The following is a 55,568-nucleotide window of genomic DNA, read 5'->3' as shown; positions in this document are numbered from 1 at the left end:
CGCGGGCCACGAACCGGGAGCCGAGGTCGCCCGTGCACTCCTCGTCGGCGAGGAAGGCCAGCACCAGGTCGCCCCGGGTGCGGCGGCCCTCGCGCAGCCGCCGCCGGACGGTCGCGAGCGTCATCGCGAGCGTGCCCTTCATGTCGACCGCGCCGCGCCCCCACACGCATCCGTCCCGCACCTCGCCCGAGAAGGGCGGAACGCTCCACTCCGACGCCTCGGCGGGCACCACGTCGAGATGCCCGTGGATCAGGAACGGCGGGTGCGAGGGGTCGGTGCCCGGGATCCGCGCCAGCAGGCTGGCGCGGCCGGGGGCGGACTCCACGATCGTGCCGGCGACGCCCACCTCGTCCAGCAGCGCGGCGACGTACTCGGCGGCCGGACGCTCCGGACGGGCCACGCCCTCGCCCCGGTTGGTGGTGTCGATGCGGATCAGCGCGGAGCAGATCTCCGCCGCCTCAGCCCCGGCCGCCTCAGCCCCGGCCGCCTCGGCGGCCCTGGGCGCCGGAGCGGCCCCGACGTCCTCGCGCACCTTCGGTTCCGTCACGCCGATACCCACCTTTCGCAACAAACCTTCATTTTCCCCCCGCGCTGACCTCTGTCAACCAATGATCAAGAACGTATCGATCCGGTTTCGAATCGTTCAGCGCCGTACCCAAATCATCCCGCCGGTACGACGCTGCCACCAATCTGAAGAGCGCGGGCGGATGCCACGCCGCGTACGCGACAGGGCACGAGGAGGAGCATGACCAGCCTCAGGGGTGCGAGCCGTGACGTCCACCGGCGCAGGCGCGGCCGGCGCGCGACGGCGGCGCTGGGCGCGGCGGCGCTGGCGGCCACGCTCGGGTTGTCGGCCTGCGGCGGCGGCGGGGCGGAGGCGGGCGACGGCACGTTCACCGCCGGCCACCCCGAGCCCGACCACCTCGTGCCGGGCAACACCACCAGCAGCTACGCCTTCGACGTCCTCGGCAACCTGTTCGACAACCTCGTGGGGCTCACCCCGGACGGCAAGGGCTACAACCTCGCGGCCGAGTCGGTCACCAGCGACGACCAGAAGGTCTGGACGATCAAGGTCAGACCGGGCCGGAGGTTCCACAACGGCGAGCCGGTCACCGCCGCCAGCTTCGCCGATGGCTGGAACAACGCCGCCTACGGTCCGCACGCCTACAACGCCAACGACTACTTCTCGCACATCAAGGGGTACGCGGAGATGAACCCCGAGGACGAGAACGCCAAGCCGGAGGCCGACACGCTGTCGGGCGTGCGGGTGGTCGACCAGAACACGCTGAAGGTCACGCTCAACGACCCGTTCAACCAGTTCCCGCTGCTGCTGACCTACCCGGCGTTCGCGCCGATGCCGAAGGCCGGGCTGAAGGACCTCCGCGCGTTCGAGGAGCACCCCATCGGCAACGGCCCGTACATGATGAGCGGGAAGTGGGAGCGCAACAAGCAGATCAAACTCGTCGCCTACCCCGGTTACACCGGGCCGCGCAAGCCGAAGAACAAGGGCGTGACCTGGAAGAGCTACTCCAGCGCCGACACCGCCTACACCGACCTGCGGGCGGGCCGCATCGACGTCTACCAGACGATCCCGGCCGGGAAGGTGCCCGAGGCCAAGCGGCTGCTGGGCGACAAGTTCCTGCCGCGCAAGATGGGCACGATCGACTACCTGGGCTTCCCGGTCTTCGACAAGCGGTTCGCGAACCCCGACCTGCGGCGCGCGATCTCAATGGCGATCGACCGGCAGGGCATCAACAAGGCGGTCTACAACGGCGACTACATCCCCGCCGACTCGCTGCTCCCCGCGATCATCGCCGGGCACCGGCCGAACGCGTGCGGCGAGCTGTGCACCTTCAACCCGGCGAAGGCCAAGGAGCTGTACGCCAGGTCGGGCGGGTTCAAGGGGACGCTGGAGCTGTACTTCTCCAACGCACAGCCGACCTACTACCAGTGGATGCAGATCGTCGCGAACTCGCTGCGCCAGAACCTCGGCATCCAGGACATCCAGTTCCGGCAGGTCCCCGCGTCCGACTACTTCGGGATGCTGAACAAGCGCACCGAGAAGGGCCCCTACCGGCAGAACTGGGAGGCCGACTACCCGAGCGCCCAGAACTACCTGGAGAACATGTGGCTGTCGAGCGCCAACCGCATGGGGTGGACGAGCAAGGAGTTCGACGACCTCGTCGGCAAGGCGAACCGGACGGCCGACCCGCAGGAGGCGCTCAGGTTCTACAACCAGGCCGAGGACGTCGCGATCCGCGAGATGCCGATGATCCCGCTGTGGACGTGGGCGGGCCAGGGCGGGCGCTCCGACCGGGTCGGCAACGTCACCATCACCCCGTACGCGACGGGTCTCCTCGCCTACGAAGTGACCGTGAAGTAGCCGGCGATGTGGCGCTACGTCCTCAGGCGGCTGCTCCAGGCGGTCCCCGTCTTCATCGGCACGACGCTGCTCATCTACGCGATGGTGTTCGCCCTGCCGGGCGACCCGATCCAGGCCCTCGCGGGGGACAAGCCCATCCCGGAGAACGTCCTCCAGACGCTGCGGGAGCGCTACAACCTCAACGACCCGCTGCTGGTGCAGTACGGCAAGTACATGTGGGGCCTGCTCCAGGGCAACCTCGGCGAGAACTACACGGGCCAGAAGGTGTCGGAGATGCTCTCGGGGCGCTGGACGGTGACCGCGCAGCTCGCCGTCACCGCCTGGCTGTTCGAGCTGGCCCTCGGGCTCCTGCTCGGCGTGTGGGCGGGCCTGCGGCGCGGGAGGCTCGCCGACACCCTCGTCCTCGGCGGGACGACGCTGCTGATCGCGGTGCCGGTGTTCGTGCTCGGCTACACCGCGCAGATCCTGCTGGGCCTGCACTGGAAGGTCTTCCCCACGGCCGGGACCGACGACGGCTGGCCGATGAGCTACCTGCTGCCCGGGATGGTGCTCGGCTCGCTCGGGCTCTCCTACGTCGCGCGGCTCACCCGCACCAGCCTCGCCGAGAACCTGCGCGCCGACTACGTGCGGACCGCGAACGCCAAGGGGCTGTCGCGGGCGCGGGTCGTCGGGCGGCACGCGCTGCGCAACTCGCTGATCCCCGTCGTGACCTACCTCGGCGTGGACTTCGGGTCGCTGATGGGCGGCGCGGTCGTCACCGAGGGGATCTTCAACCTCCCCGGCATCGGGCAGCAGGTTTTCCAGTCGATCCAGCTCAAGGAGGGGCCGGTCGTGGTCGGCGCGGTCACCGTGCTGGTGCTGATCTTCCTGCTCGTCAACCTGCTGGTGGACCTGCTGTACGGGTTCCTGGACCCCCGGATCAGGTACGAGTGAGGGCGGCCGCACGGGTGAGGGCACGGGTGAGGGCGACCGACGGAGCGCGCGCGGGCGCGGTGAGGCGTGGGCGATGAAGACCGATGAACCGGGCGTGCCGGGCCCCGAACCGGCGGTGGCGGCCGCCGAGCCCGCGGCGGCGGCGCTCGCCGTCGCGGGCGGCGAGATCGGCCGGGCGTCGCTGTGGGACGACGCGTGGCGCGACCTGCGGCGCCGCTGGGTGTTCTGGGCGTCGGCGGTGTTCCTCGCGCTGGTCGCGGTGATGGCGGCCGTCCCGAGGCTGTTCACCTCCAAGGGAGTCAACGAGGGCTGCGACCCGAACAGCGCGAAGCTCGGCCCGTCCGGCGGCCACTGGTTCGGCACCGACCTCGCGGGCTGCGACTACTACGCGCACGTCGTGCACGGCGCCCGGCCGACGCTGCTGATCGGCGTCGCGGTCACGTTGTTCGCGTTCGCGATCGCGCTGGTGTTCGGGATGCTCGCGGGCTATTACGGCGGGCTGCTGGACGCGCTGGTCGCCAGGATCACCGACGTGTTCTTCGGGCTGCCGTTCGTGCTCGGCGCCACCGTGATCCTGGTGGCCTTCCCGAGCCACGGCGTCGGCGCGATGACGCTGGTGCTGGTGCTGCTCGGCTGGACGACGATGATCCGGATCATGCGCGGCCAGGTCATCTCGGTCAGGGACGCCGACTACGTGCAGGCCGCGCGGCTGCTCGGCGCGTCCGACGCGCGGATCATGGCCCGGCACATCCTGCCGAACGCGCTCGCCCCGGTGGTCGTCGTCGCGACCCTCAACGTCGGGAACGTGATCGCCGGGGAGGCGACGCTGGACTTCCTCGGCGTCGGCCTCCAGTACCCGCAGGTGTCGTGGGGCCTCCAGCTCAACCAGGCCAAGGACGCCTTCGTCGACCACCCCCACCTGCTGGTGTTCCCCGCGGTGCTGCTGTCGGCCACGGTGCTGAGCTTCCTGATGCTCGGCGACGCCGTCCGCGACGCCCTCGACCCGAAGCTGCGGTGAGCAGGAGATGACGGCGGAGATGACGACGGACCTGGGGAAAGACGGCGCGCCGCTCCTCGCGGTGGACGACCTGCACGTGCGGTTCGACGTCCGGGGCCAGGACGTGCGGGCGGTGAACGGCCTGTCCTACACCCTCGCCGAGGGCGAGACGGTCGCGATCCTCGGCGAGTCGGGGTCGGGCAAGAGCGTGGCGGCGCAGGCCGTCATGGGCCTCCTCGACACCCCGCCCGCGCGGATCGCGCGCGGGTCGGTGCGGCTGCGCGGCGAGGAGCTGCTCGGCCTGCCCGAGCGCCGCCGCCGCGCCTACCGGGGCGAGCGCATCTCGATGATCTTCCAGGACGCGCTGACCGCGTTGAACCCGGTGTTCACGGTCGGCGACCAGATCCGCGAGATGTACCAGGTGCACCGGGGCATGCGGCGCAAGGAGGCGACGGCGAAGGCCGTGGAGCTGATGGAGCGGGTGCGGATCCCGTCGGCGGCCAGGCGGCTCGGCGACCACCCGCACCAGTTCTCCGGCGGCATGCGCCAGCGCATCATGATCGCGATGGCGCTGGCGCTGGAGCCGGACGTGCTGATCGCCGACGAGCCCACCACGGCGCTGGACGTGACCGTCCAGGCGCAGATCATGCGGCTGCTCGCGGCGCTCCAGGACGAGCTGCGGATGGGCATGGTGCTGATCACCCACGACCTCGGGGTCGTCGCGGGCGTCGCGGACCGGATCGTCGTGATGTACGCGGGGTCGGTCGCCGAGCGGGCGCCCGCGCGGGAGCTGTACGCGCGGCCCGCCCACCCCTACACGCGGGGGCTGCTGGCCTCGGTGCCGCGCCTGGACCGGCGCGGCGCGCCGCTCGTCCCGATCAAGGGGGCGCCGCCGAACCCGGCGGCGCTGCCGCCCGGCTGCGCGTTCGCGCCGCGCTGCCCGCGCGCCGAGGCGCTGTGCTCGGCGGAGCCGCCGCCGCTGGTGACCGTCGCGCCCGGCCACGAGTCCGCCTGCCACTTCGCCCCGGAGGTGCACGGTGCCGCAGCCGAGTGAGGACCCCATCCTGCGGGTGGAGGGCCTGGTCAAGCACTACCCGGTGACCCGCGGGGTGCTGCTGAAGCGGGCCGTCGGGCAGGTCCGGGCCGTGGACGGCGTCGACCTGGAGCTGGCGCGCGGCGAGACGCTCGGCGTCGTCGGGGAGTCGGGGTGCGGGAAGTCGACGCTCGCCAAGCTGCTGCTCGCGGCCGAGCGCCCCACCGCCGGGACCGTCCGCTTCGAGGGGCGCGACGTCTTCGCGCTGCCGCGGGGCGAGCTGCGCGCGCTGCGGCGCCGCGTCCAGATGGTGATGCAGGACCCGTACTCCTCCCTCAACCCCCGGATGACGGTCGGCGACATCGTGGGGGAGCCGTTCGCGATCCACCCCGACGCGGCGCCCAAGGGGGAGCGGCGCGCCCGCGTCCAGGAGCTGCTGGAGCTGGTCGGCCTCGACCCGGACCACGTCAACCGCTACCCGCACCAGTTCTCCGGCGGGCAGCGCCAGCGCGTCGGGATCGCCCGCGCCCTCGCGCTGCGCCCCGACGTGATCGTCTGCGACGAGCCGGTGTCGGCGCTGGACGTGTCCGTGCAGGCGCAGGTCATGAACCTGCTCGCGAGCCTCCAGCGCGAGCTGGGCGTGGCGTATGTGTTCATCGCGCACGACCTGGCGGCGGTCCGCCACATCTCCGACCGCGTCGCGGTCATGTACCTCGGCAAGGTCGTGGAGACCGGCGACGGCGCGCAGATCTACGAGCACCCGACCCACCCCTACACGCAGGCGCTGCTGTCGGCCGTCCCCGTCCCCGACCCGGACGCGCCGGGCTTCGCCGAGGGGTTCCGGCTGGAGGGGGAGCCGCCCTCGCCGCTGGACCCGCCGTCCGGGTGCCGGTTCCGCACCCGCTGCTGGAAGGCGCGCGACGTCTGCGCCGCCGACGAGCCCGCGCTCGCGGCGCGCGACGGCTCCGCGCACCCGAGCGCCTGCCACTTCGCCGCCGAGGACCACGCCCCGGGGAGCGCCCCGGACGCCACCCCGGACGAGCGCCCCGAGGCGGTTCCGTAGGGTGGGGTCATGGCACGCAAGGGCAGGCGGGGTCCCTGGCCCGACCGGTACCCGATCGCCGGGGGAGAGGCCGAGTTCCTGCGCGACACCGACCGGGACGGCGGCTGGATGCTGCTGGTGGGCGGGGTCCCGCAGTCGTATGTGGACCTGTCCGACCCGACCTACCTCGACTTCGAGTACATGCGGCTCATGGGCGACTGCGTCGACGCGATCGCCCCGGAGGGCGACGCGCTCGACGCGGTGCACATCGGCGGCGCCGGATGCACGCTGCCGCGCTACGTCGCCGCGACCCGCCCCGGCTCGCGGCAGGTCGTGCTGGAGCCGGACGGCGAACTCGTGGCGGTCGTCCGCGAGCGGCTCCCCGTCAAGGGCGTGCCGGGGCTGAGGATCCGCGTCACCGACGGGCGCGCCGGGATCGCCGCGCTGCCCGACGCCGCCGACGACCTGGTCGTGATGGACGCGTTCGCCGAGGCGTCGATGCCGGTCGAGCTGGCCACCCGCGAGTTCGTCGAGGACGTCGCGCGGGTGCTGCGCCCCGGCGGCGCGTACCTGGTCAACGTCGCCGACGGGTTCCGGCTGCCGTTCGCCCGCCGGGTCGCCGCGACGGTCCGCTCGGTGTTCCCGCACGCGCTGCTGATGGGCGACCCGGGCGTGCTGCGGGGGCGCCGGTTCGGCAACCTGATCGTCGCCGCGTCCCGGGCGCCGCTGCCGGTGGACGTGCTGACCCGCCGCGCGGCGGGCGGCATCACCCGGGCCCGCGTCGTGGAGGGCCACGACCTGGCCGGCTTCTGCGCCGGCGTCGCGCCGCTGCGCGACGGCGAGGAGGTCACCGCGCCCGTCCCGCCGCCGCGGACCTTCGGCAAGTCCTGACGTCCGCCGGCGCCGCCCGGCGCCGGCATGGAGGGGAGCACATGATCATCGTGACCGGGGCGAGCGGCACGCTCGGCCGCCCGCTCACCCGGGCCCTGCGGGCCGCCGGCGCGGACGTGCGCGGGCTCAGCCGAGGCGCCGGGGAGCCCGCGGACGGCATGGCCTGGGCCAGGGGCGACCTGGCGACCGGGGAGGGCGTCCGCGCCGCGCTGGAGGGCGCCGAGACGATCGTGCACTGCGCCAGCGACCCCCGGCACCCCAAGAGCGACCTGCCCGCCGCCCGCAACCTCATCGAGGCCGCGCGGGAGCAGGGCGCGCCCCACCTCGTCTACGTCTCGATCGTCGGCGTCGACCGGATCCCCTACCGCTACTACACGATCAAGCACACGGTCGAGCGGATGATCGAGAAGTCGGGGCTGCCCTACACGATCCTGCGCGCCACGCAGTTCCACTCGCTGCCCGCCGCCGTCCTGGACTACCTCTCCCGGGCCCCGGGCGTCATGCCGCTGCCGACCGGGCTGCGCTGCCAGCCGGTCGAGGTCGCCGAGGTCGCCGACCGGCTCGCCGGGTTCGCGCTCGGCGCCGGGCCCGTCCGCCGCGCCGACGACATGGGCGGCCCGGAGGTGCTGACGCTGGAGGAGATGGCGCGCACCTACCTGCTGGCCCGCGGGCGGCGCCGCACGCGGCTGCCGCTGCCGGTTCCGGGCCGGGCGATGCGCGGGTTCCGGGCCGGCCTGCACCTCGCCCCGGGCGGCGCCACGGGCCGCCGGACATGGCAGGAGTTCCTCGACGCGTCTTTTCCCAGATAGCGGCGCATATACGCGAAATCAGCGGCGGGTGAAAGGCGCCCACGTGTCCGCGGATTCCAATTTCGCGCACCGTCGACGACGGAGGCGGACGGCCCGCCAAGCCCACGGGATCGGGGTTCTGTGCGGGTTTCCCCCGCCGTATCGGCCTCACGGGGGCGCGCGATGTCCCATAATCGAGCGATGGAGTCGTCCACCCGAATTCTTATTCTCGGCATGGATTCGTCGGGGAGAATACTCCAGTTCGACCGTAACGCCGCCGGCGTGCTGTCCGGCATACCGGGCGGACTGCGCGGCGCCCACCTCGACGAGGTGATCGCCGGAGCGCGCAGGCCGCTGCTGGAGGCGCTGCGGGCCGGGCGGGAGCGCACGGCCATGCTCGCCGTGGAGACGCCGGCGGGCGGCACGCTGGACGCCGTCGTCACCGTGCACCCGATGAGCGGCGGCTCGCCCGACCTCGCGGCGCTCGCCGTCGTCCGGGTGCCGGTGCCGCTCGCCGACCGGTTCGTCGACCCCGCCGTGATCCGCCGGGCGCTGCTGGACGACGCGCTCCCGCGCATCGGCTCCACCCTCGACCTCGACCTGCTCGCGCGCGGCCTGATGGACGTGCTGGTCCCGCACTTCTGCAACTCCGGCGCGCTGCTGCTGCTGGAGAGCCTCGTCGACGCCGACGAGCCCCCGGCGGGCACCGACGGGTCGCTGCTGCTGCGCCGGATGGCGCTCGGCTTCGACGACGGCGACCCGGCCTGGGACGCGACGTTCCCCACCGGCGAGACGCTCACCTACCCGGCCGGGACCCCCTACTCGCGGTGCATGGAGACGGCCGAGCCGGTGCTGGTGGGGCTCGGCGGCGACGGCGCCGCGCGGATCGCCGCGACCTGGCGCCGCCCGCCGGTCGCCGACCTGCTCAAGGGCGCCTCGATGCTGCTGCTGCCGATCACCACGCCGACCGGCGTGCTCGGCTTCTTCGTCTGCACCCGCAGCGTCGCGCACCGCCCCTTCGACGCCTACGACGTCGAGATCGGGATGGAGTTCGCGGGCCGCGCGTCCATCTTCGTCGAGACCGCGCGCCGCTACTCGCGGGAGCGTGCCACCGCGCTCACCCTCCAGCGCAGCCTGCTGCCCACCGGCCTGTCGGCGCCCTCCACGGTCGAGGTCCACCACCGCTACCTGCCCGGCAGCCGGCTCATCGAGGTCGGCGGCGACTGGTACGAGTCGATCGCGCTGCCCGGCGCGCGGGTCGCGCTCGTCGTCGGGGACGTGGCCGGGCACGGTGTGAAGGCCGCGGTCACGATGGGACGGCTGCGCACGGCCATCCACACCCTCGCCGGCCTCGAACTGCCGCCCGCCGAGGCGCTGGAGCGGCTCGACTCGCTGATGCGGACGCTCGGCGAGCGCGAACCGCACTTCGCCACCTGCGCCTACGTCGTCTACGACGCGGTCAGCGGCCGGTGCGAGGTCGCCAGCGCCGGGCACCTGCCGCCGCTGATCGCCCCGCCCGGCGCCGAGTCGGACTACCTCGCGGTGCCGCCCGCCCCGCCGCTCGGCGTCGGCGACGGCCCGATCGTCAGCCGCGAGTTCACCGTCGACGACGGCACGCTGCTGTTCCTCTACACCGACGGGCTCGTGGAGAACCGGGCCCGCGACATCGACGACGGCCTCGCCCGGCTCCAGCAGACCTTCGGCCGCGACGCCACCGCCCGGCCGCTGGAGGAGCTGTGCCAGGCCGCGCTGGACGGCGTCTACGACGACCAGCACCGCGACGACATCGCGATGCTGGTGGCGCGGCTGCGGCGCATCCCCTCCGACCACCACGCGTCCTGGGAGCTGCCCGCCGAGCCCGCTGCGGTGCGGCGGGCGCGCGGGCTCGTCCGCGACCGGCTCGACCGCTGGGACCTCGGGGAGCTGGCCGACACCACCGCGCTGCTGGTGTCGGAGCTGGTCACCAACGCGATCCGACACGCGGGCGGCCGGGTGACGCTGCGGCTCGTCCGCGAGGGCGGCCTCGTGTGCGAGGTGTTCGACCACTCCGACGGCCGTCCCCGCATCCGCCTCGACGACGAGGGCGACATGCTCGACTCGGGGCGCGGCCTGCACGTCGTGGGGCGGCTCGCCGAGCGGTGGGGCGTCCGGCACACCAGCGGCGGCAAGGTCGTCTGGTGCGAGCAGCGGACGTCCTGACCCGCCCTCGGCGCCGCCGGCCCGGCCTCAGTCCCACCAGAACGACCACCACGTCTTGCCGCGGATCTCCTCGGCGTACCCGGCGAGGGTGCCGGGGCCCTGGAACAGGATGTCGGGGCAGAACGCCCAGTGCTCGGCCGCGACATGGACGGCGTGCCGGGTCGTCACCGGCGGCGCGGCGACGCTCAGCTCCAGCGTGTTGAAGCCGAGCCCGACGACGCGGGCGCCGAACCGCTCCTCCCAGCTCCGCACGACGGCGGCGAGCGGCGCCGTCCACTCGTTGTGGTTGAGCGCGCCCTGCCAGCCGACGGCGGCCAGGGCGTCCGCGCCCCGCTCGACGGCGACGAGCCCGAGCGACAGGCCGCGGGCCGACAGGGAGCGGGCGTAGCGGTCGGCCACGGCGTCCGGGTCGTCCAGCGGATGGCCCTCCGGGGCGGGGCCGGGGCAGTGCCGCCCGAAGGGCGCGAGGTCGTCGTGGTCGCCGTCGGCGGCCTGCGCCGCCCAGTCGCCCCACACCTCGTACATGAACGCGTGGGGGACGTAGTTGCCGACCTCCTCGACCGGCTCGGGCGCGATCTGCCCGGAGGCCCACGGCTGGTCGGTCTCGTCCATGAGCAGGGGCCACAGCCCCGACCGCTCGTGCTCGGCCCGCAGCCGCCCCCACAGCTCCCCGTGGACCGGCTCGTCGCTGAGCCAGAACGCGGGGCGCGGCAGCAGCTGCCGCTGCGGGTACCCGGGGTCGGGCCAGACCACGTCCCCTTCGGGCAGCGGCACCGACAGCGTCCGCCCGGCGGCGTCCTCCGCGCCGCCGGCGAACAGCTGGGGCAGGTTGCCCGGCAGGTGCCGCCGGACCTCTACGTCATCCATTTCACGCCGTTCCGGTACAGAGCATGCCAACGGGATCTTGGCACTCCGAGATGGTAACGGCGTCGGGCACCCGCCGTGGCCGGAGCGGCCGTCTTCGGTAACCCGGCGGAGCGGGGGGCCCCGGGTCAGCGCGCGCCGCCGCGCCCGCGGACCAGGTAGTCGATCACCACGGCGAGCACGCCCAGCCCGGTGACGACGCTGATGACGGTCTGGTACCAGGTGCCCCGCAGCATGACGCTGCTCATGACGTTGACGGTGAGCAGCACGCCGAAGATGGTCCAGCGCCCGTTGTTGGTCATCGTGTTCTTCCTTCCGGTGGGTCAGGGGAGTCGGGGGGACGAGCGGCGGCGCAGCATCGCGCGGGCCGGCAGGAGCATCGCGGCGGCGGCCGGGCCCGCGACGCCCGCGAGGATCGCCGCGGCGGCGACCGGGGAGATCGCGGGCAGCGGCGCCCCGGTGACGGCCATGGCGAGCGCCAGCAGTGTGACCAGGGCGATGGCCGCGCCGGTGAGCAGCCCGGTGCCGAGGACGATCGCGGCCTCCCAGCGCAGCGCCGCGAGGACCTGCCGCCGGGTCGCGCCGACCAGCCGCAGCAGCGCGAACTCGCGCCGCCTGGCGCCGGTCGCGAGCGCGAGCGTGGTGACGACGCCGATGACGATGAACCCGCCGATCGCCGCGACGACGATCAGGCTGACCAGGCCCTGGAGCCGCAGCTCCCGCGACAGCGCGTCGCCGTAGGCGTCCCGGTCGACCACCCGGGCCCCCGCGTAGGCGGCGGCGACCGGGCGCAGGTCGGCCTTCCCCCGGACGAGGACGTGGTCGTCCAGCGCCGTGGTGGAGTGCGCGGCGGCCGTCGCGTGGGGGAGGAGCACGTCGCCGAAGCCGAGGCCCCGGTCGTAGATCGCGACCACGCGCGCCTGGACGCGCGTCCCGTCGCCGAGCCAGAACCGGGCGGTCGACCCGACGTGCAGCCCGGCGGCGACGTCGCGGCTGAGCGCGACCGTGCCGCCGCGCAGGTCGGCGAGGCGCCCGGAGCGGACCTTCGGGTCCATGGTCGCCTCGGCGCCCGCGCCGACGCCCTGGGCGTTCAGCGTCCTGAGGTCCTTCTCGCCGAGTTCCTTGACCGCCATCACGACCGTGGTCCGCTTGACGGGGGTCGCGGCGGTGACGCCGGGCACGCGCCGCGCGGCCTCGGCGGCGCCGGCCGGGAGCCCCGGACCGGCCGAGACGATCACCTGGTCGGCGCGGTTGCCGTCGGCGGCCTGCTCCCGCGTCGCGTGGGCGATCGTGGACTGGGCGAACAGCTGCGTGCAGCCGAACGCGATCGCCAGCGCGACCGGGGTGAGCACCGACCCGGCGCGCAGCGCGGCGGCGCCGCTCGCGTGCCGGCCGAGCCGTCCGGACACGGGGGAGGCGAGTGCGGCCAGGCGGCCGAGCCGGCGGCTGCCGAGCCGGGCCAGCAGCGGCCCGAGCAGGGCGGTCGCGACGATCAGGGAGATCACCAGCCCGCCGACCGACGCGGCGGCGGTCGGACCGCTGGTGGCGGTGGACACCCCGAGCGCGTTCAGCCCGACGACGACGAACACCACACCCGTGACCAGGCGCCAGCGGGGCAGCCGCGCGGGCTCGGCGGCGGACTCGCCCAGCGCCTCGACCGGACGGATCCGGGAGACGCGCAGCGATGCCACCAGCGCCGTGAGCAGGGCGGCGACGATCGTGATCGCGAACGCGGCGAGCGCGGGGAGGGGGCTGAGCGACAGCCCGAACCCGTGCGGCAGCGCGTCCTCGCCGATCATGAGCGAGTGCATCGCGGCGCCGAGCCCGAGCGACAGGACGCCGCCGACCAGCGCGGCGGGGACGCCGGTCCACAGCGTCTCGCGCAGCAGCTTGCCGCGCACCTGCCAGGGCGTCGCGCCGACCGCGCGCAGCAGCGCGAACTCGCGCGCCCGCTCCCGCGTCGCCAGGGCGATGAGCCCGCCGACGACCACGAGCGCGGTCATCACCGCGACGCCGCCGATCGACAGCGCCAGGTCCACGATGTCGGGGCGGGCGGCCAGGACCGCGCGGTCCTCGACGTCGCCGCGCGCGGCCCCGGTCGCGACCGCCAGCCCGGGGACGGCGGCGCGCAGCGCGCCCTCGTCGAGCTTCCCGTCGGCCGTCACCACGAGGGCGTCGGCCATGCCGGGGCGCCCGTAGAGCGCCGCGGCCGCGGCGGGGGTGAAGAACGCCGCGCCGGGTCCGGACGCGACCGTCCCGGTGACCCGGTACGGACGCGGCGTCCCGTCCGCCTGCAAGGACACGCCCTTGCCGGCGGGGACCCCGGCGGACTCGCTGAGGACGACCTCGTCCGCCGCCCGCGGGGCCCGGCCGGCGCTCAGCCGGTAGGGGCGGAGGGCGGCCGAGTCCCATCCGTGCCCGCTGACCGACGCCCCCGTGGACGTCAGGACGGGGAACGACACGTCCGCCACCACGCCCCGGACACCGGGGACGGCCCGCAGCCTCGCGGCGGCGGCGACCGGCACCCGGGGGCGCTCGGCCACCGGCCGGGTCTGGTGCTCGGGGGAGTCCCCGGGCCGCCGCAGCATGTCCTCGACCTTCTCCGGCCCGCTGACGACGGCCGCCGCGGCGCCGTAGCGCTCGACCGGCGCGTGCGCGCGCAGCGCCGACTCCAGCAGCACCCCGCAGGACCCGACCAGGGCCGCCGCGAACAGCAGGGCCGCGAACACCCCCGCGAACGCGCCCCCGATCCGCCTTCCGCCCGCGCTCACAGCGACTCCCAGCGGCTCATGACGCCCTGGACGGTGGGGGAGGTCATCTCGTCGACGATCCGCCCCCGGCTCAGGAACAGCACCGAGTCGGCCCAGGCGGCCGCCATCGGGTCGTGGGTGACCAGCACGAGCGTCTGCCCGGCCAGGTCGACCGCCTCGCGCAGCAGCCGCAGGACGTCGCGGGCCGTGCGGGGGTCGAGCGCGCCGGTCGGCTCGTCCGCGAACACCACCTCGGGGCGGGTCACCAGGGCGCGGGCGAGCGCGACGCGCTGCTGCTGCCCGCCCGACAGCTCCGAGGGCCGGTGCCGCAGCCGGTCGGCCAGCCCGACGCGGCGGGCGACCTCGGCGACCCGGCCCGGGTCGGCCTTCGTCCCCGCCAGCTGGAGCGGGAGCGTGATGTTCTGCTCGACGTCCATCGAGGGGATCAGGTTGAACGCCTGGAAGACGAACCCGATCCGCTCGCGGCGCAGCCGCGTCCGCCTGGTCTCGCTGAGGCGGCCGATGTCGGTCCCGCCGATCCGGACCGCGCCCGCGCTCGGCCGGTCGAGCCCGGACGCGCAGTGCAGGAACGTGCTCTTGCCCGAGCCCGAGGGCCCCATGACGGCGGTGAACCCGCCGCGTGGGAACGCCCAGCTCACGCCGTCCAGCGCCCGCACGTCACCGTAGTCCTTGGTGACCGACTCCAGGCTCACCGCCACCGCGGTCGCCTCGGCCGTCATCGTCGTCATGGTCCCTCCGTCAGATCGCCGCTCACCTGGTCGAATCTAGAATCCGGAGGGGGGCCGCCACATTGGCGCGCGCCCCCGAAACCGTGGTGTAGCGGGCTACACCAACGGCCGGGGTGCCGGCCCCGGGGCGCGCCGCGGCGGTGTCGCCTACGGTGGGCTGGGAGGTGACATGACCAAGGCGTTGAGACGGAGTGCGGGCGCGACCTGGACCCTGGTCGCGGCCCTTCGCACGGCCGGGCCCGCGCTGGCCGGGCTGATGCCGCTGGCGTTCTGCGCCGTGCTGCTGCTCGTCGCGCTGCCGTGGCTGCCCGAGGCCGTCAGGCCGCTGCGCGCCCTCGCCGACGCCGAGCGGCGCCGCGCCGGGAGGCTGCTGGGCCGCGAGATCCCGAGCCCCTACCGGCGGCTGGAGGGTTCGTCGCTGCGGCAGGGGGTCACGCTCGTCCGCTCGCCCGTGCTGTGGCGGGACGTGGGCTGGATGGCGGCCCACGGGCTCCTCGGCCTCGTGGCGGCGGTGCTCGCGGTCGCGCTGTGGCCCGCGATCCCGTTCTCGGCGTCGCTGCCGCTGTGGTGGTGGGCGGCGCCGGAGGGCTCGCAGTCGGCGTTCGTCACGCTCGACAGCTGGCCCAAGGCGCTCACGCTGCCGTTCCTCCAGGTGGCGCTGGACGGCTTCCTCCTGCTGTGGCTGGTGCCGAGGCTCGCCCACTGGCAGGCGCGGCTGTCGGAGCTGCTGCTGCGCCCCACCCGCCGCACCAGCCTCACCGAGCGCGTCGAGGTGCTGACCGAGACCCGCGCGGAGGCGCTGGAGGCGCACGGCGCGGAGCTGCGCCGGATCGAGCGCGACCTGCACGACGGGACGCAGGCGCAGCTCGTCGCGGCGGCGCTGCGGCTCGGCCTCGCCGACCGCCGCTTCGACACCGACCCGGCCGCCTCGCGCGCGCTGTTCCTGGAGGCCAGGGAGGGGGTGGAGGAGGCGCTCACCCAGCTCCGGACGGTGATCCGCGGGATCTACCCGCCGATCCTGTCCGACCGGGGACTCGCGGGGGCGCTGCGGGCGCTGGCCGCCGGGCACCAGATCCCCGTCGAGATGGACGTCGCGGAGGGCCGCGTCCCCGCCGCCGTCGAGGCCGCGGCCTACTTCGTCGTCGCCGAGGCCCTCACCAACATCGCCAAGCACAGCGGCGCCGGGCACGCGTGGGTGACGGTCGGCCGCCACGGGCCGGTGCTGCGGCTCGTGGTGCGCGATGATGGCAAGGGCGGGGCCGACCCCGGCCGGGGCAGCGGCCTCGCGGGCATCCGCCGCCGGGTGGCGGCGCTCGACGGCAGTACCCGTATCGACAGCCCCGACGGACAGGGGACGACGCTGGAGGTGGACCTGCCGTGCGGATCGTGATCGCCGAGGACAACGTCCTGCTGAGCGAGGGCCTGGTGCTGCTGCTGACCTCCGACGGGCACGAGGTCGTCGCCGTCGCCGACACCGGCCCGGACGTGCTGCCCGCGCTGCTGGAGCACCGTCCCGACGTCGCGGTCCTGGACGTCCGGCTGCCGCCCGGCTTCCGCGACGAGGGGCTGCGCGCCGCGATCGAGGCCCGCAAGCGGCTGCCGGGCCTGCCGCTGCTCGTGCTGTCGCAGTACGTGGAGGAGACCTACGCCGCGGAGCTGCTCGCGGGCGGCGCCGGCGGCGTCGGCTACCTGCTCAAGGACCGGGTGAGCCGCGTCGACGAGTTCCTGGAGGCGCTGGCGCGGGTCGCGGGCGGCGGCACCGCGCTCGACCCCGAGGTCGTCTCGCAGCTCATGACGACGCGCAGCGACCCGCTGCAGGCGCTCACGCCCCGCGAGCGCGAGGTGCTCGGGCTGATGGCGCAGGGCCTCGACAACGCCACGATCGCCACCACGCTCGTCATCACCGAGCGGTCGGTCAGCAAGCACATCGGCGCCGTGTTCGCCAAGCTCGGCCTCCCGCCGAGCGACAGCGGGCACCGCCGCGTCCTCGCGGTGCTGGCCTACCTCAACTCCTGAGCCGCTGACGCGGGGCGCTCGATCCCGTCCAGGAGGTACCCCAGCCCCTGGGCGAACGCCGTGTCCCAGCCGTCGCCGCGCAGGCGGCCGTGCTCGGCGAGGTGCGGGTACCGGTCGCGGGTGCGCTCCAGGTACTCGCCCGCGCCGCGCTCGTCCGGGGCGCTCCGGGCGCCGACCTCCATCAGCGCCGAGCCGATGACGTAGTTCGCGACCGCGTACGCGGCGCCCGCCAGCTCCGTGCCGCTCAGGCCCGTCGCGGCCAGCGCGCCGTAGAGGCGGTCGGTGCGGGCGAGGACGTTCGGCCCGAGCAGCGGGCGCCCGCCGAGCACCGCCGCCGACCACGGGTGGGCGAGCATCGCGGCCCGCCACCCCGACATCAGCGCGACCACTCCGGCCCGGCCCGGTCCGGGCGGCGGTACCGGCACGTCGCCGAAGATCGCGTCGAGGGCCAGTTCCAGCACGTCGTCCTTGGTCCTGACGTGCCAGTACAGCGTCGTGGAGCCGGTGCCCAGGCGCTCGGCGAGGCGGCGCATGGTCAGCCGGGCGGCACCCTCCTCGTCCAGCAGGGCCACGGCCTCGGCCACGATCCGCTCCCGCGTCAGCGGCGGCGCGTCCCGCCGGGGGCGCTCCTCGCGCAGCCACACGCTCTCGCTCATGCCCGCCACCCTAGTACATTGGGCGAGCACTGGACCGTTGGTCCAGGTACTCGAACACTGTACGAGGAGTGCTCTTCTTGGGACACATCGAGGTCAGCGGCCTCAGCTACGCCCTGCCCGACGGCCGGCTGCTGCTGGACGAGGTCTCCTTCCGCGTCGGCGCGGGCGCGAAGGCCGCGCTGGTCGGCCCGAACGGCGCGGGCAAGACCACGCTGCTGCGGCTGATCGCCGCCGACCTGCGGCCCGCCTCGGGCACCGTCGCCACCGGCGGCGGCCTCGGGGTGATGCGGCAGTTCGTCACCGGGCGCACCGTCCGCGACCTGCTGCTGTCGGTCGCCCCCGCGCGGGTCCGGGCGGCGGCGGACGCCCTGGAACGCGCGGAGGCCGCCCTGGACGACGGCGAGCGCACCCAGTTCGCCTACGCGCGGGCCATCACCGACTACACCGACGCGGGCGGCTACGACATCGAGGTCGTCTGGGACACCTGCGCGACGATCGCGCTCGGCCTGTCCTTCGACGAGGCGAGGGACAGGCCGGTGTCCACGCTGTCGGGCGGGGAGCGCAAGCGCCTCGTGCTGGAGGCACTGCTCAGGGGGCCCGACGAGGTCCTGCTGCTCGACGAGCCCGACAACCACCTCGACGTGCCCGGCAAGGAATGGCTGGCCGAGCGGCTGCGCGCGACGGGCAAGACCGTGCTGCTGGTGTCGCACGACCGGCGGCTGCTCGCCGACGCCGCCGACCGGATCGTCACCGTCGAGTCCCGGGACGTGTGGGTGCACGGCGGCGGGTTCGCGGGCTACGCCCAGGCCCGGCGCGAGCGCGTGGACCGCCTCCATGAGCGCCGCCGCCGGTGGGATGAGGAGCACGCGCGGCTCCGGCGCCTCGTCCACACGCTCCGGCAGCGCGCGACGCACAACGACGCGGTCGCCTCGTCCTACCAGGCGGCGCGCACCCGCCTCCAGCGCTTCGAGGAGGCGGGCCCGCCCCGCAGCGCCCCCAAAGAGCAGAACGTGCGCATGCGGCTGCGGGGCGGGCGCACCGGCAAACGCGCCCTGACCTGCGAGTCACTGGAGCTGACCGGCCTGACCGAGCCCTTCGGCACCGAGGTCTGGTACGGCGAGCGCGTCGCGCTCCTGGGCCCGAACGGCGCGGGCAAGTCGACCTTCCTGCGGGTCCTGGCCGGGCACGACGTCGCGCATCGCGGCGCGTTCCGCCTCGGCGCCCGGGTCGTGCCCGGCCTGTTCGTCCAGACCCACGCGCGCCCCGACCTGCGCGGCCGGACCCCCGCCGACATCGTCATGTCCAGGTACGCGCTGACCCGCAACGACGCGATGGCCGCCCTCGCCCGCTACGAGCTGGCCCCGGCCGGTTCCCGCCCCTTCGAGACGCTGTCGGGCGGCCAGCAGGCGCGCCTGCAGATCCTGCTGCTGGAGCTGTCGGGCGCGACGCTCCTGCTGCTGGACGAGCCGACCGACAACCTCGACCTCGCCAGCGCCGAGGCCCTCCAGGAGGGCCTCGCCTCCTACGCGGGGACGGTCCTCGCCGTCACCCACGACCGCTGGTTCGCCGAGGACTTCGACCGCTACCTGGTCTTCGGCGCCGGCGGCCGGGTCACCGAGTCGGACGTCCCCGACTGGACGGGCGCCCGCTGAACCGCCGGTCGGGGAGACGGATTCAGGAGGCGATGGCGTCGAGCCTGGCCAGTTCGTCCTCGGGCAGGCGCAGCGCCGCGCCCGCGATGTTCTCCCGCAGGTGGGCGATGGACGAGGTGCCGGGGATCAGCAGGATGTTCGGCGAGCGCCGCAGCAGCCACGCCAGCGCCACGGCCATCGGGGAGGCGCCGAGACGTCCCGCGACCGCGTCCAGCTCGCCGGACTGGAGCGGGGTGAAGCCGCCGAGCGGGAAGTAGGGCACGTAGGCGACGCCCCGCGCGGCGAGCGCGTCGATCAGGTCGTCGTCGGCGCGGTGGGCGAGGTTGTAGCGGTTCTGGACGCACACGACCGGCGCGATCGCCTCGGCCTCCGCGATCTGGTCGGCGGTGACGGTGCTGAGCCCGAGGTGCCGGATCAGCCCCTGGTCCCGCAGCTCGGCGAGCACGGAGAACGGCTCGGCGATCGAACCCGGCTCGGGGGTGTCGAACCCGCCGACGCGCAGGTTGACGACGTCGAGCGCGTCCAGCCCGAGGCGGTCGAGGTTGTCGTGGACGGCCTGGCGCAGCTGATCGGGCCGCAGCGCCGGCGGCCAGTTGCCCTCCGCGTCCCGCAGCGCCCCGACCTTGGTCACGATGCGCAGGTCGTCCGGGTAGGGGTGCAGCGCCTCCCTGATGATCTCGTTGGTGACGTGCGGGCCGTAGTAGTCGCTGGTGTCGATGTGCCGGACGCCCAGCCGCACGGCCTCCCGCAGCACCGCCACGGCGCCGTCCCGGTCGGTGGGCGGGCCGAAGACGTGCGGGCCGGCGAGCTGCATGGCGCCGTAGCCCATGCGGGTGAGCGTCAGCCCGCCGGGCAGGGTGAACGTTCCGCCGGGGAGCGTGGTGGACGAAGTCATGGCGTGCCCTTCCTCAGTGGCGCGGTGGTCGTCCGCGCGATGAGCCCATGCTTCGCCGGACGGCGCCGCGCAGGCAGAGCGCGGTGATCCTGGGAGCGGGAGGACAAGGATGTCCCGGGACCGCGCGGGCCGTCCGGGAGGGGCCCGGTCAGCCGGCCTCGACGCCGGTGATCTCGGCGGCCTGGCGCTGCAGGTGGTCGAGCATCAGCCGCGCGGACGGCGTGGGCGCGCGCTGCGCGGGCAGCGTCACCCCGACCTGGCGGCGGACGGTCTCCAGCGGGACGGGCAGCGGCGCGATCCCCGCGTCGGTCTCGGCGACCAGCTCGGGCAGCGCGGCGATCATGTCGGTGTCGCGGACGAGCGTGCGGACGGTCAGCACCGACGTGCACTCCACCAGGTTCCCGGGCGGGACCAGCCCCTCGGCGCGGAACACCTGCTCCAGCTCCGCGCGCAGCGCCGTCTGCTCCAGCGGCAGCACCCACGGGTAGTCGAGCAGGTCGGCGAGGCCGAGCGGGTGCCGCGACCGGGCCGGGTGCCCGAGCCGCGCGACCAGCCGCACGGGCTCGCCGTACAGGGTGACCTGCCGCAGGCCGCGCAGGTCGCCGATCGGGTTGAGGCGGCCGAGGATCAGGTCGATCTCGCCGTCCAGCAGCCGGGGGACCTGCGCGTCGAACGTCGCCTCCTGGACGATCACGGTGATGCCGGGGCGGTCGCGCTTCAGCGCGGCGATGGCGCGGGGGAGCAGCACGTTGGAGCCGGCGAGCAGGGTCCCGATCGTGACCGTGCCGACCTCCCCGTCGGCCAGCCCGGTGATCCGCTCGCCCGCGCGGCGCAGCTCGGCCAGCACGGCGCGGGCGTGCTCGACGAACGCGTCGCCGAACATCGTCGGTGTGACGCCGCGCGGGCCCCGGGTGAACAGCTCGACGCCGAGGATCCCCTCCACCTCGCGCAGGCTGCGGGTCACCGCCGGCTGCGCCAGCCGCAGCTGCTCGGCGGCCCGCAGCACGCTGCCCTGGTCGGCGACGGCCACGACCAGGACGAGGTGGCGGAGCTTGAGCCGCCCGTTGAGCAGGTCGATCGCGCGCATGCGCCCTTGATATCACATGCTTGTTATAGCTCGACAGCCTTTTGGTATTTGCCAGGCATAGCTCGGGTGGCGCAGGATCACAGGTGTCCGGGCAGATCACCAGGGTGGAGGAAGCGGGATGAAGGCTGAGCACTACGTCGGCGGGGTCTTCCGTTCGGACGGCCCGGCCTTCCCCCTCATCGCCCCGGCCGACGGCACCGAGCTGGGCGAGGTCCCCGAGGCCACCCGGGAGGTCGTCGACGACGCGGTCACCGCCGCGCGGGCCGCGCTCGCCGGTCCCTGGGGCCGGACGAGCACGGAGGAGCGCGCCGCCGCGCTGCGCCGGATCGCCGACGGGGTGCAGGCCCGGTTCGAGGAGTTCGTGGACGCCGAGGTCGCCGACACCGGCAAGCCCCGCGAGCTGGCCGCGACGATCGACGTCCCCCGGGCCGTCGGCAACTTCCGCGCCTACGCCGACCTGCTCTACGGGCGCCCCGAGCGCGCGTACACGACCCAGGTGCCCGGGTGGAGCGGCGGGAGCGGGCAGGCGCTGAACTACAGCGTCCGGCGGCCGCTCGGCGTGGTCGCGGTCATCTCGCCCTGGAACCTGCCGCTGCTGCTGCTCACCTGGAAGGTCGCCCCCGCCCTCGCCGCCGGGAACGCGGTCGTCGCCAAGCCCTCGGAGGAGACGCCCTCCACCGCCACCCTGCTCGCCCGCGTCATCGCCGAGGCCGGGCTGCCGGACGGCGTGTTCAACCTCGTCCACGGGCACGGCGCGGGCGCGGCGGGGGAGTTCCTCACCGCGCACCCGGGCGTGGACGCGATCGCCTTCACCGGCGAGTCGGCCACCGGCGCGGCGATCATGCGCAACGCCGCCGACCACGTCACGCCCGTGTCGTTCGAGCTCGGCGGCAAGAACCCCGCGCTGGTGTTCGCCGACGCCGACCTCGACGCCGCCGTGGAGGGGACGGTCCGCTCGTCCTTCACCCACTCCGGGCAGATCTGCCTGTGCACCGAGCGCGTCTACGTCGAGCGGCCCCTGTACGAGGAGTTCGTCGAGCGGCTCGGCGCGCGGGCGCGGGCGCTGACCGGCTACGGCCCCATGATCTCCGCCGAGCACCGCGACAAGGTGCTGTCGTACTACCGGCTCGCCCGCGAGGAGGGCGCGACGGTCGTCGCGGGCGGCGGCACGCCCGAGTTCGGCGACGCGCGCGACGGCGGCTACCACGTCGAGCCGACCGTGCTCACCGGGCTCCCGGAGACCGCGCGGACCGTCCGCGAGGAGATCTTCGGCCCGGTCTGCCACGTCGCGCCCTTCGACACCGAGGACGAGGCGCTCCGGCTCGCCAACGACAGCGACTACGGCCTCGCCGCGACCGTGTGGACGCGGGACGTCTCGCGCGCCCACCGCGTCGCGCCGCGCGTCGAGGCCGGGATCGTCTGGGTGAACTGCTGGAACCTGCGCGACCTGCGAACCCCGTTCGGCGGCGTCAAGGCGTCCGGCATCGGGCGCGAGGGCGGCGAGTACTCCCTGGACTTCTTCTCCGAGCCCGTCAACGTCTGCATCCAGATCTGAAAGCGAGCCCAGTGACCGATCCGACCAGTCCCGACCCGGTACGCGCGGCCGCGGAGCGCCTGCTCGCGGCGCGGGCCTCCGGCGTGCCGTGCGCGCCCGTCCGCGACCTGATCACGACCGCGGACGAGGCGTACGCGGTCCAGGACCGCCTCACCGAGCACGCCCTGGCGGGCGGGCGCCGCCTCACCGGCCGCAAGATCGGCCTCACGTCCGCGGCCGTGCAGGCGCAGCTCGGCGTGGACAGCCCCGACTTCGGGATGCTGTTCGCCGACATGGCCGTCCCGGACGGCGCGGAGATCCCGGCGGGCGCCGTCCTGCAGCCGCGCGCCGAGGCCGAGATCGCGCTCGTGCTGGACGCCGACCTCACCCACGAGCGGCACACCGTCGCCGACCTGCTCCGCGCGACCGCGTTCGCGCTGCCCGCGATCGAGGTCGTCGGCAGCCGGATCGCGGACTGGGACATCACGCTCGTCGACACCGTCGCCGACAACGCCTCCTCCGGCCTGTACGTGCTGGGCACGCGGCCCGTGCCGCTGCGGGACCTCGACCTGCGGCTGTGCGGGATGGTGCTGGAGCGGCGCGGCGAGCAGTTGTCCACCGGGACGGGCGCCGCCTGCCTCGGCAACCCGCTCAACGCCGCGCTGTGGCTCGCCGACACGCTCGTGCGCGTCGGGCGCCCGCTGCGCGCGGGCGACACCGTGCTGACCGGCGCGCTCGGGCCCGTGGTGGCCGCCGCGCCCGGCGACGTGTTCGAGGCCCGCGTCGAGGGGCTCGGCGACGTGCGCGCCGCGTTCGCGAAGGAGGAGTCATGAGCATCGACGTCGAGGCCCTGGCGGCGACGCTGGACGGCGCCGCGCGCGACGTCCGGGCGATCCCGAGACTGACCGAGGCCGAGCCGTTCGACGTCGCGACCGCCTACGCCGTGCAGCGCGCGGTGATCGAGCGGCGCGAGCGGCGCGGCGAGCGCCTCGCGGGCGTGAAGATGGGCTTCACCAGTCGCGCGAAGATGGCCCAGATGGGTGTGGACGACGTCATCTGGGGCCTGCTGACCGACGCGATGGTGGCCGGGCCGTCGGTGGAGGTGTCCGGGCTCATCCATCCGCGCGTCGAGCCGGAGATCGCCTACCTCATCGGCCGCGAGGTCCGCTCCGTCGCCGACGTCGAGTCCGCCGTCGCGGGCGTCGCCGTCGGGTTCGAGGTGCTCGACTCCCGCTTCGCCGACTTCAGGTTCACGCTCCCCGACGTGGTCGCCGACAACGCCTCGGCCGCCCGGTTCGGGGTCGGCGCCTGGCACCCGCCGCGCGACCTCGCCAACGCCGGGATGGTCCTGGAGATCGACGGGCGGGTCGCGCAGACCGGGTCGTCCGCCGCGATCCTCGGCGACCCCGCGCGGTCGCTGCGCGCGGCGGCGCGGCTCGCGCTCGGCGCCGGGATCACGCTCGAACCCGGCTGGGTGGTGCTCGCCGGGGCCGCGACCGCCGCCGTCCCGCTGCCCAAGGACGCGCACGTCCGCGTCACCTGCGCGGGCCTCGGCGCCGTCGAGGTGACGACATGAGCGACGCGATCCTCGTCGAGGGCAAGGCCGCCCCGCGCGGCCGGTTCCCGCACCTGCGCCGCGCCGGCGACCTCGTGTTCGTGTCCGGCACGAGCTCCCGCCGTCCCGACGGGACCTTCGCCGGGGCGAGCGCCGACGCGATGGGCGTCACCGACCTCGACATCCGCGTCCAGACGCGCGCCGTCATCGAGAACATCCGGGACCTGCTGGCGGCCGCCGGGGGAGGGCTCGCCGACGTCGTCAACGTCACCGCCTACCTGGTGAGCATGAACGACTTCGGCGGCTACAACGAGGTCTACGCCGAGTACTTCGACGAGACCGGGCCCGCCCGCACCACCGTCGCCGTCCACCAGCTCCCGCACCCCCACCTGCTCGTCGAGATCTCGTGCGTGGCCCACGTCCCGGCCGACCGCACCACCGGTAAGGAGGCCGGAGCATGACCCTTCCGCAGCTCACCTTCGGACGGCCCTTCAACTTCGAGGCGTGGATCGAGGAGCACCGCGACCTGCTCAGGCCGCCGGTCGGCAACGTCCAGGTGTTCGAGGACGCGGGCCTGATCGTGATGGTCATCGGCGGCCCCAACCGCCGCACCGACTTCCACGACGACCCGAAGGAGGAGTTCTTCTACCAGCTCAAGGGCAACATGGTCCTGCGCGTCATGGAGGAGGTCGGCCGCCCGCCGGTCGACGTCCAGATCAACGAGGGCGAGGTGTTCCTGCTGCCGCCGCACGTCCGGCACTCGCCGCAGCGGCCCGAGGAGGGCTCGATCGGCCTCGTCGTCGAGATCCCGCGCCCGGAGGGGACGCTGGAGTCGTTCGAGTGGTACTGCGTCGAGTGCCACCGGTTGGTGCACCGCGCCGAGCTCCAGGTGCGCTCGATCGTGGCCGACCTGCCGCCGGTCTTCCAGAGCTTCTACGACAGCGACCGCAAGTGCCCGCACTGCGGCGCGGTCCACCCGGGCAAGCAGTGGCCCGAGTCCATGGTCCCGGTGACGGCGCCCCGTGGCTGAGCCCGTCGTCGACGTCCACTCGCACGTCTTCCCGCACCTCACCCGGGCCCAGGGCCGCGTGCTCGCGGACGCGGACGAGCCGTGGCTGCGCGTCGCCGCCGACGGCACCGGCATGATGATGAGCGGCGACGCCGAGTACCGGCCCGTCCACGCCGGGCTGTGGGACCCCGAGCGCCGCCTCGCCGACATGGACGCCGCGGGCGTCGACGCGCAGGCCGTCTCCTCCACCCCGCTGATGTTCGGGTACGCCGCCGACCCGGCCCGCGCCGCCGACTGGTGCGAGCTGGTGAACGAGCGGATCCTCGCCTTCTGCGCGGACGCGCCCGACCGGCTGCTGCCGCTGTGCCAGGTCCCGCTCCAGGACCCGGTCCTCGCCTGCGAGGTCGCCAGCCGGGCGGCGGCGGCCGGGCACCGCGGCGTGCACATCGGCAACCACGTCGGCGACCGCGACCTCGCCGACCCCGGCATCACCGCGTTCCTCGCGCACTGCGCCGGCATCGGCCTGCCCGTGCTCGCGCACCCGTGGGACATGCTCGGCGCCGACCGGATGCGCGGCCACATGCTGCCGTGGCTGTCGGGGATGCCCGCCGAGACGCAGCTCAGCATCCTCGGGCTGATGCTCTCCGGCGCGTTCGAGCGGATCCCCCGGACGCTGCGGCTGTGCTTCTGCCACGGCGGCGGCAGCTTCGCGTTCCTGCTCGGACGCGCGGACAACGCCTGGCACAACCGCGACATCGTCCGCGCCGACTCGCCGCTCCCGCCGTCGGGGTACCTCGACCGGTTCAGCGTCGACTCGGCCGTGTTCGACCCGCGCGCGCTCCGCCTGCTCGTGGACGTGATGGGCCCCGAGCGGGTGCTGCTCGGCACCGACTACCCGTTCCCGCTGGGCGAGCGGGAGCCGGGCTCGACGATCCGCGCCTGCCCGGGCCTGGACGACGCGGCGCGCGCCCGGCTCCTCGGCGGCAACGCGCGCGACTTCCTCGCGCCCGCCGAGGCCCCCGCCGCCGGCCTGGTGGCCTCGGAAGGAGGCGCGCTGTGAGCCTCGACGAAGCCGCGGGCTCCGAAAACGAGGCGCTGCGCCTCGACGCCTGCGACCCGCTGCCCCCGCCGCGCGCGGAGTTCCTCGTCCCGCCCGCGCCGGGCGGCCCGCACGCGGAGGCCGCCTACTTCGCGGGCAACTCCCTCGGCCTCCAGCCGAGGGCCGTCGCGGGCGTCCTGCGCGAGGAGCTGGACGACTGGGCGCGGCTCGCGGTCGAGGGCCACACCCGGGCCCGCCGCCCGTGGGTCGACTACCACGAGCTGCTCCGCGACCCGGCCGCCCGCCTCGTCGGCGCCCTGCCCCACGAGGTCGTCGCGATGAACTCGCTGACCGTCAACCTGCACCTGATGATGGCGACCTTCTACCGGCCCGCAGGCGAGCGCGTGCGCATCGTCATCGAGGACTCGGCGTTCCCGTCCGACTCCTACGCCGTCGCCAGCCAGGCCGTCCACCACGGGCTCGACCCCGAGCGGGCCGTCGTGCGGCTCACGCCGCGTCCGGGCGAGGACGTGCTGCGCACCGAGGACGTCCTGACCTTCCTCGAACGCGAGGGCGGCACGGTCGCGCTGCTCATGCTCGGCGGTGTCAACTACCTGACCGGCCAGCTCATGGACATGGCCGCGATCACCAAGGCGGGGCGCGCCGCCGGCGCCGTCGTCGGCTGGGACCTCGCCCACGCCGCCGGGAACGTCCCCCTCCGGCTGCACGACTGGGACGTGGACTTCGCCGCCTGGTGCACCTACAAGTACCTGAACTCCGGGCCGGGCGCGGTCGCGGGGTGCTTCGTGCACGAGCGGCACGTCGGGGACCCGTCGCTGCCCAGGCTCGCGGGCTGGTGGGGCACCGACCCGGCCGTCCGGTTCCGGATGGACCCCGCCATCGCGCCGCCCGCCTCCGCCGACGCCTGGCAGCTCTCCAACCCGCCGATCCTGGCGCTCGCGCCGGTGCTCACCGCACTGGAGATCTTCGACCGGATCGGGATGGACGCGCTGCGGGCCAGGAGCGAGCGGCTCACCGGATACCTCGCCTCCCGGCTCGGCGCCGCGCGCGGCGCCGAACTGATCACGCCGAGGGATCCGGCGGCGCGCGGCGCCCAGCTCTCGCTGCGGGTCGCGGACGCGGGCGCCCTGGTCAGGGCCCTCGCCGCCCGGCACGGAGTGATCGCCGACGCGCGCGAACCCGACGTCGTCCGGCTGGCGCCCGCCCCGCTGTACTGTACGTTCCACGACTGCCACCGCGCCGCCGAGGCCCTCGCCGATCTGGCCCCGGGCCCGTCCTGAGCGCGGCCGCGCGTGCCCTTGGCGCGCCCGGTGTGTCGGTGTCCCTGAGGGGCCCGCATGGGGTAGGTTCGAGGCGTTGCAGTTAGGCAGGCAGTTGGCCAGCAGTCTCGAACGTTTGCTAATGAAACGCCCGCAGAAGTTCTAGACAACGGGCGTTCTCCGTTTCCCCGGGTGATCCGGCGGACGTGAGATTTGTCCGCATTGCAGCCCGGTCGTCGCCCGGCGGCCGGTGAAGCGTCACCAGAGGAGAAGGAAGCATGGCCGAAGGCACCGTGAAGTGGTTCAACGCCGAAAAGGGCTTCGGGTTCATCGCGCCTGACGGCGGCGGCCCCGACGTGTTCGTCCACTACTCGGCGATCACCACCAGCGGCTACCGCAGCCTGGAGGAGAACCAGCGCGTCGGGTTCGAGATCACCCAGGGCCAGAAGGGCCCGCAGGCCGAGGGCGTCTACCCGCTCTGAGGCTCCCGGCCGATCGCAGGGCTCCGGGCCTTCCGGTGGGGGCGCCCCCACCGGAGGCCCACCCGTCGGCCTTCCGGACTATCCGGACCGTCGCCCCGGCACCGCATCGCGGATGCCGGGGCGTTCGGCTTCCACGCCCGAACCATCCGGGGCCTCCGCCCGCCCGTCCGAGTCGGCCGGACGGTGCCCGCCCCTGTGATCCGGCTCACCCTCGGCGTCCCGCCCGCCGGACGGTCCATCAGACGGCTCGCCGGACGGACCGCCGGACGCCCCCGAGCCGCCGGGGCGGGGCGGCGTCGCGGCCGGGCACGGCGTGATCGGCGTCCCCCGCGCCGCGGGCCGGGTGTGCGCCTTGATCGCCACGCTGGCCAGCGACACGGCCATCGCCATGTCGGAGTCGGTGTCGAGCCGGACGGCGACCCAGTCGCCCCCCGGCCGGACCAGCACCCGCCCCGAGTCGGCGAGCGCGCCGCCGAGGCGGTCCACGACCGGCCGGGTCAGGCACAGCTCCGCCTCGTCACCGGTGTGCAGGTGCATGAACTGGCCGTGTCCCGCGCAGAGCGCGACGCCCACACCGCAGTCGGCCCGGCCCACCGAGACCCCGGACCATTTTCTGAGCCGGGCGACGACGCGTCCGGCGTTGGAATCCGTGCCACTCCCGCCAGTAGCCACACCGTAATCGTTGCGCCGAGGTGGCCCCCGGCGGAACCTGCCGTGCCGAAATCGTTACGGTCAGAAATTCGCCGCTGTCCTGTCCATTCGTGCGCGCTCCACCATCACCGGCATTTCCGGCAGAAGTCATGAGCGCCCGGCCCCCTGGGACGAGGCCGGAACCGACGCGGCCTCCGAGGGCGCGCCCGCGCCGGCCGTCCCCGTCCGGGGACGGAGGGCTCCGGCGGTCACCGTGATCATTGCCACGATGCAGGTGATCATGGTGAACGCGGCCGGGTAGGAGAACGCGCCCGCCGTCCAGCCGGTGACGGCCGGGGCGGTCAGGCCGGACAGGTAGGTGATCGTCGCGACGCCCGCCACGCCCTCGCCCGCGTTCGCCTCGGTGGCGGCCGCCGCCGCGAAGACCATCGGGACGACGGTCGCGACGCCGACGCCGAGCAGCGCGAACCCGGTGATGCCCTGCCACGGCGTGCGGGCCGTCACCACGAGCACGCCGCCGAGCACGGCGACGGCGCCGCCGCAGCGGACGAGCGTCACCGGGCCGATCCGCCCCACCAGCCGGTCGGCGGCGAGGCGGGTGGCCGCCATGCACGACATGAAGATCGTGAAGCTGGCGGCGGCGAGGCCGGGCCCGGCGTCGGCGACCTTGGTGAGGTAGACGGCGGCCCAGTCGGCGCTGGCGCCCTCGGCGAAGGTGCCGCAGAAGCCGACCGCGCCGATCGCGAGGATGGCGCGGCCCGGGAGCGCGAAGCGGCGCGGCGCCGGGGCGCCGGGGGCGGCCCGGTCGGGGAAGAGCTGCCGTCCCGCGAGCACCCCCGCCCCCAGCAGCGCCAGCGCGACGGTCCCGAGGTGCAGCCTGGCGTCGACGCCGGCGTGCGCGGCGAGGATGCCGACGCCGCCCGCGGCGAGGCTGCCGACGCACCACAACCCGTGCAGCCCCGAGATGATCGAGCGCCGCAGCCTCCGCTCCAGCGTCAGCGCGTGCGCGTTCATGACGACGTCGCACATGCCCGAGGTGACTCCGAAGAGCAGCATCGCCGGGAACAGCCAGCCGGGCGCGGGGGCCAGCGCGGGGAGCGCGAGGACGGCGCACCAGGCCGCCAGGAGCCCGCGCGTCGCGGTGCGCCCGCCGACGCGGTGGGCGAGCCGGCTCGCCATCGGCATCCCCGCGAACGCGCCGATCGACGGGCACAGCAGGGCGAGCCCGAGAAGGGTGGGGCCGAGCCCGAGACGGTGCTCGATCCAGGGGACGCGGGTCGCGAAGGTGCCGGCCACGGCCCCGTGAACGGCGAAGACGGCGCTGATGGCGCTGCGGTTGCTCATGCCCACAGAAACTAACAGGCAGGCTTCCTGATGAAAAGAGATTAACCGGCAGGCTCCCTGACTAATATGGTCGGTGTGAAGACGGCGACCCCGACGATGGCGCGCGCGATCAACGACCGCCTCGCGCTCGACCTGCTGCTCGACCGCGGCCCGCTGACGGCGCCGCAGCTGCGCGCGCTGACCGGGCTGTCCCGGCCGACCGTGTCCGACCTGATCGAGCGGCTCCGCGCGGACGGGCTGATCGAGGTGACCGGCGAGTCCGGCGCCGACCGGCGCGGCCCGAACGCGCGGCTCTACGGGGTGGTGGCCGGGCGCGCCCACGTCGCCGGGGTCGACCTGCGGCGCGGCTCCGTGCACGTGAGCGTCGCCGACATCGCCGGGTCGGTCCGCGGCACGGCCACCCGCGCGGTCCTGCCCGGCCCCGACCTCGGCGCGCTCGTCGCCGACGCCGTCGTGGACGCGGCGGGCGGCGTCACCCCGCACACGGTCGTCGTCGGCGCCCCCGGGCTGATCCACCCCCGCACCGGCGCGGCGTCCTTCGGGAAGCTCCCCGGCGGGCGGGCCGACCTGCGCACGGTGATCGCCGACCGGCTCGGCGTGCCGGTGGTGCTGGAGAACGAGGTCAACCTGGCCGCGATCGCCGAGCACCGCGAGGGCGCCGCCGTCGGGCACGACGACTTCGTGCTGCTGTGGCTGGACGACGGGATCGGCGCGGCGGTCGTCCTGGACGGGCGGCTGCGGCGCGGCGCGTCCGGCGGCGCGGGCGAGGTGGGGCTGCTCAAGTTCGGGGGCACCGACTTCTGCGACCTGATGGAGACCGGCCTCGCGCAGGGGCTCGGGCCCGAGGCGCTCGCCGACCGGATCGTCGAGGGCGTGTTCGCCCTCGTCGCCGTCCTGGACCCGGGGCTCGTCGTGCTCGGCGGCGCGGTCGGCGGCGGGGGCGGCGACCGGCTCGCCGCGCTGGTCGCGGCCCGGCTCGGCGACCTGTCGTTCGCGCCGACCGAGGTGCGGCCGAGCCTGGTCGCCGGGGACGCCGTCCTGCGCGGCGCGGTGCTGACCGCGCTCGACCTCACCCGCGACGACGTCTTCGGCTGAGCCCCCCGCGCGCCGGCCCCGCCGCGACGCGCCCGTCAGCCGCCGGTGTACCCGGCCAGTTCGGCGCGGGCGACGGAGCGGACGTGCACCTCGTCGGGGCCGTCGGCCAGCCGCAGCGCGCGCAGCCCCGCCCACATCTCGGCGAGCGGGGTGCCGTCGCCGACGCCCGCGCCGCCGTGCAGCTGGATCGCCCGGTCCACGACCTCCAGCGCGACCCGGGGCGCGACCACCTTGATCGCCGCGACCTCCGACCGCGCCGCCGCCACGCCGTGCTCGTCGATCAGCCAGGCGGTCTTGAGCGTGAGCAGCCGCGCCTGCTCGATCGCCATCCGCGACTCGGCGATGCGCTCGCGCACCACGCCCTGCGCGGCCAGCGGCCCGCCGAACGCCTCCCGCGCCAGCGCCCTGCGGCACATCAGCTCCAGCGCCCGCTCGGCCGTGCCGAGGGCGCGCATGCAGTGGTGGACGCGGCCGGGCCCGAGCCGCGCCTGCGCGATCGCGAAGCCGCCGCCCTCCTCGCCGACGAGGTCGCCCACCGGGACGCGGACGTCGGTGAAGGTGATCTCGCAGTGGCCGTGCTGGTCCTGGTAGCCGAACACGGGCAGCGCGCGGACGACCTCCACGCCGGGCGCGTCCATCGGCACCAGCACCATCGACCACCGCCGGTGCGCGGCGGCCTCCGGGTCCGTCCGGCCCATCACGATCATGACCGCGCAGCGCGGGTCGGCGGCCCCGGTGATCCACCACTTGCGGCCGTTGACGACGTAGTGGTCGCCGTCGCGCTCGATCCGGGTGGCGATGTTGGTGGCGTCGGAGCTCGCCACGTCCGGCTCGGTCATCGCGAACGCGCTGCGGATCTCGCCGTCCAGCAGCGGGCGGAGCCACCGCCGCTTCTGCTCGGGCGTCCCGAACAGGTGCAGCACCTCCATGTTGCCGGTGTCGGGCGCCGCGCAGTTGATGGCCTCGGGCGCGAGGACGGGGGAGCGGCCCGTCAGCTCGGCGAGCGGGGCGTAGTCGGTGACCGACAGCCCGTGCGCCGGGTCGTCGGAGTCCGGCAGGAACAGGTTCCACAGGCCGAGCCCGCGCGCCTCCCGCTTCAGCTCCTCCACGACCGGCGGGACGTGGTGCTCGCGGCCGAGCGCCGCCAGCTCGCGCCGCTGCGCCGCGTACACCGGCTCCGCCGGGTAGACATGGGCGTCCATGAAGGACTGGAGGCGGTCGAGATGCTCGCGCGCCCGGCCGCTCAGTCCGAAGTCCATTCCGCTACAGTAACTGACCAGTCAGTCACTTGGAGTGGGCATGCGCGCGATCCAGATCACCGAGTTCGGCGGGCCCGAGGTGCTGGTGCCGGCCGAGCTGCCCGACCCGGTCGCCGGGCCCGGCCACCTGCTCGTGGAGGTCGCGCGGGCGGGGGTCAACTACGCCGACACCCACCAGGCCGAGAACAGCTACCTGCGGGAGCCGCGGCTGCCGCTCGTCCCCGGCGGCGAGGTCGTCGGCACCACCGGCGACGGGCGCCGGGTGGTCGCGCTGGTCGGCACCGGCGGGTACGCCGAGCGGGCCGTCGCGCCCGTCCCGCTGGCCTGGGACGTCCCGGCGGCCATCGACGACGTCACCGCGCTCGGCCTGCTCGTGCAGGGCGCGTCCGCGTGGCTGCTGCTGCGCCGCAGCGTCCACCTGGCGCCGGGCGAGTCGGTCGTCGTGCACGCGGCGGCGGGCGGGGTCGGGACGCTCGCCGTCCAGCTCGCGCGGGCCTTCGGCGCCGGACGGATCATCGCCACCGCCTCCTCCCCGCAGAAGCGCGCCCTGGCCCTGGAGCTCGGCGCCGACGCCGCCGTCGACGCGGCCGAGCCCGAACTGCGGGACGCCCTCGTCGAGGCCAACGGCGGCCGCCGCGTGGACGTCGTGCTGGAGATGACCGGCGGGAGCGTCACCGACCAGAGCCTGCGCGCCCTCGCCCCCTTCGGGCGGCTCGCCTTCTACGGCATGGCGTCCCGGCGCGAGCCCGAGCCGGTGCCGCCCGCCGCGCTGCTGGCGCACTCCGCCACGATCGCGGGCATGTGGCTGCCGCACGTCTTCCAACTGCCCGGCGACGTGATGGGCACCGCCCTGGACGAGCTGTTCGGCCTCGCCTCCACCGGGCTGCTGCGGGTCGTCGCGGGCGGCGAGTACGGGCTGACCGAGGCCCGCCGCGCCCACGAGGACCTGCGGGCCCGCCGCACCACGGGCAAGCTCGTCCTCGACCCGTCCCGCTGAGCGGGACGGCGGCGCCGGAGCCGACCGGGGGCGGCTAGCCCACCAGGCCGTTCTCGTAGGCGTAGACGACCGCCTGCGTGCGGTCGCGCAGCGTGAGCTTGGTCAGCACGTGCCCGACGTGCGTCTTGACCGTCTGCTCGGCCAGCACCAGCTCCCCGGCGATCTCGGCGTTGGACAGCCCCCGCGCGATCAGCCGCAGCACGTCCAGCTCGCGCGGGGTCAGCCCGGCGGTCGCCTTCGGGCTCGGCCGCTGGTGGCGCCGCCGCCGCGCGAAGTCGCCGATCAGCCGCCGGGTGATCGACGGCGCGAGCAGCGCGTCGCCCGCCGCCACCACCCGCACGCCGCTCACGAGGTCGGCGGCCGAGGCGTCCTTCAGCAGGAACCCGCTGGCCCCCGAGCCGAGCGCCTCGTAGACGTACTCGTCGAGGTCGAAGGTCGTGAGGACGAGCACCTTCGGCCGCGTCGCGGCCGGGTCGGCGTCGGCGATCGGCTCGCCGACCAGCTCGGCGGTCGCGGCCAGCCCGTCCATCTCCGGCATCCGGATGTCCATCACGACCACGTCGGGGTCGAGCTCGCGGGCCATCGCCACCGCCTCGCGGCCGTTGCCCGCCTGCCCGATCACCTCGATCTCCGGGTCGGAGGACAGCAGCGCCGCGAGCCCGTCGCGGATCATCACCTGGTCGTCGGCGATCAGCACCCGAATCGTCACGCCTGCAACCCTATGGGCACGCGGGAACGGTCGTCTCCCCCGTCCGGGCGGTCAGTCGCCGTAGGGCAGCTCGGCCACGACCTCCCAGCCGGCGGGCTCGCTCGGGCCGGCCGACAGCGTGCCGCCGAGCATCGTCACGCGCTCGCGCATCCCGACCAGCCCGTGCCCGCCGCCGTGCGACTCCTCCGGCGTGCTGCGGGCCCCGTCGTCGGTGACCGTCACCGTGAGCGTCTTCGCCCCGTACCTGACCTCGACGTGCACGCGCGACCCCGGGGCGTAGCGGGCGGCGTTGCTCAGCGACTCCTGGACGATCCGGTACGCCGACAGGTCCACCCCGGCGTCCAGCGGGCGCGGCACGCCGGTGATCACGGTGGCGACCGACAGCCCGTAGCGGCGCGTGGAGGAGGCCAGGTCGTCCAGCCGGTCGAGGCCGGGCTGCGGGGCGCGCTCGGCGCCGTCGTCGTCGGAGCGCAGCAGGCCGACGACGCGGCGGGTCTCGGTCAGCGCCTCGCGGGCGGCGTCGCGGACGATGCCGAACGTCTGCCGCGCCGCGTCCGGGAGGTCCGGGATCTTGTAGGGGGCCGCCTCCGCCTGCATCGCGATCACCGACATGTGGTGCGCGACCACGTCGTGCAGCTCGCGGGCGATGCGGGCCCGCTCCTCCAGCACCGCCTGGCGGGCCAGGTCCTCGCGGTGCTGGGCCTCGCGCCTGCGCAGCTCCTCCTCGGCGGAGTGCCGGCCGCCGACCGCGTCGCCGAAGGTGAGGGCGAGCACGACGAGCCCGGCGAGGATCATCCCGAACCAGCTCGGCATGCCGAACAGCACGGCCGGGACCAGTGCCCCGACGATCGTCACGGTGCCCGCGCCGACCGTGGTCTCGCGGTCGCAGCCGACGCCGACGAAGAACAGGATCACGATCAGCGCCAGGATCGCGGGGACCGGCCACGGCATGAAGCCGCCGCCGTGCCGCACGACGACCGTCAGCAGGAGCCCTGTCAGCGCGATCCGCCACGCCGCCAGTGGCCAGCGCGCCGCGAACACCAGCGGCGTCGCCTGGAGCACCCCGAGCGGCCAGGAGAGCCCGGCGGCCTGCTGGTCGACCGCGATCGGGATCGCGATGGACCCGGCGGTGAACCCGATCGTGAGGCCGGTCAGGAACAGCAGGAGCGGGATCCGCAGGAAGGGGTGCTCGGGCAGCAGCGTGACGGCCGGGTCGGCCGGACCCGGCACGAGGGCGGCGCGGACGCCCCGGCCCAGCCGGGCCCGCCGGCCCCCGTAGGAGCGCGATGGTTCGTTCATTTGTGAGTGAGCCTAGGACGCGGCGCGCCGGACCTGCCTGACCCCGGGGAGGGAGATCCGACCCGCTCCCTGGGTATCAGCGCTGAGCTGCGGCGTTCGCCTCATCTCCTTATTTCCGATTGACTTTATAGGGAATGTGGTTCACGCTGGGAGTCGTGACGTTCACCAGCCTCCACGAGCGCCTCCATGTCGACCTGCGCCGGCAGGCCAGCGCGCTGTGTCCGCACCCGTTCCGCTGAACAGGAAGGACCCACGACACACCGCGAGGAGCGACACCGCAATGACCGTCACCACCGAATCGAGCACGCCCGCGAAACAGTCCGGCGGGCCGGTCCCCGGCAGGGGGACGACCACCCGCGCCCCCCGGAAGGGATCCCTCGCGCCGCCCCGGCTGGCCGAGCGGGCCCGTGACCTCGCCCGCGACTCCGGGGACTGGCTGCACCGCGTCCGCCTCGACCCGCAGGGCCGCTGGTACGAGCGGATCCACCAGGACGCCGACCACGAGGTCTGGGTGATCAGCTGGCTGCCCGGCCAGTCCACCGGCTTCCACGACCACGGCGGCTCGTCCGGCGCGTTCGCCGTCGCCCTCGGGACGCTGCAGGAGCACCACGTCCGCTCCGCGCGGGACGTGGGGGCGGGGGAGACGCACGCGTTCGGCCCCGACTACGTCCACGACGTCCGCAACACCTCCGACGCCCCGGCCGTCAGCGTCCACGTGTACTCGCCGCCGCTGTCGTCCATGCGGCGCTACGACGTGGACTCCACCGGGGAGCTGGTCGAGCTCGCGGCCGAGTCCGCCGAGGACTGGTGAGCCCGGACGGCACCGCCGCCGTCGGCGGCGCTCCGGGGGCACCGTCCCCCGCTCCCGCGGCGCCGTCCGGCACTCCGCCGCCCCGGTGATCTTGCGGTGATCGCCGGGGCGACGGAGACTGCGGGAATGACCGATGATCTCAGGCACCCGATCTTCGCCCGGCTCTACCCGAGGCTGGACGCCGCCAGCGCGAAGGCGGGCGGGGACGAGCACCGCGCCGAGCTGCTGGACGGGGCGTCCGGCCGGGTCCTGGAGATCGGCGCCGGGTACGGCGCGAACTTCCCGCACTACCCGGAGGCGGTCGCCGAGGTCGTCGCGCTGGAGCCGGAGCCCCGGCTGCGGGCGCTGGCCGCCGAGGCGGCGTCCCGTGCGCCCGTCCCGGTGACGGTCCGCCCCGGCCGCGCCGAGGACCTCGACCTCGACGACGCGTCCGTCGACGTCGTCGTCGCCTCGCTCGTGCTGTGCTCGGTGCGCGACCCGATCCGCGCCCTGGCCGAGATCAGGCGGGTGCTGCGGCCCGGCGGGGAGCTGCGCTACTACGAGCACGTCCGCGGCCGGACGCCCGGCAAGATCCGCTTCCAGCGCTACGCCGACCTCGCCTGGCCGCTCATCGCCGCCGGCTGCCGCGTGTCCCGCCCGACGGACGAGTGGATCGCGGGCAGCGGATTCACCGTGCGCGGCCAGCGGCGCTTCGAGTTCCCGCCCACCGCCATGCCCAATCCGGCCTCGCCCCACGTCCTCGGGATCGCGGTGCGCGACTGAGTCGTCGCGGGTCGTCGCGGTTCGTCCGCATAAGGTCCCCGCTCCGGGGAAGATCCGGCGCATGACCAGTGGATCGCGATCGGTGCCCCGGCGGGGACGCGCCGAGCCGTCCAACTCGGCGTCCACCGCCATTCTGCTGGCGGGCGCCGCGGCGCTCGGCGGTTTCCTGTTCGGCTATGACTCATCGGTTATCAACGGAACCGTGGACGCGCTGAAGCAGCAGTTCCACCTCAGCTCGTTCGCCGTGGGCTTCGTGGTGTCCTCGGCCCTGCTCGGGTGCGCCGCGGGCGCCTGGTTCGCCGGGCCGCTCAGCGACCGGATCGGGCGGGTCCGGGTGATGCTGATCGCCTCGGTGCTGTTCGTCGTGAGCTCGCTCGGGTCGGCGCTGGCCTTCAACGCCGTCGACCTGACGTTCTGGAGGCTGGTGGGCGGCCTCGCCATCGGCGCCGCCTCGGTGATCGCGCCGGCCTACATCGCCGAGATCGCGCCCGCCGAGCTGCGCGGGCGGCTCGGCTCGCTCCAGCAGATGGCGATCGTGCTCGGCATCTTCGCCGCGCTGGTCGTCGACTACGTCATCGCGACCGCCTCCGACGGCGGCGCGACCGGGACGTTCCCCTGGGGCGGCGGCGCCTGGCGCTGGATGTTCGCCAGCGCGGTCGTGCCCGCCCTCATGTACGGGGTGATCGCCACGACGATCCCCGAGTCGCCGCGCTACCTCGTCAAGAAGCACGAGACGGCCCGCGCCCGGCAGGTCCTCGCGCGGGTCATGGGCCGCGGCGACGTCGACATGAAGATCAGCGAGATCGTCCGGTCGCTCGCCGGCGACCGCCCGGTCCGGCTGGGCGACCTGCGCGGCCGCCGCTTCGGGCTGATGCCGATCGTCTGGACGGGCATCCTGCTGTCGGTGTTCCAGCAGTTCGTGGGGATCAACGTGATCTTCTACTACTCGTCCTCGCTGTGGCAGGCGGCGGGGATGAGCGAGGACGACGCCATGCTCACCTCCGTGATCAACTCGGTGGTGAACGTCGTGTCCACGCTGGTGGCGATCGCGCTGGTCGACCGGGTCGGGCGCCGTCCGCTGCTGCTGGCGGGCGCGGTCGGCATGGCGGTCACGCTCGCGACGCTGACCGTCTGCTTCGCCACCGCGCCGGTCGTGGACGGCGACCCGCACCTCGGCTCCGTCGCCGGGCCCGTCGCGCTCGTCGCCGCCAACGTCTACGTGTTCGCGTTCGCCGCGACCTGGGGGCCGGTCGTGTGGGTGATGCTCGGGGAGATGTTCAACAACGTCATCCGCGCCTCGGCGCTCGCCGTCGCCGCGGCGGCGCAGTGGATCGCGAACTGGATGATCACCACGACGTTCCCCGGCGTCTCCGGCTTCTCCCTCGGGCTCGCCTACGGGATCTACACGCTGTTCGCGATCCTGGCGTTCCTGTTCGTGGTCCGCGGCGTCCCCGAGACCCGCGGCCGCGAGCTGGAGGACATGGACGCGATCGCCGTCCCCCGTGCCCGCACCAGGGCGCCCGAGGGGCGCGCCCCCGCCTGAGTGCGGCACGCGTGCGCGCGAGGCCCCTGCGGCCTTCTGAGGGCCGTGTGGGCCCGTCCGGGACGAATGCGCGCGCGGGCGGCGGTCGGCTACAGTAAGGGAATGCGCGCCGTACCGGAGACGACGACGCCGGGTCCACCCCGGCGCGACGGCCGCATGTCCTGACATTGCACGCGGTGAGGCCCCGGGAGCGATCCCGGGGCCTCACGGCTTTGCGACCCCGATCCGCTCCCGACGACCAGCCGCCCGATCATGAGGAGTTCCCGTGTCCACCGTGTCCGATCTGCGCGTCACCCTGGAAGGCGGCGAGCGGGTGGTGCCCGCCGGCACCACCGCGGGGGAGGCGCTGGAGGCCGACGGCCGCTCGGTCGTCGCCGCCCGCGTCAACGGCGAGCTGCGCGACCTGGCCGGCGTGCTGAGCGACGGCGACGTCGTGGAGCCCGTGGAGGTCGGCTCGCCGGACGGCCGGGCCATCATGCGGCACTCGGCCGCGCACGTGATGGCGCAGGCCGTCCAGGAGCTGTTCCCCGAGGCCAGGCTGGGCATCGGGCCGCCGGTCGAGAACGGCTTCTACTACGACTTCGACGTCGCCGAGCCCTTCACCCCCGACGACCTCAAGCGCATCGAGAAGCGGATGCGCGAGATCGTCAAGCAGGGGCAGCGGTTCTCCCGGCGCCCCGTCTCCGACGAGGAGGCGCGCGCGGAGCTGGCCGCCGAGCCCTACAAGCTGGAGCTGATCGGCCTGAAGGGCGCTGGCCCGGTGCGGGACGCGGCCGACGGCGCCGACGTCGAGGTCGGCGGCGGCGAGCTGACCATCTACGACAACCTCGACGCCAAGTCCGGCGACCTGCGCTGGAAGGACCTGTGCCGCGGGCCGCACCTGCCCACCACCCGCGTCATCCCGGCGTTCAAGCTGATGCGGACCGGCGGCGCCTACTGGCGCGGCAGCGAGAAGAACCCGCAGCTCCAGCGCATCTACGGCACCGCGTGGGAGTCCCGCGAGAAGCAGGACGAGTACCTCAGGATGCTGGAGGAGGCCGAGAAGCGCGACCACCGCAGGCTCGGCGCCGAGCTCGACCTGTTCTCCTTCCCGCCCGAGATCGGCAGCGGCCTGCCCGTCTTCCACCCCAGGGGCGGCGTCGTCCGCCGCGTCATGGAGGACTACTCGCGCCGGCGGCACGAGGCGGCGGGTTACGAGTTCGTCAACACCCCGCACATCACCAAGGGCGACCTGTTCGAGGTGTCCGGCCACCTCGGCTGGTACAAGGACGACATCTTCCCGCCCATGGAGGTGGACGGCGGCGACTACTACCTCAAGCCGATGAACTGCCCGATGCACAACCTGGTCTTCCGCGCGCGCGGGCGGTCCTACCGGGAGCTGCCGCTGCGGCTGTTCGAGTTCGGGTCGGTGTACCGGTTCGAGAAGTCGGGCGTCGTGCACGGCCTCACCCGCGTCCGGGGCATGACCCAGGACGACGCGCACATCTACTGCACCAAGGAGCAGATGGGCGGCGAGCTGAAGGACCTGCTCACCTTCGTCCTGGACCTGCTGCGCGACTACGGCCTGAGCGAGTTCTACCTGGAGCTGTCCACCCGCGACGACTCGCCGAAGTTCATCGGCGAGGACGCCGACTGGGAGGAGGCGACCGAGGCGCTGCGGCTGGCCGCCGAGGAGTCCGGGCTCGACCTCGTCGCCGACCCCGGCGGCGCCGCGTTCTACGGCCCGAAGATCTCCGTGCAGGCCAAGGACGCGATCGGCCGGACCTGGCAGCTGTCCACCATCCAGGTCGACTTCAACCAGCCCAAGCGGTTCGGCCTGGAGTACCAGGCGGCCGACGGCACCCGGCGGCAGCCCGTCATGATCCACCGGGCGCTGTTCGGGTCGATCGAGCGGTTCTTCGGCGTGCTGCTGGAGCACTACGCGGGCGCGATGCCGCCGTGGCTGTCGCCCGTGCAGGCCGTCGGCATCCCGATCGGCGACGCCCACGTCCCGCACCTGGAGCGGGTCGCCGAGCGGCTGCGCGAGCGCGGCATCCGCGTCGAGGTGGACGCCTCGTCCGACCGGATGCAGAAGAAGATCCGCAACGCGCAGAAGCAGAAGATCCCCTACATGCTGCTCGCGGGCGACGACGACGTCGCCAAGGACGCGGTGTCGTTCCGCTACCGCGACGGCGAGCAGCGCAACGCCGTCCCGATCGACGAGGCCGTCGAGGAGATCGTCAAGGCCGTTGAGGCCCGCGTGCAGATCTGACCCGTTAACCTCGACGGTCACGTGCCACGACCGGGGAGGGCGCACCGATGAAGTCCACGAGGCCGCGCCGCGGGCCGCGCGGCGCGGCGCGCGGGCCCCGGGGGCTTCGCGGGCCCCGCGGGCTCGGCGGCCTGCCCGTCCGGGTCGCCGGCTACGGGACGGCCGTGCTGCTCGTGGTGGCCGCCGTCGTGGTGCTGGTGCTGCCGCTGCTCGACGAGGATGAGGGCGGGACGAGGGCCGCCGGGGCCCAGGCCGCCCCGCGGCCCGGCCGAACCCCCTCGGCCGCGGTGCCGGAGGCGTCGCCGCCGCTGGCCGCCCCGTCCCTACCCGGCCCCAAGGGCACGGTCGACGCGGACGGCCCGCGCCGAGGCGGCGGCGGGGGAGAGGGCGGCGGTCCTCCGATGCCGGGCAGGAACGGCCCCGGGACCTCGCTGACGTGGTGCCCGCGGGGCACGGCGTACTACCGCGCGGTCCGCGACGCCGTCGAGGTCGTGATCACGGTGTCGGCCAGCGGCGCGATCCGCGCGGAGATGGCGCTGCGCGGGTACGCGCCCCGGTCGCAGCAGGCGGCCGTCCGGGGCGGCGCGCCGCACACGTTCCGCTTCACCGGCGTCCCCCCGGCGCTCGTCGAGCGGGTCAAGGTCACCACGGTCTCGGTCGGCGTGGCCATGCAGACCTGCTATGCACGCGTCGCCGCCTAGCCGCCCGGCGCGCCTAGACGGACGGCGGGTGCGGAGAGGGCGGGGCCGCCGGGGGCGCGGCCCCGGCGGGCATCCGGACGTCCTCGACCGCGACGTTGACCGCCGCGACCCGCATCCCGAGCATCAGCCCCGCGACCCGCGCCACGTTGGCCTTCACGACCCGCGCCACCTCCATGATCACGCTGCCGTAGCCGACCGCGATGCCGAGGTCGAGGGTCACCTCGTCGTCGTGCATCCGGACCCGGACGCCGCCCGCGCCGCGCCCGCCGTCCTGCCCCGGGTGCGCGACCAGCCCGGCGACGCCCCGCACCTCCAGCGCGGCCATCGCCACGAGCTTCTCGACCACCTCGTCGTCGATCGTGATGCGGCCGTCCACCGGCGCGGCGTCACCGGCGTCCGGCCGCGCGTCCGGCTGCGCGTCCGGAGCCGGGCGGGGGACCGGCGGCGCCGCGCCGGGCGCCGGGGCGCCGCCGTGCAGGGTCAGGGGGGTGTGGGCGGACGAGGGAGCGGGCATGTGCGGGATGAGCGAGGCCGGCGGCGCGGGCAGCGGGGCCCCCGGCGGCAGCGGCCCCGGCCGCCCCGGCGGGCCGGGATAGAAGGGCAGCGACCCGGCCTCGGCGCGCGGCTCCCCGCCGGTCCCGGCGCGGCCCTGGTCGGGGTCGGTCATGATCGCTCCCTGTGGTCGGCTAGGTGACCATGGTGTCGGAGCGGGCCGCCGGACGTCACGCAACGACGGGTTCGCGGGCGCGTCACCAGCGGAGCCCCCGCGGCGGGGGAGCCCGGCTACAGGGCCCGCCGCGTCCCTCTCTATGCTGCTGGTCAGGCCGTGAACAAAAGGAGACCGCCGCCTTGAGCGCAGAGCCGGACAAGCCCGTGGACCGGACGGGACGCGACGACGCGCCCGGCGCCGGCCCCGGGACCGAACGCAGCCCCCGCATCGAGGAGGAGAGGGGCGGCGCGGGCACGCCCGACAACTTCCAGCGGCTGTGGACCCCTCACCGCATGGCCTACATCAAGGGCGAGAACAAGCCCACCGGCACCGGCGGCGACGAGGGCTGCCCGTTCTGCGAGATCCCCGCGATGACCGACGAGGACGGCCTCGTCGTCGCGCGCGGCGCGGCGGTGTACGCGGTGCTGAACCTCTACCCCTACAACTCCGGGCACCTCATGGTCGTCCCGTACCGGCACGTCGCCGACTACGGCGACCTCGACGAGCCGGAGTACCGCGAGCTGGCCGTCTTCACCCAGCGCGCGCTCGCGGCGCTGCGCAAGGCGAGCGGCGCTCAGGGGTTCAACGTCGGCATGAACCTCGGCCTGGTCGCGGGCGCGGGCATCGCGGCGCACCTGCACCAGCACGTCGTGCCCCGCTGGGGCGGCGACACCAACTTCATGCCCGTCGTCGGGCACACCAAGGTGCTCCCGCAGCTGCTGCGCGACACCCGGCAGATGCTCGCCGACGCGTGGCCGCGCCCGTGAGGGGCGCGGCGGCGGCCGGAGGCTCCGTGCGATCGGGAGGTGCGATGAGGGAGCGGCCCGTCCTCGTGTACGACGGCGACTGCGGGTTCTGCACGTCCTCGGTGCGGTTCCTGGAGCGGCGCGTGCCCGTCGACGCGACCGTCGTGGCGTTCCAGTTCGCCGACCTGGACGCGCTCGGCACCACGGCGGAGCGGGCCGAGCACGAGGTCCTGTGGATCGACCGGGCCGGGCGGGTCAGCGGCGGCGCGGAGGCCATCGGACGGCTGCTGACCGCCGCGGGCGGCCCCTGGCGCGCGCTCGGCGTCCTCATGCGGGTCCCGCCGGTGAGCTGGGCGGCGCACGTCGTCTACCGGCTGATGGCGAACAACCGGCAGCGGATGCCGGGCGGCACCGCCGCGTGCGCGCTGCCCGCCGCGCGGCGGCCCGGGGCCTCCGGCTGATCGGGCCCGGACGTCCGGCCGATCAGGTCCGCGCCGGCTCCGCCGCCGCGCCCGCGGGCGCGGCGGCGCCGCGCAGCCGCTCGGGCAGCAGGCCGGTGAGCCGCTCCAGCGGCAGGAACGCCGCCAGCCAGATCGCGTGCGGCAGGAAGTGGATCGTCATCAGCGCGTAGGTGACGGCGTGGAAGCCCGCGAAGAACAGCACCAGCAGGTAGAGCGGCCGCCCGCGCAGGAACAGCAGCAGCGGCGAGGTCGCCTCCGCCGTGAACATGAACCACTGGCTGATCTTCAGCAGCAGCGGGTAGTCGATGAGGCTCCGCCCGAACGGCGTCCCGCGCCTGCTCAGCGCCCACTGCACGGTGGCGCCGTTCGGCCAGTCGGGGAACCCGCCGATGCGGACCTTGGCCCAGGCCGACAGGAAGTAGGCCGCGACCACCGAGACCTGGACGCACCGGATCGACCAGGCGGAGGACTCGCAGCGGCGCCGGTCGCCGATCCCGGCGCGGCCGACGCCCGGCAGCACGAACAGCGCGATGACCAGCGCCAGGTGGTCGTGGTCGACCTTGCCGTAGGACATGCTGATCGTGACCCACCACAGGTAGCCGCAGGCCGCGACGTACCCGGTGAGCCGGGGCAGGACGCGCCCGGTCGCGGCGGCCAGCCCGGCGGCGATCGTCACCACCAGCAGCGCGGTCATGGCGCCCGGCGTGGGCGCGGGCAGGTGCAGCCAGCGGGCCAGCCGCACCGGCTGGTACAGGTCGGCGGGCAGCCGCGCGTGCGCCATCGAGCTGCTGGTCAGCAGCAGCATGTCGAACGGCAGGAACCCGTACCCGAGGATCCGCAGCCAGGCGATCCTGGCGCGCGGCACGGGCCCGAACCACCAGCGGTCCCAGGGGCCCCGGCGGGGCGCCGCGTCCTGCTGCGCCGGGGCGGGCGTCTCCGGCGCGGCGGCGGCCGTCACCGCACCCCCCAGACGACGGCGTTCGCCCTGGTCGTCGACACGACCTTCCCGTGTTTCAACGTCTGGACCTGTTTCACGATGTAGATCCTGGTGAGCCGGGGCTCCTTCGGGTGCAGCCGGTGCTGCCCCTCCGCGATGCCCTGGAGCAGGGACGGGTCGCGCCCGAGCCGGGTCATCTGCCCCTCGATCTCGGCGCGCTTCATGCCCGACCCGACCGCGTCCATGGACAGCTTCACGTGGGCGCCCGTCGCGGTGTCGGCCTCCAGCCAGTGGGAGACGATCTCGCCGCCGTCGTTCTTGACCGAGAACGCGAACTGCGTCATGGGCCCGAACGGGAAGTCGTCGTCGGCGCCGTAGGCGCTGGTGTAGAACAACGCGGCGATGCCGGCCGCCGCGACGGCGGACCGCCAGAACCTGGCGCGCGCGCCGAGGCGGAGGGCCGGGATGTGCATCGTCCTACCCTAGGGCCGCCCGGACCGCCCGGGGACGGACACCGGCTCGCCCGTGCCGCGCCCGCCCGGCGCGCCGGTGCGGCCCGTGCCGCCCTTGTTCGAAGGGGCGGCGTTCCGCCGCAGCTCGGAGACCGTGACGAACTCGAAGCCCTTGGCGCGCAGGCCCCGGATCATGGCGGGAAGCTGCCGCACGGCGGTCTCGCGGCTGCGGGCGCCGACGTCGTGGGCGAGCAGGATGGTGCCGGGACGGGTGTTGTCGACGACGGCCCGCACCAGTTCGGCCGGCTCGTCGCCGAACCGGCGGTCCTGCACCAGCAGCGACCACAGCGCGATGTCGTAGCCGTGCTGGGCGGCCACGTGCAGGGTCGTCCCGCCGAGCCGTCCCCAGGGCGGCCGCAGCAGCGTCGGGGCCCGGCCGGTGACCTCCGTGATCGCCTCGTGGGTGCGGTGGATGGAGCGGTAGGCGCGGGCGTGGCTCATCTTCGACAGGTCGTCGTGGTTCCAGGTGTGGTTGCCCACCTCGTGGCGGCCGAGCCGCCCCCTGACCAGCCCGGCGTTGCGGACGAGCCGGCTGCCGACGACGAAGAACGTGGCGGTGACCCGCTCGGCGTCCAGGATGTCGAGGGTCTGCGGCGTCCAGTGGTTCATCGGGCCGTCGTCGAAGGTGAGCGCGGCCAGGCGGCGCGTGGTGTCGACGGCCCACACGACGTCGACCTGGCGGCCCTCGGGCCGCCAGGAGTCCACCGACGACGCCGACAGCGGCGCCGCGTCGCGCTTCCACTCCTGCTCGGCGGCGACGCCCGCGCCGCCCACCAGCAGCCCCCCGGCGGCCAGCCCGAGCCCCTTGAGCACCCGGCGCCGCCCCGGCCGCCGTTCCATCCCCGTAGCGTCCATAGCATGATCCACTGTTCCACGCCGGAAGATCGAGTTGATCGACCGGGCGGCTGAACCGCTCGTCACCCTGTGGGATGAGAAGGGGGTGGCGCGAGGATGAACTCCAGGGTGAGATCCCCAGGTGGGGGCGGCCCGGCCGGCCCGGGGCGCCCCCAGCCCTTCGCGGGCGGGGCTCAGCCGTCCCGGGAGCCCGCGGCCACCTTCTCGGCGAGGTGCGAGGGGAGCGGTTCGTAGCGCAGGAAGCCGCGGTTGAAGGTGCCCGTGCCCTGGGACATGGACCGCAGGTCGATCGCGTAGCGGATGATCTCCAGCTGGGGGACCTCCGCTTTGATCATCGTGCGGCCGCCCGGGACCGCCTCGGAGCCGAGGACCCGGCCGCGCCGGGAGGTGAGGTCGGACATGACCGCGCCGACGTACTCGTCGGCGATCAGCACGGCGACCTCGTCCACCGGCTCCAGCAGCAGGATCGGCACCGCGCCCGCCGCGTCCTTCAGGGCGAGCGCCCCGGCGGCCTGGAAGGCCATGTCGGAGGAGTCGACCGAGTGGGCCTTGCCGTCGTGCAGGGTGACCTTGATGTCCACGAGCGGGTAGCCCGCCGACACGCCGCGTCCCATCTGCTGCCGGACGCCCTTCTCCACCGACGGGATGAACTGCCGGGGCACCACGCCTCCGACGATCTTGTCGACGAACTCGAAGCCCCCGCCGGACGGCAGCGGCTCCACGTCGATGTGGCAGATGCCGTACTGGCCGTGCCCGCCGCTCTGCTTGACGTGCCGGCCGAGGCCCTTGGCCGTCCCGCCGAACGTCTCGCGCAGCGGGACCCGCAGGTCGATCCGCTCCACCTCGACGCCGTAGCGGGCGCGCAGCCGGTCGATCAGCACGTCCGCGTGCGCCTCGCCCATGCACCACAGGACGAGCTGGCGGGTCTCGGGGTTGTTCTCCAGGCGCAGCGTCGGGTCCTCGGCGACGAGCCGGGCGAGGGCCTGGCTGAGCTTGTCCTCGTCCGCCTTGGAGTGGGCCCGGATCGCCACCGGCAGCAGCGGGTCGGGCATCGACCAGGGGGCCATCAGCGCCGGCGCCGACGGGTCGGAGAGGGTGTCGCCGGTCTCGGCGCGCGCCAGCTTGGCGACCGCGCAGATGTCGCCCGCCCCGCAGGAGGAGACGGTCCGCTGGGTCTTGCCCAGCGGCGAGGTGAGGGCGCCGACGCGCTCGTCGACATCGTGGTCCTCGTGGCCCCGGTCCGCCATGCCGTGCCCGGAGACGTGGACGACGGTGTCGGGGCGCAGCGTCCCGGAGAACACGCGGACGAGCGAGATCCGGCCGACGTAGGGGTCGGAGGTGGTCTTGACGACCTCGGCGACCAGGGGCCCGTCGGGGTCGCAGCCGAGCTCCCTGGGCGGCCCGCCCTTCACCGGCGTCACGGGCGGGATGCCGTGCTCCAGCGGGGACGGGAACGCCTGCGCCATCAGCTCCAGCACCTCCCGCATCCCGATCACCGGGCCGGGGTGGTCGCCGTGCGGCACCGACGTGGCGAGGACGGGGTAGAAGCTGCCCCGCGCGACCGCGGTCTCCAGGTCCTCGATGAGGGCCTTGACGTCGATCTCCTCACCGGACAGGTACCGGTCCATGAGGGTCTCGTCCTCGCTCTCCTGGATGATCCCCTCGATCAGCGACGCGCGCTGCTCGGCGATCTGGTCCAGGTAGCGGGGGTCGGGGTCGCACTCGACGCGCTCGCCGGTGGAGTAGTCCAGGCAGCGGCGCGTCAGCAGCCCGACCAGGCCGCTCAGCCCCTGCTCGCCCGCCGCCGGGAAGTACAGCGGCAGCACGCCCTCACCGAAGGCGTCCTGGCAGTTGAGCACGACGTCGTCGAAGTCGCCGCGCTGCTGGTCGATCTTGGTGATGACGACCGCGCGCGGCATCTGGACGGCCGCGCACTCCTCCCACAGCATCCGGGTCAGCCCGTCGACGCCGTCCACCGCCGAGATCACGAACAGCGCCGCGTCGGCGGCGCGCAGCCCGGCCCGCAGGTCGCCGGTGAAGTCGGCGTACCCGGGGGTGTCGATCAGGTTGACCTTGATGTCGCCGTACTGGAGGGGGGCGAGCGCGAGGTTGACCGAGCGCTGCTGGCGCACCTCGACCTCGTCGAAGTCGCTGACGGTGGTGCCGTCCTCGACCCTCCCCGCGCGCTGGACCGTCCCCGCCGCGGCCAGCAGCGCCTCCACCAGCGTGGTCTTGCCCGCCCCCGAATGGCCGACCAGCGCGACGTTGCGCACCCTGTCGCACCCGCCGGCCTCCGGTGCCCTGCCGGGGGCTCCCGGGTGGCCTCCCTTGTCCGCCATGACTACCTCCTCGGACGGGCCTCGCCGCGGAGGCCCGCGTGCGGCTGGGGCCACGGCCCGGCGGGCCCGGCCCTGACGTCCGAGTGCGGCGTCCGACCTCGTCCAACGTGCGTGACCGACGTCACACCCGTGTCAACACCTTTTCCCGTGACGGCCAGGATCACAAGGGGTGAACGCCAAACATCCGTCATCTCTCCTCCGGCCTTCCCTCCGGTGCGCGGCGCGCCCGGCGAACCCCCTGCTCCGGCCGGTCCGACCCTCGGGGGCCGGCTCGCGCACTACGATTGGGCGCGCCGCGCGGCCCGCGGCGCCCTCGGGTGCCCCCTGCCGCCCCTCGGCCCCGCAATCACGAGAACGGACGGCGATGCTCAACAGAATCAGGCCCGCGCTGGGGCGTGTGCTGACCCCGATCGGCGGGGCGGTCGCGCGGACCGGGGTCTCGCCCAACGCCATCACCGTCATCGGGACGGTCGGCGTCGCCGCGGGCGCGCTCGTGCTGTTCCCGCGCGGGGAGTTCTTCTGGGGCACGATGGTCATCACCGCGTTCGTGCTGTTCGACATGCTGGACGGCGCCGTCGCCCGGGTCACCGGCAAGATCTCCAAGTTCGGCGCGTTCCTGGACTCCACGATGGACCGGGTCGCCGACGCCGCGATCTTCTCCGGCCTGATGATCGGCCTGTACCGGGACGACCGGGAGATGCTCGCCGGCGTCGCCCTGTACTGCCTGGTGTCCGGCGTCGTGGTGTCCTACGCCAAGGCCCGCGCCGAGGGGCTCGGGTACACCTGCAACGTGGGCATCGCGGAACGCGCGGAACGGCTGATCGTCGCGCTGGTGGCGGCCGGGTTCGACGGCCTCGGCGTCCCCTACATCCTGGCCCTGGCCCTGTGGGTGCTCGCCGCGCTCAGCACGGTCACGGTCGGCCAGCGGTTCGCGACCGTCTACGCGCAGGCCAAGGCCGACCCCGCGCCGAGGCCCGCGCCGGGCCGCCCCGCCGAACCCGCCGAACCCGCCGAACCCGCCGAACCCGCCAGACCCAAAGCGGAGCGCAGGCCGTGACCCGGCCGCGCGGCGCCGCCCCGGCCTCGGTCCGCGACGAGGTCATGGACGCCGCGTACGCGCTCGGCTGGACGGTCGTCCGCAAGATGCCCGAGCGCGCCGCGCGGCTGGCCTTCGCCGCGCTGGCCGACCGCACCTGGCACGGCCACGGGTCCGGGGTGCGCCAGCTCGAACGCAACCTGTGCCGGGTCCTCGGCAAGGACGCCGTGGACGACGAGGTCCGCGTCCTCAGCAAGAAGGTGCTGCGCTCCTACTTCCGCTACTGGCTGGAGGTGTTCCGGCTCCCCGAGTACGACCGGGAGCGGATCCTCGGCGGCATGCGCGTCACCGGCGAGAAGAAGATCTTCAGCAACCTCGACGCGGGACGCGGCGTCGTGCTGGCGCTGCCGCACATGGGCAACTACGAGCACGCCGGGGCCTGGCTCGTCCACAGCGGCTACCCGTTCACCACCGTCGCCGAGCGGTTGAGGCCGGAGTCGCTCTACGACCGTTTCGTCGAGTTCCGCGAGGGCCTCGGCATGGAGGTGCTGGCCCACAAGGGCGCCTCGGCCTTCGGGCGGATGGCGCGGCGGCTGCGCGCCGGGCGCCCGGTGTGCCTGGTCGTCGACCGCGACCTCACCGCCACCGGCGTGGACGTCGAGTTCTTCGGCGCCACCGCCCGGATGCCCGCCGTGGCCGCCGCGCTGGCCCTCCAGACGGGCGCCGCGCTGATCCCCGTGACACTCTGGTACGAGGGGGAGTACTGGGGGGCGCGGGTCCACGAGGAGATCCCCGTCCCCGGGCAGGGCTCCCGGCAGGAGAAGATCCAGGCCATGACGCAGGAGATGGCGCGCGTCTTCCAGGAGGGCATCGCCGCCCACCCGGAGGACTGGCACATGCTCCAGAAGGTCTGGGTCGAGGACCTCGCGGAGGCACCCCGGTGAGGGTCGGCCTCGTCTGCCCGTACACCTGGAACGTCCCGGGCGGCGTCCAGCGGCACATCGCCGACCTCGCCGAGACGCTGATCGGCCTCGGCCACCGCGTGTCGGTGATCGCGCCCGCCGACGAGGACGCCGAGCCGCCGCCCTACGTGGTCTCGGCCGGGCGCGCCGTCCCCGTCCCCTACAACGGCTCGGTGGCCCGGCTGGCGTTCGGGTTCCTGTCGGCGGCGCGGGTCCGGCGCTGGATCAACGAGGGGCGCTTCGACGTGCTGCACGTCCACGAGCCCGCCGCGCCCTCGCTCGGCCTGCTGGCCTGCTGGGCCGCCGACGGGCCGATCGTCGGCACCTTCCACGCCTCCTACGAGAAGTCCCGCGTGGTGTCGGTCACCGCCCCGATCCTGCAGAGCGCCCTGGAGAAGATCACCGGGCGGATCGCGGTGTCGGAGGCCGCCCGTACCACGCTCGTCGAGCACCTCGGCGGCGACGCCGTGCTGATCCCCAACGGCGTCGCGACCGAGCGGTTCGCGATGGGCGAGCCGCTGCCCGGCTGGCCCGGGCGCGGCGGCCCGCGCTCCGGCGGCTCCGGCGGCGAGGGGGAGGGCGGCGCCCTCGGCTTCCTCGGCCGCATGGACGAGCCGCGCAAGGGCCTCCAGGTCCTGCTGCGCGCCTTCGAGGTGCTCGGCCGCCGCCGCCCGGGGCTGCGGCTGCTGCTCGCCGGCCCCGGCGACGCCGACGACGTCGTGGCCCGGGTCTCGCCCGAGCTGCGCGACCGCGTCGTCGTGCTCGGCATGGTCAGCGAGGAGGACAAGATCCGCGCCTACCACTCGGTGGACGTGTTCGTCGCGCCCAACACCGGCGGCGAGAGCTTCGGGATCGTGCTCGCCGAGGCGATGGCGGCGGGCGCGCCGATCGTGGCCAGCGACATCGAGGCGTTCGACCGGGTGCTGCTCGGCGGCCGGGCGGGCGTGCTGTTCCCGGTCGGCGACCACGAGGCCCTGGCCGCCGCCGCCGACGACCTCCTCGCCGACGCCGCGCGGCGCAAGCAGCTCTCGGCCGAGGCGCGCGCGGCCGTCCGCGCCTACGACTGGTCGTCGGTGGCGCGGGACGTGGTGCGCGTGTACGAGACGGTGTCCCTCGACAGCGCGGGCGTCGTCGAGTCCGGCGTCGGCGCCTAGGGGACCCCATGTCCTACGACTGGATCATCGACGTCCTGTTCTGGATCGCGGTCGTCTTCCTCGCCGCCGGGTACGTCTCGTGGCGCGCCACCCGCCTGGACCGGCTGCACGTCCGCGTCGAGACCGCCCGCGCCGCGCTGGACGCCGCGCTGGTCCGGCGGGCCGCCGCCGCGCTGGAGCTGGCCGCCTCCCGCCTGCTGGACCCGGCGACCAGCCTCGTCCTCGCCACCGCCGCGCACGAGGCCCGCACCGCCGACGCCGACAACCGGGAGTTCGCCGAGAGCGACCTGTCCCGCGCGCTGCGCGCGGTCGTCGACCAGCCCGAGTTCGCCAGCACGCTCGCCGAGCGGGCGGACGGCGAGGGGAAGGCCGTCCTGGAGGAGCTGTCCTCGGCCGCCGCGAAGGTCGCCTACGCCCGCCGGTTCTACAACGACGCCGTCTCCCAGGCCCGCATCGCCCGCCGCAAGCTGCTCGTCCGGGTGCTGCCGCTGCACGGGCGCGCGCCGCTGCCCGGCTTCTTCGAGATCGACGACGACCCCCCGGGCATCTGAGCGGGCACCCTTCCGACTCCCCTTCCGGGGGCCGCGCATCCCCGGGGTTCGCATACGGGGGTTCCCATCTGGGTGGGTTCGCTACCCTCGGGCAGATCGCTCAAGGGAGGGTCATATCGTGCGATACGCGTGGGAAACACCCCGTCGCGGCCGGTTCGTCACGCACGGGCGGACGGCCGCGGCGCTCGCGGCGCTCGCGCTGCTCGGCGCCGCGGGGGCCGCGTGCTCGGACGGCTCGGACGGCGGGACCGCGAGTCCCCCCGGCGCGCCGGGCCCCTCCGGATCCGGCACGCCCGAGCCGACGGCGCACCCCTTCACCGGCGGCGCGACGGGCCGGCGCAACCCCGTCCTCGCCGTCAAGATCGAGAACACCCGGCCCGCGCTGCCGCAGGCGGGGGTCTCCTCCGCCGACATCGTCTACGTCGAGCAGGTCGAGGGCGGCGAGACCCGGCTGATGGCGGTCTACTCCTCCCGGCTGCCGGGCCGCGTTGGACCGGTCCGCAGCGCCCGCATCTCCGACCTGCACATCCTCCCGCAGTTCGGCCGTCCCGCGTTCGCCTTCAGCGGCGTCCAGAGCAAGATGAAGCCCTACATCCGCCAGGCGCCGGTCTACGACATCTCCCAGGACAACGCGGGGTCCGCCTACTTCCGCGCCGGGCCCAAGCCCATCCCGTACAACCTCTACGCCGACCCGAGGAACCTGCTGAAGCAGGCGCCGAAGGCCGAGCCGCCCCGCGACATCGGGTTCCGCTTCGGCCCGGCGCCCGAGGGCGGCAGGCCCACCGCGTCCTTCACCGCCCGGTGGCCCGCGACGACGATGGGCTTCACCTGGTCGGCCCGGCAGAAGCGCTGGCTGGCGTCCTGGGGCGGGCGGCCCGACCTCGCCGCCGAGGGCGGGCGGCTCGGCGGCCGGACGATCGTCGTCCAGTACGCCCGGACGACCAGGTCCCGGTTCCACGACTTCCTGGGCAGCTACACGCCGCTGATCCGCACCACCGGCTCGGGACGCGCGCTCGTCCTGCGCGACGGGAAGTCCTACCAGGCCCGGTGGACCCGGCCCAGCGAGGACAAGGGCACCGCCTACACCACCCCCGACGGCAGGCCGATGACCTTCGCGCCGGGCCAGGTCTGGGTCGTTCTGCTCAACGACGGCAAGCCTCGCATTCCGTGACGAACCCTTACGGACCAGTGAGTCGGGGGCGTTCTGCGGTCACTTCGTAAGCCAAAAAGTCGCGGTTCTGACACTCTGCCCGGTCGAGATGTCCCGCTAGCAGGCAATATCATGGAAGTGACCTGTCGTCCGCGAGGTGAGGAATGCCCGTGTCCACTTCCAGTCCCGCCCCCGAGAACACCGCGCCCGAGACGGGGACCGCCCGCGTCAAGCGCGGCATGGCGGAGATGCTCAAGGGCGGCGTGATCATGGACGTCGTCACGCCCGACCAGGCGAAGATCGCCGAGGACGCGGGCGCGGTGGCCGTCATGGCCCTGGAGCGGGTTCCCGCCGACATCCGCGCCGAGGGCGGCATCTCCCGGATGAGCGACCCCGACATGATCGACGGGATCATCTCGGCGGTGTCCATCCCGGTGATGGCCAAGGCGCGCATCGGCCACTTCGTCGAGGCCCGGGTGCTCCAGGCGCTCGGCGTCGACTACGTCGACGAGTCCGAGGTGCTCACCCCGGCCGACTACGACAACCACATCGACAAGTGGGCCTTCACCGTCCCGTTCGTGTGCGGCGCCACCAACCTCGGCGAGGCGCTGCGCCGCATCACCGAGGGCGCGGCGATGATCCGCTCCAAGGGCGAGGCCGGCACCGGCGACGTCTCCAACGCCACCACCCACATGCGCCAGATCCGGCGGGAGATCAGCCGGCTCGGGTCGCTCGCCGACGACGAGCTGTATGTGGCCGCCAAGGAGCTGCAGGCGCCGTACGAGCTGGTCAAGGAGGTCGCGCGGGCCGGCAAGCTGCCCGTCGTGCTGTTCACCGCCGGCGGCATCGCCACCCCCGCCGACGCCGCGATGATGATGCAGCTCGGCGCCGAGGGCGTGTTCGTCGGATCGGGCATTTTCAAGTCCGGCAACCCCGCCCAGCGCGCCGAGGCCATCGTGAAGGCCACCACCTTCCACGACGACCCCGAGGTGATCGCCAAGGTCTCCCGCGGCCTCGGCGAGGCCATGGTCGGGATCAGCGCCGCCTCCCTCGGCGAGGACCAGAAGTTCGCCGGCCGCGGCTGGTGACCCCGCGCTGACCGACCCCGGCGCCCGCCGCCCGTCCGAGCCCGCCGGCACGGGCGCGGCGGCCGGGCGGCAACCGGGGGACCCCCCTCCACAACGCGCAGGTCGAGGGATTACGCTGGCCGCGCGGCCGGTGGGCAGGCGCGAGGCCTCCCGGGCGGTGCCCGGCCGCGGGAGGGACGAGCATGGCTTGGTCGGTCGCGCTGGCATGCGCGAGCGCGGGTGAACCCACCGAGGTGTTCCGGCCGGGCCTGGTGTCCGATCCGGGCGCGGCCGCGGAGATCGCGCGCGGTCTCTATCCGGCGGCCACCCTCACCGAGACCGGTGACACGGTCCTGGACTTCGCGCTCTGGCCCTACGAGGACGAGCTGTTCGTCGGCGCGTTCGAGCGGGCGCTGCTGCTGTGCGACCGGCGGCTGTTCAGCCTCGACGACGACGCCCGCCGCATCGCCGACACCGCCGCCGCCGCGCTGCCGGGCTCGCGCTGCGGCGTCCTCGTCCTGCACACCGTCATCCACGGCTGCTGGTTCCGCTGGTACGAGTCCGGCGCGCTGCTCCGCGAGGTCTTCGTGACCGCCGAGGACGGCGTCGTCGTCGACCAGGGCGACCGGCTGCCCGCCGAGCGCCCCTTTTGGAGCGCGATCGACGCGGGCGCCGCCGACGTGCCGCTGCCCTTCGACCCCGAGGAGTTCGGCCTGGCGCTCGCCGAGGCCCACATGTTCGGGCGCGGCATCGCCAGCCGGGGCCAGGACGGCTTCCTCCCGCTGGAGCTGCCGCTCCGCCGGTTCAAGCACGCCTGACCCTCGGTCCCCCGGGAAGATCCCGCACGTCCTGGAACGTTGTACGAGACGTCTGATACCGGCCAAACCCCCGCGTACCCCCGGAAGGTTCCTACGTGACTGCTGTGCCGACGATCGGTGTCCTCGCCCTGCAGGGAGACGTGCGCGAGCACGCCCGCGCGCTGGAGGCCGCCGGGGTGCGGACGCTGGACGTCCGCCGCCCCGACGAGCTGGAGCGGGTGGACGGGCTCGTCCTCCCCGGCGGGGAGTCCACCACGATGTGGCGGCTGGCCCGCTCCTTCGAGCTGCTGGAGCCGCTGCGCAAGCGCGTCGAGGGCGGGATGCCCGCCTACGGCTCCTGCGCCGGCATGATCATGCTGGCGGACCGGATCCGCGACGGCGTGGCGGACCAGGAGACCGTCGGCGGGATCGACATGACCGTGCGGCGCAACGCCTTCGGCCGCCAGGTGGACTCCTTCGAGGCCGAGGTGCCGCTCACCGGCATGGGGGACACGCCGTACCACGCCGTCTTCATCCGCGCGCCCTGGGTGGAGTCGGTCGGGGAGGCCGTCGACGTCCTCGGACGCGCCGAGGGCGGTCCGAACGCCGGTAGGATCGTCGCCGTCCGTCAGGGCCGCCTGCTGGCGACCGCCTTCCATCCGGAGCTGACGGGCGACTTCCGCGTGCACCACTACTTCGCCGATCTGGTGCGCCGGGCGACCGAGGAGGATTGACAGATGTCCGGCCATTCCAAGTGGGCGACGACCAAGCACAAGAAGGCGGCCCTCGACGCCAAGCGGGGCAAGCTCTTCGCCAAGCTGATCAAGAACATCGAGGTGGCGGCCCGCACCGGCGGCGGCGACCCCGACGCGAACCCCACCCTGTACGACGCCATCTACAAGGCGAAGAAGAACTCCGTCCCCAACGACAACATCGAGCGCGCGCGCAAGCGCGGCGCCGGTGAGGAGGCGGGCGGCGCCGACTGGCAGAACATCACCTATGAGGGCTACGCCCCCGGCGGTGTCGCCGTGCTCAT

The 55,568-nt window shown here is 74.3% G+C and carries 56 protein-coding genes (2 of these 56 only partly in view); 38 read left to right on the top strand and 18 right to left on the bottom strand.

Translation table 11 applies throughout. The features are described from left to right. On the bottom strand, positions 1–547 hold the start of the coding sequence (locus tag KLI87_RS38880; protein WP_308166555.1) for a M20/M25/M40 family metallo-hydrolase. Its footprint begins 821 nt before the window's first position; the window shows 547 of its 1,368 coding nt (coding positions 1–547); the start codon lies at positions 545–547; its stop codon lies beyond the left edge, outside the window. Positions 548–745: 198 nt separating this feature from the next. Here KLI87_RS38880 and KLI87_RS38875 point away from each other — a divergent pair, with 198 nt between their 5' ends. The 8 genes from KLI87_RS38875 (at position 746) to KLI87_RS38840 (ending at position 10,266) form a co-directional block, all read left to right on the top strand. After that, entirely contained in the window at positions 746–2,383 is a 1,638-nt protein-coding gene (locus KLI87_RS38875) for an ABC transporter substrate-binding protein (RefSeq protein WP_214620983.1), read from the top strand. Between the two features lie 6 nt (positions 2,384–2,389). Next, on the top strand, positions 2,390–3,316 hold the full coding sequence (locus KLI87_RS38870) for an ABC transporter permease (protein ID WP_156221671.1): 927 nt from the start codon (positions 2,390–2,392) through the stop codon (positions 3,314–3,316). Positions 3,317–3,389: 73 nt separating this feature from the next. Next, entirely contained in the window at positions 3,390–4,334 is a 945-nt protein-coding gene (locus tag KLI87_RS38865; protein ID WP_214620982.1) for an ABC transporter permease, read from the top strand. A gap of 19 nt (positions 4,335–4,353) precedes the next feature. Next, the gene (locus tag KLI87_RS38860; protein ID WP_214620981.1) at positions 4,354–5,367 is read left to right on the top strand and encodes an ABC transporter ATP-binding protein; all 1,014 of its coding nucleotides are present in this window, start codon (positions 4,354–4,356) and stop codon (positions 5,365–5,367) included. Continuing rightward, complete coding sequence (locus KLI87_RS38855) at positions 5,351–6,409, top strand: ABC transporter ATP-binding protein (RefSeq protein WP_214620980.1); 1,059 nt, start codon at positions 5,351–5,353, stop codon at positions 6,407–6,409. Before KLI87_RS38860 ends, KLI87_RS38855 begins: the two co-directional genes overlap by 17 nt. 9 nt (positions 6,410–6,418) lie before the next feature. Further along, positions 6,419–7,279 carry a spermidine synthase gene (locus KLI87_RS38850; RefSeq protein WP_214620979.1) on the top strand — a complete coding sequence of 287 codons (861 nt, stop codon included), beginning with the start codon at positions 6,419–6,421 and terminating at the stop codon, positions 7,277–7,279. Between the two features lie 41 nt (positions 7,280–7,320). After that, on the top strand, positions 7,321–8,088 hold the full coding sequence (locus tag KLI87_RS38845; protein WP_214620978.1) for an SDR family oxidoreductase: 768 nt from the start codon (positions 7,321–7,323) through the stop codon (positions 8,086–8,088). Positions 8,089–8,301: 213 nt separating this feature from the next. Next, positions 8,302–10,266: an ATP-binding SpoIIE family protein phosphatase gene (locus KLI87_RS38840; protein ID WP_156221681.1), complete on the top strand. Its 1,965-nt coding sequence runs from the start codon at positions 8,302–8,304 to the stop codon at positions 10,264–10,266. 27 nt (positions 10,267–10,293) lie between these two features. On the opposite strand, the gene KLI87_RS38835 is transcribed toward KLI87_RS38840, so the two are convergent. The 4 genes from KLI87_RS38835 to KLI87_RS38820 all read right to left on the bottom strand — a co-directional run bounded on the left by KLI87_RS38835 (position 10,294) and on the right by KLI87_RS38820 (position 14,629). Continuing rightward, a complete protein-coding gene (locus KLI87_RS38835; protein WP_214620977.1) occupies positions 10,294–11,133 on the bottom strand; it encodes a DUF4253 domain-containing protein in 840 nt (279 codons plus the stop codon). Between the two features lie 125 nt (positions 11,134–11,258). After that, on the bottom strand, positions 11,259–11,432 hold the full coding sequence (locus tag KLI87_RS38830; protein WP_156221685.1) for a hypothetical protein: 174 nt from the start codon (positions 11,430–11,432) through the stop codon (positions 11,259–11,261). 21 nt (positions 11,433–11,453) lie between these two features. After that, positions 11,454–13,901, bottom strand: coding sequence for an ABC transporter permease (locus tag KLI87_RS38825; protein ID WP_214620976.1), 2,448 nt, complete (start codon positions 13,899–13,901; stop codon positions 11,454–11,456). Further along, positions 13,898–14,629 carry an ABC transporter ATP-binding protein gene (locus KLI87_RS38820; protein WP_214620975.1) on the bottom strand — a complete coding sequence of 244 codons (732 nt, stop codon included), beginning with the start codon at positions 14,627–14,629 and terminating at the stop codon, positions 13,898–13,900. The genes KLI87_RS38825 and KLI87_RS38820 overlap by 4 nt, the downstream gene beginning before the upstream one ends. Before the next feature lie 169 nt (positions 14,630–14,798). Between KLI87_RS38820 and KLI87_RS38815 the strand changes: the two genes are divergently transcribed. Together KLI87_RS38815 and KLI87_RS38810 are read left to right on the top strand one after the other, a co-directional pair. Further along, complete coding sequence (locus KLI87_RS38815) at positions 14,799–16,019, top strand: sensor histidine kinase (protein ID WP_214620974.1); 1,221 nt, start codon at positions 14,799–14,801, stop codon at positions 16,017–16,019. Then, the gene (locus KLI87_RS38810; protein ID WP_214620973.1) at positions 16,007–16,645 is read left to right on the top strand and encodes a response regulator transcription factor; all 639 of its coding nucleotides are present in this window, start codon (positions 16,007–16,009) and stop codon (positions 16,643–16,645) included. The genes KLI87_RS38815 and KLI87_RS38810 overlap by 13 nt, the downstream gene beginning before the upstream one ends. Here KLI87_RS38810 and KLI87_RS38805 read toward each other — a convergent pair. Further along, positions 16,630–17,301: a TetR/AcrR family transcriptional regulator gene (locus KLI87_RS38805; protein ID WP_214620972.1), complete on the bottom strand. Its 672-nt coding sequence runs from the start codon at positions 17,299–17,301 to the stop codon at positions 16,630–16,632. The two genes, KLI87_RS38810 and KLI87_RS38805, sit on opposite strands and share 16 nt — an antisense overlap. A 113-nt stretch (positions 17,302–17,414) precedes the next feature. On the opposite strand from KLI87_RS38805, the gene KLI87_RS38800 reads away from it, so the two are divergent. Next, positions 17,415–18,953, top strand: coding sequence for an ABC-F family ATP-binding cassette domain-containing protein (locus KLI87_RS38800; protein ID WP_374225503.1), 1,539 nt, complete (start codon positions 17,415–17,417; stop codon positions 18,951–18,953). Between the two features lie 22 nt (positions 18,954–18,975). Here the strand turns inward: KLI87_RS38800 and KLI87_RS38795 are convergent, their stop codons facing one another. Continuing rightward, positions 18,976–19,848, bottom strand: a complete 873-nt coding sequence (locus KLI87_RS38795) for an aldo/keto reductase family oxidoreductase (RefSeq protein ID WP_214620970.1) — start codon at positions 19,846–19,848, stop codon at positions 18,976–18,978. A gap of 148 nt (positions 19,849–19,996) precedes the next feature. Next, positions 19,997–20,935, bottom strand: a complete 939-nt coding sequence (locus KLI87_RS38790) for a LysR substrate-binding domain-containing protein (protein ID WP_156221697.1) — start codon at positions 20,933–20,935, stop codon at positions 19,997–19,999. Between the two features lie 118 nt (positions 20,936–21,053). Here KLI87_RS38790 and KLI87_RS38785 point away from each other — a divergent pair, with 118 nt between their 5' ends. The 8 genes from KLI87_RS38785 to KLI87_RS38750 all read left to right on the top strand — a co-directional run bounded on the left by KLI87_RS38785 (position 21,054) and on the right by KLI87_RS38750 (position 27,834). After that, positions 21,054–22,490, top strand: a complete 1,437-nt coding sequence (locus KLI87_RS38785) for a 2-hydroxymuconic semialdehyde dehydrogenase (protein WP_156221699.1) — start codon at positions 21,054–21,056, stop codon at positions 22,488–22,490. Positions 22,491–22,501: 11 nt separating this feature from the next. Beyond that, a complete protein-coding gene (locus KLI87_RS38780; RefSeq protein WP_214620969.1) occupies positions 22,502–23,302 on the top strand; it encodes a 2-keto-4-pentenoate hydratase in 801 nt (266 codons plus the stop codon). Next, complete coding sequence (locus tag KLI87_RS38775; protein ID WP_250904668.1) at positions 23,299–24,045, top strand: 2-keto-4-pentenoate hydratase; 747 nt, start codon at positions 23,299–23,301, stop codon at positions 24,043–24,045. Before KLI87_RS38780 ends, KLI87_RS38775 begins: the two co-directional genes overlap by 4 nt. Continuing rightward, positions 24,042–24,485, top strand: a complete 444-nt coding sequence (locus KLI87_RS38770) for a RidA family protein (protein ID WP_214620968.1) — start codon at positions 24,042–24,044, stop codon at positions 24,483–24,485. The genes KLI87_RS38775 and KLI87_RS38770 overlap by 4 nt, the downstream gene beginning before the upstream one ends. Further along, entirely contained in the window at positions 24,482–25,054 is a 573-nt protein-coding gene (locus KLI87_RS38765; protein WP_214620967.1) for a 3-hydroxyanthranilate 3,4-dioxygenase, read from the top strand. Before KLI87_RS38770 ends, KLI87_RS38765 begins: the two co-directional genes overlap by 4 nt. Next, positions 25,047–26,093 (top strand): amidohydrolase family protein, encoded by a 1,047-nt coding sequence (locus tag KLI87_RS38760; protein ID WP_214620966.1) that lies wholly within the window; start codon positions 25,047–25,049, stop codon positions 26,091–26,093. The genes KLI87_RS38765 and KLI87_RS38760 overlap by 8 nt, the downstream gene beginning before the upstream one ends. After that, entirely contained in the window at positions 26,090–27,373 is a 1,284-nt protein-coding gene (gene kynU, locus KLI87_RS38755; RefSeq protein ID WP_214620965.1) for a kynureninase, read from the top strand. Before KLI87_RS38760 ends, kynU begins: the two co-directional genes overlap by 4 nt. Before the next feature lie 257 nt (positions 27,374–27,630). Then, the gene (locus KLI87_RS38750; RefSeq protein ID WP_030173892.1) at positions 27,631–27,834 is read left to right on the top strand and encodes a cold-shock protein; all 204 of its coding nucleotides are present in this window, start codon (positions 27,631–27,633) and stop codon (positions 27,832–27,834) included. 78 nt (positions 27,835–27,912) lie between these two features. On the opposite strand, the gene KLI87_RS38745 is transcribed toward KLI87_RS38750, so the two are convergent. After that, a complete protein-coding gene (locus tag KLI87_RS38745; protein WP_214620964.1) occupies positions 27,913–28,506 on the bottom strand; it encodes a luciferase family protein in 594 nt (197 codons plus the stop codon). Positions 28,507–28,632: 126 nt separating this feature from the next. Beyond that, positions 28,633–29,829, bottom strand: a complete 1,197-nt coding sequence (locus KLI87_RS38740) for an MFS transporter (protein WP_214620963.1) — start codon at positions 29,827–29,829, stop codon at positions 28,633–28,635. Positions 29,830–29,904: 75 nt separating this feature from the next. Here KLI87_RS38740 and KLI87_RS38735 point away from each other — a divergent pair, with 75 nt between their 5' ends. After that, a complete protein-coding gene (locus KLI87_RS38735; RefSeq protein ID WP_214620962.1) occupies positions 29,905–30,924 on the top strand; it encodes an ROK family transcriptional regulator in 1,020 nt (339 codons plus the stop codon). Positions 30,925–30,959: 35 nt separating this feature from the next. Here the strand turns inward: KLI87_RS38735 and KLI87_RS38730 are convergent, their stop codons facing one another. Further along, positions 30,960–32,183 (bottom strand): acyl-CoA dehydrogenase family protein, encoded by a 1,224-nt coding sequence (locus tag KLI87_RS38730; protein ID WP_214620961.1) that lies wholly within the window; start codon positions 32,181–32,183, stop codon positions 30,960–30,962. A gap of 40 nt (positions 32,184–32,223) precedes the next feature. Here KLI87_RS38730 and KLI87_RS38725 point away from each other — a divergent pair, with 40 nt between their 5' ends. Then, positions 32,224–33,180, top strand: coding sequence for an NADPH:quinone oxidoreductase family protein (locus KLI87_RS38725; protein WP_156221714.1), 957 nt, complete (start codon positions 32,224–32,226; stop codon positions 33,178–33,180). Positions 33,181–33,214: 34 nt separating this feature from the next. Here the strand turns inward: KLI87_RS38725 and KLI87_RS38720 are convergent, their stop codons facing one another. Then, positions 33,215–33,889: a response regulator transcription factor gene (locus KLI87_RS38720; protein ID WP_214620960.1), complete on the bottom strand. Its 675-nt coding sequence runs from the start codon at positions 33,887–33,889 to the stop codon at positions 33,215–33,217. Positions 33,890–33,940: 51 nt separating this feature from the next. Then, positions 33,941–35,188: a sensor histidine kinase gene (locus KLI87_RS38715; protein ID WP_156221716.1), complete on the bottom strand. Its 1,248-nt coding sequence runs from the start codon at positions 35,186–35,188 to the stop codon at positions 33,941–33,943. 134 nt (positions 35,189–35,322) lie between these two features. Between KLI87_RS38715 and KLI87_RS41995 the strand changes: the two genes are divergently transcribed. The 6 genes from KLI87_RS41995 (at position 35,323) to KLI87_RS38690 (ending at position 41,256) form a co-directional block, all read left to right on the top strand. Beyond that, positions 35,323–35,427, top strand: a complete 105-nt coding sequence (locus KLI87_RS41995) for a putative leader peptide (RefSeq protein WP_312874962.1) — start codon at positions 35,323–35,325, stop codon at positions 35,425–35,427. Positions 35,428–35,468: 41 nt separating this feature from the next. Next, positions 35,469–35,999, top strand: a complete 531-nt coding sequence (locus KLI87_RS38710; protein WP_156221718.1) for a cysteine dioxygenase family protein — start codon at positions 35,469–35,471, stop codon at positions 35,997–35,999. A gap of 126 nt (positions 36,000–36,125) precedes the next feature. Next, entirely contained in the window at positions 36,126–36,761 is a 636-nt protein-coding gene (locus KLI87_RS38705) for a class I SAM-dependent methyltransferase (RefSeq protein WP_214620959.1), read from the top strand. Between the two features lie 61 nt (positions 36,762–36,822). Then, positions 36,823–38,304: a sugar porter family MFS transporter gene (locus tag KLI87_RS38700; RefSeq protein ID WP_214620958.1), complete on the top strand. Its 1,482-nt coding sequence runs from the start codon at positions 36,823–36,825 to the stop codon at positions 38,302–38,304. A gap of 265 nt (positions 38,305–38,569) precedes the next feature. After that, entirely contained in the window at positions 38,570–40,555 is a 1,986-nt protein-coding gene (thrS, locus tag KLI87_RS38695; RefSeq protein ID WP_214620957.1) for a threonine--tRNA ligase, read from the top strand. 47 nt (positions 40,556–40,602) lie between these two features. After that, entirely contained in the window at positions 40,603–41,256 is a 654-nt protein-coding gene (locus KLI87_RS38690) for a hypothetical protein (protein WP_214620956.1), read from the top strand. A gap of 13 nt (positions 41,257–41,269) precedes the next feature. Here the strand turns inward: KLI87_RS38690 and KLI87_RS38685 are convergent, their stop codons facing one another. After that, entirely contained in the window at positions 41,270–41,923 is a 654-nt protein-coding gene (locus tag KLI87_RS38685; RefSeq protein ID WP_156221726.1) for an Asp23/Gls24 family envelope stress response protein, read from the bottom strand. Positions 41,924–42,105: 182 nt separating this feature from the next. On the opposite strand from KLI87_RS38685, the gene KLI87_RS38680 reads away from it, so the two are divergent. Then, positions 42,106–42,732: an HIT domain-containing protein gene (locus KLI87_RS38680; RefSeq protein WP_156221728.1), complete on the top strand. Its 627-nt coding sequence runs from the start codon at positions 42,106–42,108 to the stop codon at positions 42,730–42,732. A 44-nt stretch (positions 42,733–42,776) separates the two neighbouring features. After that, on the top strand, positions 42,777–43,172 hold the full coding sequence (locus KLI87_RS38675) for a thiol-disulfide oxidoreductase DCC family protein (RefSeq protein WP_214620955.1): 396 nt from the start codon (positions 42,777–42,779) through the stop codon (positions 43,170–43,172). Between the two features lie 22 nt (positions 43,173–43,194). Here KLI87_RS38675 and KLI87_RS38670 read toward each other — a convergent pair whose 3' ends face one another. From KLI87_RS38670 to KLI87_RS38655, 4 genes are all read right to left on the bottom strand, one after another. Then, the gene (locus KLI87_RS38670) at positions 43,195–44,130 is read right to left on the bottom strand and encodes a hypothetical protein (protein ID WP_214620954.1); all 936 of its coding nucleotides are present in this window, start codon (positions 44,128–44,130) and stop codon (positions 43,195–43,197) included. Continuing rightward, a complete protein-coding gene (locus KLI87_RS38665) occupies positions 44,127–44,582 on the bottom strand; it encodes a hypothetical protein (RefSeq protein WP_156221734.1) in 456 nt (151 codons plus the stop codon). Before KLI87_RS38665 ends, KLI87_RS38670 begins: the two co-directional genes overlap by 4 nt. A 9-nt stretch (positions 44,583–44,591) precedes the next feature. Next, positions 44,592–45,461 carry a polysaccharide deacetylase family protein gene (locus tag KLI87_RS38660; RefSeq protein ID WP_156221830.1) on the bottom strand — a complete coding sequence of 290 codons (870 nt, stop codon included), beginning with the start codon at positions 45,459–45,461 and terminating at the stop codon, positions 44,592–44,594. A gap of 188 nt (positions 45,462–45,649) precedes the next feature. Beyond that, positions 45,650–47,815, bottom strand: a complete 2,166-nt coding sequence (locus tag KLI87_RS38655) for an elongation factor G-like protein EF-G2 (protein ID WP_214620953.1) — start codon at positions 47,813–47,815, stop codon at positions 45,650–45,652. 364 nt (positions 47,816–48,179) lie between these two features. Here KLI87_RS38655 and pgsA point away from each other — a divergent pair, with 364 nt between their 5' ends. The 9 genes from pgsA to KLI87_RS38610 form a co-directional block, all read left to right on the top strand. After that, positions 48,180–48,872 carry a phosphatidylinositol phosphate synthase gene (gene pgsA / locus KLI87_RS38650; protein WP_156221738.1) on the top strand — a complete coding sequence of 231 codons (693 nt, stop codon included), beginning with the start codon at positions 48,180–48,182 and terminating at the stop codon, positions 48,870–48,872. A gap of 44 nt (positions 48,873–48,916) precedes the next feature. Further along, a complete protein-coding gene (locus KLI87_RS38645) occupies positions 48,917–49,795 on the top strand; it encodes a phosphatidylinositol mannoside acyltransferase (RefSeq protein WP_156221834.1) in 879 nt (292 codons plus the stop codon). Next, positions 49,792–50,967: a glycosyltransferase family 4 protein gene (locus tag KLI87_RS38640; protein ID WP_214620952.1), complete on the top strand. Its 1,176-nt coding sequence runs from the start codon at positions 49,792–49,794 to the stop codon at positions 50,965–50,967. The genes KLI87_RS38645 and KLI87_RS38640 overlap by 4 nt, the downstream gene beginning before the upstream one ends. 8 nt (positions 50,968–50,975) lie before the next feature. Continuing rightward, positions 50,976–51,518: a hypothetical protein gene (locus tag KLI87_RS38635; protein WP_156221739.1), complete on the top strand. Its 543-nt coding sequence runs from the start codon at positions 50,976–50,978 to the stop codon at positions 51,516–51,518. A gap of 118 nt (positions 51,519–51,636) precedes the next feature. After that, on the top strand, positions 51,637–52,689 hold the full coding sequence (locus tag KLI87_RS38630) for a DUF3048 domain-containing protein (protein ID WP_308166552.1): 1,053 nt from the start codon (positions 51,637–51,639) through the stop codon (positions 52,687–52,689). Positions 52,690–52,838: 149 nt separating this feature from the next. Next, complete coding sequence (pdxS, locus tag KLI87_RS38625) at positions 52,839–53,756, top strand: pyridoxal 5'-phosphate synthase lyase subunit PdxS (protein WP_308166551.1); 918 nt, start codon at positions 52,839–52,841, stop codon at positions 53,754–53,756. Between the two features lie 182 nt (positions 53,757–53,938). Then, positions 53,939–54,553 (top strand): hypothetical protein, encoded by a 615-nt coding sequence (locus KLI87_RS38620; RefSeq protein ID WP_156221742.1) that lies wholly within the window; start codon positions 53,939–53,941, stop codon positions 54,551–54,553. Positions 54,554–54,648: 95 nt separating this feature from the next. After that, a complete protein-coding gene (gene pdxT / locus KLI87_RS38615; RefSeq protein ID WP_308166550.1) occupies positions 54,649–55,266 on the top strand; it encodes a pyridoxal 5'-phosphate synthase glutaminase subunit PdxT in 618 nt (205 codons plus the stop codon). Positions 55,267–55,269: 3 nt separating this feature from the next. Further along, positions 55,270–55,568 carry the beginning of a YebC/PmpR family DNA-binding transcriptional regulator gene (locus tag KLI87_RS38610; RefSeq protein WP_156221743.1) on the top strand. 457 nt of this gene lie beyond the right edge of the window, so the window shows 299 of its 756 coding nt (coding positions 1–299); the start codon lies at positions 55,270–55,272; its stop codon lies beyond the right edge, outside the window.

It is taken from the genome of Actinomadura sp. NEAU-AAG7, assembly GCF_018603865.1.
Lineage (GTDB): Bacteria > Actinomycetota > Actinomycetes > Streptosporangiales > Streptosporangiaceae > Spirillospora > Spirillospora litoris.
Note: the sequence above shows the minus strand (reverse complement) of the source record. Positions and strands in the feature narration are given on the sequence as shown.

Bases quoted from the DNA above. Each gene is read 5' to 3' on its own strand.
- KLI87_RS38675 (WP_214620955.1), top strand. From the start codon at position 42,777: ATGAGGGAGCGGCCCGTCCTCGTGTACGACGGCGACTGCGGGTTCTGC.
- KLI87_RS38710 (WP_156221718.1), top strand. From the start codon at position 35,469: ATGACCGTCACCACCGAATCGAGCACGCCCGCGAAACAGTCCGGCGGG.
- KLI87_RS38750 (WP_030173892.1), top strand. From the start codon at position 27,631: ATGGCCGAAGGCACCGTGAAGTGGTTCAACGCCGAAAAGGGCTTCGGG.
- KLI87_RS38850 (WP_214620979.1), top strand. From the start codon at position 6,419: ATGGCACGCAAGGGCAGGCGGGGTCCCTGGCCCGACCGGTACCCGATC.
- KLI87_RS38820 (WP_214620975.1), bottom strand. From the start codon at position 14,629: ATGACGACGATGACGGCCGAGGCGACCGCGGTGGCGGTGAGCCTGGAG.
- KLI87_RS38875 (WP_214620983.1), top strand. From the start codon at position 746: ATGACCAGCCTCAGGGGTGCGAGCCGTGACGTCCACCGGCGCAGGCGC.
- KLI87_RS38775 (WP_250904668.1), top strand. From the start codon at position 23,299: ATGAGCATCGACGTCGAGGCCCTGGCGGCGACGCTGGACGGCGCCGCG.
- KLI87_RS38860 (WP_214620981.1), top strand. From the start codon at position 4,354: ATGACGACGGACCTGGGGAAAGACGGCGCGCCGCTCCTCGCGGTGGAC.
- KLI87_RS38795 (WP_214620970.1), bottom strand. From the start codon at position 19,848: ATGACTTCGTCCACCACGCTCCCCGGCGGAACGTTCACCCTGCCCGGC.
- KLI87_RS38700 (WP_214620958.1), top strand. From the start codon at position 36,823: ATGACCAGTGGATCGCGATCGGTGCCCCGGCGGGGACGCGCCGAGCCG.
- KLI87_RS38765 (WP_214620967.1), top strand. From the start codon at position 24,482: ATGACCCTTCCGCAGCTCACCTTCGGACGGCCCTTCAACTTCGAGGCG.
- KLI87_RS38790 (WP_156221697.1), bottom strand. From the start codon at position 20,935: ATGCGCGCGATCGACCTGCTCAACGGGCGGCTCAAGCTCCGCCACCTC.
- KLI87_RS38830 (WP_156221685.1), bottom strand. From the start codon at position 11,432: ATGACCAACAACGGGCGCTGGACCATCTTCGGCGTGCTGCTCACCGTC.
- KLI87_RS38665 (WP_156221734.1), bottom strand. From the start codon at position 44,582: ATGCACATCCCGGCCCTCCGCCTCGGCGCGCGCGCCAGGTTCTGGCGG.
- KLI87_RS38645 (WP_156221834.1), top strand. From the start codon at position 48,917: ATGGACGCCGCGTACGCGCTCGGCTGGACGGTCGTCCGCAAGATGCCC.
- KLI87_RS38620 (WP_156221742.1), top strand. From the start codon at position 53,939: ATGGCTTGGTCGGTCGCGCTGGCATGCGCGAGCGCGGGTGAACCCACC.
- KLI87_RS38655 (WP_214620953.1), bottom strand. From the start codon at position 47,815: ATGGCGGACAAGGGAGGCCACCCGGGAGCCCCCGGCAGGGCACCGGAG.
- KLI87_RS38690 (WP_214620956.1), top strand. From the start codon at position 40,603: ATGAAGTCCACGAGGCCGCGCCGCGGGCCGCGCGGCGCGGCGCGCGGG.
- KLI87_RS38865 (WP_214620982.1), top strand. From the start codon at position 3,390: ATGAAGACCGATGAACCGGGCGTGCCGGGCCCCGAACCGGCGGTGGCG.
- KLI87_RS38725 (WP_156221714.1), top strand. From the start codon at position 32,224: ATGCGCGCGATCCAGATCACCGAGTTCGGCGGGCCCGAGGTGCTGGTG.
- KLI87_RS38840 (WP_156221681.1), top strand. From the start codon at position 8,302: ATGGATTCGTCGGGGAGAATACTCCAGTTCGACCGTAACGCCGCCGGC.
- pgsA (WP_156221738.1), top strand. From the start codon at position 48,180: ATGCTCAACAGAATCAGGCCCGCGCTGGGGCGTGTGCTGACCCCGATC.
- KLI87_RS41995 (WP_312874962.1), top strand. From the start codon at position 35,323: ATGTGGTTCACGCTGGGAGTCGTGACGTTCACCAGCCTCCACGAGCGC.
- KLI87_RS38785 (WP_156221699.1), top strand. From the start codon at position 21,054: ATGAAGGCTGAGCACTACGTCGGCGGGGTCTTCCGTTCGGACGGCCCG.
- KLI87_RS38730 (WP_214620961.1), bottom strand. From the start codon at position 32,183: ATGGACTTCGGACTGAGCGGCCGGGCGCGCGAGCATCTCGACCGCCTC.
- KLI87_RS38845 (WP_214620978.1), top strand. From the start codon at position 7,321: ATGATCATCGTGACCGGGGCGAGCGGCACGCTCGGCCGCCCGCTCACC.
- KLI87_RS38635 (WP_156221739.1), top strand. From the start codon at position 50,976: ATGTCCTACGACTGGATCATCGACGTCCTGTTCTGGATCGCGGTCGTC.
- KLI87_RS38805 (WP_214620972.1), bottom strand. From the start codon at position 17,301: ATGAGCGAGAGCGTGTGGCTGCGCGAGGAGCGCCCCCGGCGGGACGCG.
- KLI87_RS38835 (WP_214620977.1), bottom strand. From the start codon at position 11,133: ATGGATGACGTAGAGGTCCGGCGGCACCTGCCGGGCAACCTGCCCCAG.
- KLI87_RS38870 (WP_156221671.1), top strand. From the start codon at position 2,390: ATGTGGCGCTACGTCCTCAGGCGGCTGCTCCAGGCGGTCCCCGTCTTC.
- KLI87_RS38705 (WP_214620959.1), top strand. From the start codon at position 36,126: ATGACCGATGATCTCAGGCACCCGATCTTCGCCCGGCTCTACCCGAGG.
- KLI87_RS38740 (WP_214620963.1), bottom strand. From the start codon at position 29,829: ATGAGCAACCGCAGCGCCATCAGCGCCGTCTTCGCCGTTCACGGGGCC.
- KLI87_RS38685 (WP_156221726.1), bottom strand. From the start codon at position 41,923: ATGACCGACCCCGACCAGGGCCGCGCCGGGACCGGCGGGGAGCCGCGC.
- KLI87_RS38715 (WP_156221716.1), bottom strand. From the start codon at position 35,188: ATGAACGAACCATCGCGCTCCTACGGGGGCCGGCGGGCCCGGCTGGGC.
- KLI87_RS38770 (WP_214620968.1), top strand. From the start codon at position 24,042: ATGAGCGACGCGATCCTCGTCGAGGGCAAGGCCGCCCCGCGCGGCCGG.
- KLI87_RS38660 (WP_156221830.1), bottom strand. From the start codon at position 45,461: ATGGAACGGCGGCCGGGGCGGCGCCGGGTGCTCAAGGGGCTCGGGCTG.
- KLI87_RS38815 (WP_214620974.1), top strand. From the start codon at position 14,799: ATGACCAAGGCGTTGAGACGGAGTGCGGGCGCGACCTGGACCCTGGTC.